Source organism: Clostridium sp. CTA-6 (assembly GCF_054768115.1).
Window position 1 is genome coordinate 230,685 of record NZ_BAAAAU010000004.1, and the last position, 57,671, is coordinate 288,355.

At 28.4% G+C, this 57,671-nt stretch carries 52 protein-coding genes, 4 pseudogenes and 1 riboswitch (2 of these 57 cut by a window edge); of the genes and pseudogenes, 40 read left to right on the forward strand and 16 right to left on the reverse strand.

Going from position 1 to position 57,671, the window contains the following annotated elements; translation table 11 throughout:
• Both ACYUDJ_RS08200 and ACYUDJ_RS08205 read left to right on the forward strand, forming a co-directional pair.
• Positions 1–851, forward strand: partial view of an ArsR/SmtB family transcription factor gene (locus ACYUDJ_RS08200; RefSeq protein WP_043031416.1) — the 3' portion only. The gene continues 181 nt to the left of window position 1, outside the view; only the last 851 of its 1,032 coding nucleotides appear in the window; its start codon lies beyond the left edge, outside the window; it ends in the stop codon at positions 849–851.
• A gap of 169 nt (positions 852–1,020) precedes the next feature.
• Positions 1,021–2,700: an ABC transporter ATP-binding protein gene (locus tag ACYUDJ_RS08205; protein WP_043031418.1), complete on the forward strand. Its 1,680-nt coding sequence runs from the start codon at positions 1,021–1,023 to the stop codon at positions 2,698–2,700.
• 237 nt (positions 2,701–2,937) lie between these two features.
• Here the strand turns inward: ACYUDJ_RS08205 and ACYUDJ_RS08210 are convergent, their stop codons facing one another.
• Positions 2,938–3,564, reverse strand: a complete 627-nt coding sequence (locus ACYUDJ_RS08210; protein ID WP_043031419.1) for a chloramphenicol acetyltransferase — start codon at positions 3,562–3,564, stop codon at positions 2,938–2,940.
• Between the two features lie 170 nt (positions 3,565–3,734).
• On the opposite strand from ACYUDJ_RS08210, the gene ACYUDJ_RS08215 reads away from it, so the two are divergent.
• Complete coding sequence (locus ACYUDJ_RS08215; protein ID WP_003488642.1) at positions 3,735–4,367, forward strand: TetR family transcriptional regulator; 633 nt, start codon at positions 3,735–3,737, stop codon at positions 4,365–4,367.
• A gap of 88 nt (positions 4,368–4,455) precedes the next feature.
• The gene (locus tag ACYUDJ_RS08220) at positions 4,456–4,926 is read left to right on the forward strand and encodes a GNAT family N-acetyltransferase (protein ID WP_043031421.1); all 471 of its coding nucleotides are present in this window, start codon (positions 4,456–4,458) and stop codon (positions 4,924–4,926) included.
• A 66-nt stretch (positions 4,927–4,992) separates the two neighbouring features.
• Here the strand turns inward: ACYUDJ_RS08220 and ACYUDJ_RS08225 are convergent, their stop codons facing one another.
• Both ACYUDJ_RS08225 and ACYUDJ_RS08230 read right to left on the reverse strand, forming a co-directional pair.
• Positions 4,993–5,322: a tRNA-binding protein gene (locus ACYUDJ_RS08225; RefSeq protein WP_003488647.1), complete on the reverse strand. Its 330-nt coding sequence runs from the start codon at positions 5,320–5,322 to the stop codon at positions 4,993–4,995.
• Positions 5,323–5,380: 58 nt separating this feature from the next.
• The gene (locus ACYUDJ_RS08230) at positions 5,381–6,106 is read right to left on the reverse strand and encodes an AraC family transcriptional regulator (protein ID WP_043031423.1); all 726 of its coding nucleotides are present in this window, start codon (positions 6,104–6,106) and stop codon (positions 5,381–5,383) included.
• Between the two features lie 367 nt (positions 6,107–6,473).
• Here ACYUDJ_RS08230 and ACYUDJ_RS08235 point away from each other — a divergent pair, with 367 nt between their 5' ends.
• Positions 6,474–7,181, forward strand: a complete 708-nt coding sequence (locus ACYUDJ_RS08235; protein WP_242867275.1) for an ATP-binding cassette domain-containing protein — start codon at positions 6,474–6,476, stop codon at positions 7,179–7,181.
• Positions 7,182–7,218: 37 nt separating this feature from the next.
• Positions 7,219–7,419, forward strand: a complete 201-nt coding sequence (locus tag ACYUDJ_RS08240; RefSeq protein WP_242651522.1) for a LytTR family DNA-binding domain-containing protein — start codon at positions 7,219–7,221, stop codon at positions 7,417–7,419.
• Between the two features lie 235 nt (positions 7,420–7,654).
• On the opposite strand, the gene ACYUDJ_RS08245 is transcribed toward ACYUDJ_RS08240, so the two are convergent.
• Positions 7,655–8,878: a Zn-dependent hydrolase gene (locus tag ACYUDJ_RS08245; RefSeq protein ID WP_043031426.1), complete on the reverse strand. Its 1,224-nt coding sequence runs from the start codon at positions 8,876–8,878 to the stop codon at positions 7,655–7,657.
• 498 nt (positions 8,879–9,376) lie between these two features.
• Here ACYUDJ_RS08245 and ACYUDJ_RS08250 point away from each other — a divergent pair, with 498 nt between their 5' ends.
• The 3 genes and pseudogenes from ACYUDJ_RS08250 to ACYUDJ_RS08260 all read left to right on the forward strand — a co-directional run.
• Complete coding sequence (locus tag ACYUDJ_RS08250; protein WP_003488654.1) at positions 9,377–9,763, forward strand: VOC family protein; 387 nt, start codon at positions 9,377–9,379, stop codon at positions 9,761–9,763.
• A 530-nt stretch (positions 9,764–10,293) separates the two neighbouring features.
• On the forward strand, positions 10,294–12,189 hold the full coding sequence (locus tag ACYUDJ_RS08255; RefSeq protein WP_043031428.1) for an endonuclease MutS2: 1,896 nt from the start codon (positions 10,294–10,296) through the stop codon (positions 12,187–12,189).
• 23 nt (positions 12,190–12,212) lie between these two features.
• Positions 12,213–12,480, forward strand: a pseudogene (locus ACYUDJ_RS08260) (hypothetical protein); the annotation flags it as partial.
• Between the two features lie 272 nt (positions 12,481–12,752).
• On the opposite strand, the gene ACYUDJ_RS08265 reads toward ACYUDJ_RS08260, so the two are convergent.
• The 3 genes and pseudogenes from ACYUDJ_RS08265 to ACYUDJ_RS08275 all read right to left on the reverse strand — a co-directional run bounded on the left by ACYUDJ_RS08265 (position 12,753) and on the right by ACYUDJ_RS08275 (position 13,915).
• Positions 12,753–13,226, reverse strand: a complete 474-nt coding sequence (locus ACYUDJ_RS08265) for a pyridoxamine 5'-phosphate oxidase family protein (RefSeq protein ID WP_043031430.1) — start codon at positions 13,224–13,226, stop codon at positions 12,753–12,755.
• Between the two features lie 22 nt (positions 13,227–13,248).
• Positions 13,249–13,662, reverse strand: a complete 414-nt coding sequence (locus tag ACYUDJ_RS08270) for a YbaN family protein (protein WP_043031432.1) — start codon at positions 13,660–13,662, stop codon at positions 13,249–13,251.
• Positions 13,632–13,915, reverse strand: a pseudogene (locus tag ACYUDJ_RS08275) (DUF4491 family protein). Before ACYUDJ_RS08275 ends, ACYUDJ_RS08270 begins: the two are co-directional and overlap by 31 nt.
• A gap of 381 nt (positions 13,916–14,296) precedes the next feature.
• Between ACYUDJ_RS08275 and ACYUDJ_RS08280 the strand changes: the two are divergent.
• A complete protein-coding gene (locus ACYUDJ_RS08280) occupies positions 14,297–14,776 on the forward strand; it encodes a pyridoxamine 5'-phosphate oxidase family protein (RefSeq protein WP_003488662.1) in 480 nt (159 codons plus the stop codon).
• Positions 14,777–14,999: 223 nt separating this feature from the next.
• On the opposite strand, the gene ACYUDJ_RS08285 is transcribed toward ACYUDJ_RS08280, so the two are convergent.
• Together ACYUDJ_RS08285 and pdxR are read right to left on the reverse strand one after the other, a co-directional pair.
• Entirely contained in the window at positions 15,000–15,329 is a 330-nt protein-coding gene (locus ACYUDJ_RS08285; protein ID WP_003488665.1) for a DNA glycosylase family protein, read from the reverse strand.
• A gap of 120 nt (positions 15,330–15,449) precedes the next feature.
• A complete protein-coding gene (gene pdxR / locus ACYUDJ_RS08290; RefSeq protein WP_043031434.1) occupies positions 15,450–16,859 on the reverse strand; it encodes a MocR-like pyridoxine biosynthesis transcription factor PdxR in 1,410 nt (469 codons plus the stop codon).
• A gap of 522 nt (positions 16,860–17,381) precedes the next feature.
• On the opposite strand from pdxR, the gene ACYUDJ_RS08295 reads away from it, so the two are divergent.
• From ACYUDJ_RS08295 to ACYUDJ_RS08375, 17 genes are all read left to right on the forward strand, one after another.
• The gene (locus tag ACYUDJ_RS08295) at positions 17,382–18,791 is read left to right on the forward strand and encodes a S8 family peptidase (RefSeq protein WP_003488669.1); all 1,410 of its coding nucleotides are present in this window, start codon (positions 17,382–17,384) and stop codon (positions 18,789–18,791) included.
• A gap of 325 nt (positions 18,792–19,116) precedes the next feature.
• Positions 19,117–20,682 (forward strand): radical SAM/SPASM domain-containing protein, encoded by a 1,566-nt coding sequence (locus ACYUDJ_RS08300; protein ID WP_043031436.1) that lies wholly within the window; start codon positions 19,117–19,119, stop codon positions 20,680–20,682.
• 126 nt (positions 20,683–20,808) lie between these two features.
• Positions 20,809–21,006 (forward strand): Apre_1838 family putative sactipeptide bacteriocin, encoded by a 198-nt coding sequence (locus ACYUDJ_RS08305; RefSeq protein ID WP_003488674.1) that lies wholly within the window; start codon positions 20,809–20,811, stop codon positions 21,004–21,006.
• 310 nt (positions 21,007–21,316) lie between these two features.
• A complete protein-coding gene (locus ACYUDJ_RS08310) occupies positions 21,317–23,101 on the forward strand; it encodes an ABC transporter ATP-binding protein (RefSeq protein WP_003488676.1) in 1,785 nt (594 codons plus the stop codon).
• 622 nt (positions 23,102–23,723) lie between these two features.
• Entirely contained in the window at positions 23,724–25,001 is a 1,278-nt protein-coding gene (locus tag ACYUDJ_RS08315) for a DEAD/DEAH box helicase (protein ID WP_003488678.1), read from the forward strand.
• Positions 25,002–25,599: 598 nt separating this feature from the next.
• On the forward strand, positions 25,600–26,088 hold the full coding sequence (locus ACYUDJ_RS08320; protein ID WP_003488680.1) for a ferritin-like domain-containing protein: 489 nt from the start codon (positions 25,600–25,602) through the stop codon (positions 26,086–26,088).
• A 172-nt stretch (positions 26,089–26,260) separates the two neighbouring features.
• A complete protein-coding gene (locus ACYUDJ_RS08325; protein ID WP_003488681.1) occupies positions 26,261–26,698 on the forward strand; it encodes a MarR family winged helix-turn-helix transcriptional regulator in 438 nt (145 codons plus the stop codon).
• A gap of 27 nt (positions 26,699–26,725) precedes the next feature.
• The gene (locus ACYUDJ_RS08330) at positions 26,726–28,159 is read left to right on the forward strand and encodes an MFS transporter (protein ID WP_043031438.1); all 1,434 of its coding nucleotides are present in this window, start codon (positions 26,726–26,728) and stop codon (positions 28,157–28,159) included.
• 651 nt (positions 28,160–28,810) lie between these two features.
• Complete coding sequence (locus ACYUDJ_RS08335) at positions 28,811–29,635, forward strand: MBL fold metallo-hydrolase (RefSeq protein ID WP_043031440.1); 825 nt, start codon at positions 28,811–28,813, stop codon at positions 29,633–29,635.
• A gap of 165 nt (positions 29,636–29,800) precedes the next feature.
• Positions 29,801–30,814, forward strand: coding sequence for a helix-turn-helix transcriptional regulator (locus ACYUDJ_RS08340; RefSeq protein ID WP_080333487.1), 1,014 nt, complete (start codon positions 29,801–29,803; stop codon positions 30,812–30,814).
• A 304-nt stretch (positions 30,815–31,118) separates the two neighbouring features.
• Complete coding sequence (locus ACYUDJ_RS08345; protein WP_003488688.1) at positions 31,119–32,546, forward strand: sensor histidine kinase; 1,428 nt, start codon at positions 31,119–31,121, stop codon at positions 32,544–32,546.
• 5 nt (positions 32,547–32,551) lie between these two features.
• A complete protein-coding gene (locus tag ACYUDJ_RS08350) occupies positions 32,552–33,196 on the forward strand; it encodes a hypothetical protein (RefSeq protein WP_043031442.1) in 645 nt (214 codons plus the stop codon).
• A gap of 40 nt (positions 33,197–33,236) precedes the next feature.
• The gene (locus ACYUDJ_RS08355) at positions 33,237–33,890 is read left to right on the forward strand and encodes a response regulator transcription factor (protein ID WP_003488692.1); all 654 of its coding nucleotides are present in this window, start codon (positions 33,237–33,239) and stop codon (positions 33,888–33,890) included.
• A 141-nt stretch (positions 33,891–34,031) separates the two neighbouring features.
• Positions 34,032–34,178, forward strand: coding sequence for a hypothetical protein (locus tag ACYUDJ_RS08360; RefSeq protein ID WP_003488694.1), 147 nt, complete (start codon positions 34,032–34,034; stop codon positions 34,176–34,178).
• Positions 34,179–34,235: 57 nt separating this feature from the next.
• Entirely contained in the window at positions 34,236–35,219 is a 984-nt protein-coding gene (locus tag ACYUDJ_RS08365; protein ID WP_003488696.1) for a phosphodiester glycosidase family protein, read from the forward strand.
• A gap of 12 nt (positions 35,220–35,231) precedes the next feature.
• The gene (locus ACYUDJ_RS08370; RefSeq protein ID WP_003488698.1) at positions 35,232–36,305 is read left to right on the forward strand and encodes a hypothetical protein; all 1,074 of its coding nucleotides are present in this window, start codon (positions 35,232–35,234) and stop codon (positions 36,303–36,305) included.
• A gap of 226 nt (positions 36,306–36,531) precedes the next feature.
• The gene (locus tag ACYUDJ_RS08375) at positions 36,532–37,275 is read left to right on the forward strand and encodes a M15 family metallopeptidase (RefSeq protein WP_003488700.1); all 744 of its coding nucleotides are present in this window, start codon (positions 36,532–36,534) and stop codon (positions 37,273–37,275) included.
• A 246-nt stretch (positions 37,276–37,521) separates the two neighbouring features.
• On the opposite strand, the gene ACYUDJ_RS08380 is transcribed toward ACYUDJ_RS08375, so the two are convergent.
• The 6 genes from ACYUDJ_RS08380 to ACYUDJ_RS08405 all read right to left on the reverse strand — a co-directional run bounded on the left by ACYUDJ_RS08380 (position 37,522) and on the right by ACYUDJ_RS08405 (position 43,683).
• Positions 37,522–38,208 carry a DNA alkylation repair protein gene (locus tag ACYUDJ_RS08380; protein ID WP_043031444.1) on the reverse strand — a complete coding sequence of 229 codons (687 nt, stop codon included), beginning with the start codon at positions 38,206–38,208 and terminating at the stop codon, positions 37,522–37,524.
• 337 nt (positions 38,209–38,545) lie between these two features.
• Positions 38,546–39,316, reverse strand: coding sequence for an ABC transporter ATP-binding protein (locus ACYUDJ_RS08385; protein WP_003488704.1), 771 nt, complete (start codon positions 39,314–39,316; stop codon positions 38,546–38,548).
• A complete protein-coding gene (locus tag ACYUDJ_RS08390) occupies positions 39,300–40,241 on the reverse strand; it encodes an ABC transporter ATP-binding protein (protein ID WP_043031446.1) in 942 nt (313 codons plus the stop codon). The genes ACYUDJ_RS08385 and ACYUDJ_RS08390 overlap by 17 nt, the downstream gene beginning before the upstream one ends.
• 78 nt (positions 40,242–40,319) lie before the next feature.
• Complete coding sequence (locus ACYUDJ_RS08395) at positions 40,320–41,144, reverse strand: ABC transporter permease (RefSeq protein ID WP_043031448.1); 825 nt, start codon at positions 41,142–41,144, stop codon at positions 40,320–40,322.
• Position 41,145: 1 nt separating this feature from the next.
• Positions 41,146–42,096, reverse strand: a complete 951-nt coding sequence (locus ACYUDJ_RS08400; RefSeq protein ID WP_043031451.1) for an ABC transporter permease — start codon at positions 42,094–42,096, stop codon at positions 41,146–41,148.
• On the reverse strand, positions 42,097–43,683 hold the full coding sequence (locus ACYUDJ_RS08405) for an ABC transporter substrate-binding protein (RefSeq protein ID WP_052500380.1): 1,587 nt from the start codon (positions 43,681–43,683) through the stop codon (positions 42,097–42,099).
• 129 nt (positions 43,684–43,812) lie between these two features.
• Positions 43,813–44,004, reverse strand: a riboswitch (cobalamin riboswitch).
• A gap of 424 nt (positions 44,005–44,428) precedes the next feature.
• Here ACYUDJ_RS08405 and ACYUDJ_RS08410 point away from each other — a divergent pair.
• From ACYUDJ_RS08410 to ACYUDJ_RS08430, 5 genes are all read left to right on the forward strand, one after another.
• Positions 44,429–45,154 carry an ABC transporter ATP-binding protein gene (locus tag ACYUDJ_RS08410; RefSeq protein WP_043031453.1) on the forward strand — a complete coding sequence of 242 codons (726 nt, stop codon included), beginning with the start codon at positions 44,429–44,431 and terminating at the stop codon, positions 45,152–45,154.
• Complete coding sequence (locus ACYUDJ_RS08415) at positions 45,151–45,366, forward strand: hypothetical protein (protein WP_242867279.1); 216 nt, start codon at positions 45,151–45,153, stop codon at positions 45,364–45,366. Before ACYUDJ_RS08410 ends, ACYUDJ_RS08415 begins: the two co-directional genes overlap by 4 nt.
• A 21-nt stretch (positions 45,367–45,387) precedes the next feature.
• Positions 45,388–46,197, forward strand: coding sequence for an ABC transporter permease (locus tag ACYUDJ_RS08420; protein ID WP_265202419.1), 810 nt, complete (start codon positions 45,388–45,390; stop codon positions 46,195–46,197).
• A gap of 270 nt (positions 46,198–46,467) precedes the next feature.
• Positions 46,468–47,142 carry a hypothetical protein gene (locus tag ACYUDJ_RS08425; RefSeq protein WP_043031455.1) on the forward strand — a complete coding sequence of 225 codons (675 nt, stop codon included), beginning with the start codon at positions 46,468–46,470 and terminating at the stop codon, positions 47,140–47,142.
• Positions 47,143–47,420: 278 nt separating this feature from the next.
• Positions 47,421–48,833 (forward strand): PIG-L deacetylase family protein, encoded by a 1,413-nt coding sequence (locus tag ACYUDJ_RS08430; protein WP_043031457.1) that lies wholly within the window; start codon positions 47,421–47,423, stop codon positions 48,831–48,833.
• A 262-nt stretch (positions 48,834–49,095) separates the two neighbouring features.
• Here the strand turns inward: ACYUDJ_RS08430 and ACYUDJ_RS08435 are convergent, their stop codons facing one another.
• Positions 49,096–50,286 carry a coenzyme F420-0:L-glutamate ligase gene (locus ACYUDJ_RS08435; protein ID WP_043031458.1) on the reverse strand — a complete coding sequence of 397 codons (1,191 nt, stop codon included), beginning with the start codon at positions 50,284–50,286 and terminating at the stop codon, positions 49,096–49,098.
• Between the two features lie 124 nt (positions 50,287–50,410).
• On the opposite strand from ACYUDJ_RS08435, the gene ACYUDJ_RS08440 reads away from it, so the two are divergent.
• The 8 genes and pseudogenes from ACYUDJ_RS08440 to ACYUDJ_RS08475 all read left to right on the forward strand — a co-directional run.
• On the forward strand, positions 50,411–51,286 hold the full coding sequence (locus tag ACYUDJ_RS08440; protein ID WP_043031461.1) for a LysR family transcriptional regulator: 876 nt from the start codon (positions 50,411–50,413) through the stop codon (positions 51,284–51,286).
• A gap of 27 nt (positions 51,287–51,313) precedes the next feature.
• A pseudogene (locus ACYUDJ_RS08445) lies at positions 51,314–51,691 on the forward strand (AAA family ATPase); the annotation flags it as partial.
• A pseudogene (locus ACYUDJ_RS08450) lies at positions 51,688–51,876 on the forward strand (hypothetical protein); the annotation flags it as partial. The pseudogenes ACYUDJ_RS08445 and ACYUDJ_RS08450, both read left to right, overlap by 4 nt.
• A gap of 182 nt (positions 51,877–52,058) precedes the next feature.
• Positions 52,059–52,895, forward strand: coding sequence for a BglG family transcription antiterminator LicT (gene licT, locus ACYUDJ_RS08455; protein WP_043031463.1), 837 nt, complete (start codon positions 52,059–52,061; stop codon positions 52,893–52,895).
• Between the two features lie 218 nt (positions 52,896–53,113).
• On the forward strand, positions 53,114–54,955 hold the full coding sequence (locus tag ACYUDJ_RS08460; protein WP_043031465.1) for a beta-glucoside-specific PTS transporter subunit IIABC: 1,842 nt from the start codon (positions 53,114–53,116) through the stop codon (positions 54,953–54,955).
• Between the two features lie 11 nt (positions 54,956–54,966).
• A complete protein-coding gene (locus ACYUDJ_RS08465; protein ID WP_003488736.1) occupies positions 54,967–55,785 on the forward strand; it encodes a PHP domain-containing protein in 819 nt (272 codons plus the stop codon).
• Between the two features lie 629 nt (positions 55,786–56,414).
• Positions 56,415–57,125, forward strand: a complete 711-nt coding sequence (locus tag ACYUDJ_RS08470) for a Crp/Fnr family transcriptional regulator (RefSeq protein WP_003488737.1) — start codon at positions 56,415–56,417, stop codon at positions 57,123–57,125.
• Positions 57,126–57,282: 157 nt separating this feature from the next.
• On the forward strand, positions 57,283–57,671 hold the 5' portion of the coding sequence (locus ACYUDJ_RS08475) for an FprA family A-type flavoprotein (RefSeq protein ID WP_003488738.1). Its footprint extends 844 nt past the window's final position; the window shows 389 of its 1,233 coding nt (coding positions 1–389); its start codon is at positions 57,283–57,285; its stop codon lies off the right edge, out of view.

A 57,671-nucleotide genomic window follows, 5' to 3' on the forward strand; every position in this document is an offset into this window, starting at 1 on the left:
TTGATAAATATAAGATTATTAATGAAAATGAAGTATTATTTTTCGATGAAGATGATGCCTCTATTTTTATGCTAATTGCTTTTGTTTTAATTAATAATAAAGAGTTAATGGATTCTTTAGATACTATAACAGATAATCAGTTTAAATCTATAATTTTAGATGCTTATAATGAGATATCTGAGGAAGAAAGGACTATAGATTCTATTAGTACATTAAATAATATAATAAAGTTTTTAAAAGAGCTAGATCTTAAAGAGAATACTAAATGGAAGTTAATGATTATTTTAAATGATCCTAAGAAGTATTATAAATCTCTAATTAAGATAATAAAGGATAACAAAAGTGCATATGATCAAGCTTGCAAAGCTGTTGAAAAACCATTATGTAAATTGATAGGCAATTATATTAAATATGTTAATTCCAATAAATGTGAAGTATTAAATAATATTATAAAAAATAATGATAGTAATATTATTATAATTCCTACTCTAGCCTTTAGTACTTCATTATTTGAGTTTAAGAATACATACTTTATGGGTTTATTATATGAAATTATAGATAAAGAATATATTTATTCCATGGGAAATAAAGGAGAGCTTGTTTTAAAATTAAAGGCCTTAAGCGATAAAAGTAAATTAGAAATAATATCACTTTTGAAAGCTGGACCTAAATATAGTTTGGAGATAGCTGAAGCTTTAAAGCTTACTCCAGCTACAGTTTCATATCATATGGGATCACTATTAGAATGTAGTATGGTTGTTGTAGAAAAGAAGCAGGGTAAGGTATATTATCATTTAAATAAAGTCGGATTAAAAAATTTTATAGATGAACTTAATAATACGTTATTATAAAAAATCTCTCAGTATAACTGGGAGATTTTTTTATTGAATGCAATTAGAAAAACATCTAAAATATTTGACAAATATCTAATTTGGTAATATTATAAAAACATGAATTATACATTCATCTAATTAATTAGATGAATGCATAATTAAATTGATTTAGATTAGGAGAGTTGTTATGAGAGAATGTATCAAAAGAAATAAACTACTATTACTATTAACTATTATATTCAGCATAATATCATCAGCAGCTATGGTAGGGTTATCATTATTTATTCAAACTACTATAGATTATGTTACTATTGGGAATATGGATGGCTTTAAAAGGATATTAATATATTCAGTAGGATATGGTATTCTCATAGGATTGCTATATTTCGTATATGATATTTTAAGTAAGATGTTTATTAGAAATTTATTAAAAATGCTAAGGAATAAAGTATTTTTCGGCATACTTAGAAGAAATTATAAGGATTTTAATTCAAAAAATACAGCTGATTATATCTCAGTATTAACAAATGATATGAAATTAATAGAAGAGAACTATGTTGTTCCATTACTTTTAATTCTTCAATATAGTGTTATGTTTGGGGTAACAGTTATTCTTTTATTATACTTAAGTCCATTGGTCACATTAGGAATCTTTATAAGTATGTTATTAATTTTTATAGTGCCAAGTATATTTGGAAAAACCTTAGAAAATAAGCAATTAGAACTTTCAAACAGATTATCATTTTTTACTTCTAAACTTAAGGATATATTTTTAGGATATGATGTTATTAGATCATACAATTTAAGAAAAAATATAACTAAAGAGTTTCAAGAGGAGAATAATAATTTAGCCAATGCAAAATTTACAGCGGATAAGATATTTGTAATAAATGAATCACTATCTCAAATATTAGGGCTTGGAACACAATTTGTAGCTATATTTTTATCAGCATATTTAGTTATAAAAGGTGATCTAACTATGGGAATGCTTATTGCTATTGTTCAGCTTTCCGCTACTTTTGTACAACCTGTAATAATGATAATGAGTAATGTTCCGAAACTTAATAGTGTTAAACCTATAATTAAGAGAATTGATGATTTTTCTAATTATGAAGATACTGATTTTGTGGGTAAGGATAAACCTTATTTTAATAATAACTTAGAGATATCAAATTTATATTTTAATTATGGCGCTGGAAGACCCGCTGTTGATAATATAAGTCTAAAAATAGATAGAAATAAAAAATATGCAGTAGTAGGAGGAAGTGGATGTGGTAAATCTACCTTAATAAAGTTAATGCTTGGGTATTATTCTGATTTTAGTGGAGATATAAAATTTGATGGAAACAGCATTAAGAATTTAGATATAGAACAGTTAAACAAAATGATTTCCATTATACATCAAAATGTATATATGTTTGATAAAACTATAAAAGATAATATATGCCTATATAAGGAATTCTCGAAAGAACAGATAAATAATGTTTTAAATTTAAGTGGTGCAAATAAATTTATAGAGGAAACAACTAATGGGTTAAATTATTTAGTTGGAGAAAATGGTAATAATCTTTCAGGGGGACAAAGGCAAAGAATTGCAATAGCTAGAGCGCTAATTCAACAAACACCAATACTTGTATTAGATGAAGGTACTTCTGCTATAGATATGCAAACAGCTTATGATATAGAAAGTAAACTGTTAAGTATAGAAAATCTAACTCTAATTACCATTACTCATAAAATGAGTGAAGAATTATTAAGTTTATATGATGAGATAATATATATGGAAAATGGACACATAGTTGAAAAAGGAAATTTGAAAGAGCTTTTAGATAAGAAAGATAAGTTCTTTAAATTTTATACAGTATAAAGAAGTAATTGTTTTAAAGGTGGAAGATTTAAAAGAATAATGAAAAGGAGCATATAAATGAAGAAAAATGGTTTAATCTAAAATATTTTATATAACAAATTTGGAAAGTCATAAGACTTTCCAATTGTTTTGTTTTAAAGCACGTATTGTTTCTGTATTAACAGTGAAGATGTAAACAATAAAATATCTTTCTGGATGATTTTTTAGAAGGGTAGTATTATATATAAAATTAAAGTATTATTTAAACTCATTAATAAAGTTTTGTAATTTTTCAATATACTTACCAACATGGATACCATCTAATAGCATGTGGTTTACTTGTACAGAGTATGGTAACAAAACTTTATTATCTTGTTTAAAATACTTTCCAAAGGAGATTCTAGGTATAGAATCTTCTTTATTCATTACAATTTCATTTGAAATACTAGTAAAGGATATCCAAGGTATACAAGAAAAGTATATTAGTTTATCTTGATTCTCAGCTACTTTTGGAAAATATTCTTTTTGATTTATTGAAGCTTCCTTTGCAGAATTTGAAAATTCTATAATATTATCTTTAAGAGGTAAGGTAACAATTTTAAATAAATTTTTATTAGATTCTATATCTGTAAATGATGGTTGTAAAGAGTCATGCAGAATGATTTTTCCATCTCTCATTTTATAACGAAAATCTTCTATTTCATTCATCACATGTGTAGAAGCGTAGATCATACTATAATAGAATGATATTTTATTGCTTTTTACAAATCTCAAAAAATTTGTTACATCAATATTCATGCATATATTAAATTGTGGATTATCAACATTTTTAAAAAATTTATAATGCTCTATTCTTTCAAAATCATTAAAATCAATATACTTCATAATTCCTCCTAAATATAAATTTATTATTTTAGTTTAATACTATTTGATAAAAAATAGTTATTTTTATTTGACAAGTAATAAAAATAACGATATATTAAATAATAACATAAAAACGACAGCAGTGTATAGTTAAACATATAATTAAGAAATTTAAATAAGGAGAAGAGTAGATGTCACCAAAAGTAAGTGAAAATTATAAATATGAAAAAAGAAAAGAATTATTAAATTCTGCTAGAAATGTTTTTGTGAAAAATGGATATTTAAGAACGAGTATGCAAGATATTATGGATGAGGCTAAAATTTCTAGAGGGGCTTTATATTCATACTTTAAAAATAGAGATGATGTATTTTTAGAAGTTCTTAAATTAGATGATTGTGAAGATATAAAGTCATTAGATTTTAGCGATAATGAAAACATATGGAATCAACTAATGATATGGATCGAAGGTATGCTAGATAATATATGTAAAATAGATAGAACTCTAACTCTTGCTAAAACAGAATTTTTTATATCATTAAATTATAAAAATCATAAAGATAAATTTACCTATATAAAAGATAGACACAATAGGCTAGAAAAGAAAATTGAAAATATAATTGAAGCTGGAATAGAAAGGAAAGAATTTTATCCACAAATGTGTATTAATTCAATTGCCATATATTTCATATCATTTTTTGATGGATTAATGTTAAATAGATTTAATTTAGATATGGATAGAAATAAGTTAGAAAAACAAGTTAATATATTTAAATATTCTCTAGAAAAAATACTTGGGATAAAAAAAACAGAAGTTCTATCATAAAAATTTACATTCTGTTAAGTAATTATAAAAAATTATTTATAACAATGGCAAAATTATAAATTTAATCCTTATAAAGGGGGAATTTAAAATGAATTTTAGAGAAGCTAATGCAAATGATGTAAATGAATTGGTTTTATTATTTAAAAATTTGCAGGATATGCATAGTGAAAATGTAACTAATGTATTTAATCAAAATATAGATGAATATATATTAATGGATTATGTAAGTAAGGTTATATCAAGTGAAAATTATAATTTTTATATTGCGGAAGATGAAAAAAAGATAATAGGTGCATTAGAGGTAATAACTATTATAGAAAAAGATAATCCAGTATTTAAGAGTAGAGAATATGCATTAATAGATAAGCTTATAGTAGATAATTATTATAGGGGATATGGCATTGGAAGTAGGTTAATTGAATACGCTGAAAAGGATTTGAAATCTAGAGGAATTAAAGAGATAGAGATTTATGTTTGGGAATTTAATAAAGGTGCTTTAAATTTATATGAGAAAAAAGGCTATAAAACCATATGTAGAAGAATGGCTAAATCTATATAGTTTTAATGAAATAGGACTTACTGCTATAAAGTAAGTCCTTGGTTTATCTATTAATAAAATTATGTATTAACCTAACTTATCACCTTTTTTAACAGGCTGTTGTGGTTGAATTAATACCACTCCTTGTGTAGAATAAATGCCTAATACTAGTACCTCTGACATAAAATCGGCAATTTGTCTTGGAGGAAAATTTACCACTCCTAAAACTTGTTTACCTACAAGCTCTTCTTCTTTATAACATTCAGTAATCTGGGCACTGGATTTTTTTATACCAATTTCGTTACCGAAATCTACCAATAGCTTATAAGCAGGCTTTTTTGCTTTTTCAAAAAATTCTACTTTGATAATTTCTCCAACTCGTATGTCTAATTTCATAAAATCCTCAAAATTAACCATAAAAACACCTTCCTTTATTCTATTATAGCTTTTTGGATAGATAAGTCTTTTCTAAAATCTAGATAGTTTTTAGCTTATTTTTTGATTTTTTTCTAAATTCAGTAGGTGATGTTTTTTCTAAATGCTTAAATACTCTAGTAAATGATGAATTATGGTCATAACCCACTATTTGGGAAATTTGTAGAATTGTTAAGTCTGTATTCAAGAGAAATTCTTTTGCTTTTTTCACTCTAAGATTTTGTATATACTCAACAGGGGAGATCTTCATTTTATTTTTGAACCATTCACTATAATAACTAATATTGTAATGCTCAATAGCTGCTAATTTTTTTAAATCTATATCTTCTGTAAAATGTTCATTAATATATTTTATAGAATCAGGTATGCTTTCATCCGTAATAAAATGATAACAGTATAGGAATAAGTCATTGATGGAACTAGAACTTTTTTTATTGGCAGCTTCATTTAACAATAAATATCTTATAGCTTTCCATTTATCATCAAACAAAAATTCCTTTCCACCTACCATTTTTTCCATATCGTATTTATTAAGTATATTAGTAGGTATATCTAAAACCAAAAATTCATTACTCTTATTAGCTCCAAAGGTATGTTTACAATCTGGAGGAAGAAAAAACAAGTGCTCATCTTCTAATGGTAGTTTTTTATAATTAGTTTCTATATAAAGCACTCCATGAATGGGTAAAATTAATTGAGCATATGAATGAGAATGTGTATTAAATTTATAATCATATATTCTACGTTCACATTTTATACTATTCAAAAGTATTCACCTTTTTCTTTTTACATAATGTAATTGTAAATTGATGTAATAAAATTATTATAACATAAGTTTATTATTTTCTACTCATATAGCCTGTCATATACTCGTAACAGAACTGGATTCCAACTGGTTTAGATTTGTTAGTTGTAAGTTACAAGTGGATACTTATAAAATATTTTAAATCAGCTTATTCCTTTTATCTGATGACTACACGCTCTAATACTCCTATCTTCTTAAAGTTAAGAGTAAAGAGCGGCTACGTACCTGGATAATGATTTCTAACTTTTAGGAGGAGTAAAACTCCCTTTAAATCTAAGAACTCTATTTATGATAAAATAAGGATATTAAGAATGGAAGAATGTTCAATATGCTGAAAATTAAGGACTTATATAAAAAACATAAAAATAATGTAATAAAGGATATTAATATAGATAAAGGCAGTTCTATAAGTATAGAGTGTAACAATGACATAAGCGATTTACTAATAGATTTAATTTTGGGAAGAGATATACCAGCTAAGGCCGAAATATATAGAGAAGATATAAAAAATTTAGATTATGTTAGGAGTAATATTGCTAGTATTGGTATTGTGCAAAGGAAAGATGCTTTTTATGATAGAATGACCATAGGTGAATATATGAAGTTTTTTGCAGAGCTTTTATGTATAAAGTTGGATTATAAAGAAGTAATGTTAAAACTTGCATTGTTAGACCTTGGGAATAAAAAGATAAAGAATTTAAGTTACTCCCAAAAAAGAAGATTAAGCTTTGGGCGTGAAATATTAAAGCAGCCCAAATTTCTAATATTTCATGAGCCAATTCTTAATATGGATAGAGATGGTGCTAAAGTGATAATGGAAAATATAGAGGAGCTAAAGGCTAAGGACACTGCTATTTTGATTACATCTGTGGTATTTAAGGATACACTTATGCTTAGTGAAAAGGCCTATAGATTAAATGATGAAGGGTTAATAGAGTTAGATAATGGCTTAGAGGAAGCTAAGAATGAGAGAGAAGAGGTTTTGGATAAAAAGCCAGTATACAAAATAGAAAAAAATTCCTGCCAAATTAGATGAAAGAATTTTATTATTCGATCCTATAGAGATTGATTACATAGAAAGCCAACAAGGAGTTAGTAATTTAAATATTAGAGGGGACAAGTTTCCTTGTAGTGTTTCTCTTACTGATTTAGAGGAAAGATTAAGATATTTTGGATTTTTTAGATGTCATAGATCCTATTTAGTAAATTTGCAGAGAGTGAAGGAAGTAATTACTTGGACAAGAAATAGTTATACTTTAAGTTTAGATGATTAAGAAATGGAATGTATAAATTTGTTAATTTTTAAGAGAAAACATAATAATAAAGATATGTCTTATTAGATTTTCTTTTGTAGAAGTTTTATTATAGAGCTTGAGGCTAACAAGTATAAAGATTTAATTTTATTTATGTTGTATTTAAAAGTTTCTTTTAGAACTTGAAATTAACAAATATAAATATGCAATCCTAGGGATAACTTCATTGTTACTAGGATTGCATATAAGTTAATATTTATTTTTTATCTATATCTAAAATTGTTTGGAGCAGCACATTAGCTCCTTTTAAACAATTATCAAGAGAGGTTTTTTCTATTTCACAATGGCTGTGCCCCCCAATGCTTGGAACAAAAATCATAGTTGTAGGTAACATGTCCGCTGCGAATTGGGCATCATGACCGGGACCGCTATACATTCTCATATTAGAGTAACCGTAAAGATTAGCATTTTTCTCTACGAAATTAATCAATTCATTATTGAATCTAACAGTTTTACGAGACCATAATTTTTTATAGCTGACTTTACAATTTGCTAATTCTTTCGGTATATTCTCGATGATTTCAACAACTTTTTTTATTACTTTTGCTTCTTGATGTCTTGCATCTAGTGTGAACTTAACATTATACGGTATAATTGTATGTATATTAGGAAAACAGTTTATTCTACCTGTGGTATACACTAATTTATCATCAAGTTTATCAAGTTCTCTATGCAAATATTGAATAGCCTCAGAAGCTGCTAGAAGAGCATCTTTTCTCATTTTTTGTGGAACTGTTCCAGCATGACCAGCTTGACCAATAAATTCAAATTCATAGTTTACCATTCCTACAACGCCTTCTACTACACCTATATCTACTTTTGAAGATTCTAGAACTGGACCTTGTTCAATATGAAGTTCGATAAGAGCCATATAATCTTTAGGATTTATTCTGTTTTTTTCTTCACCTTTATATGCGCTTGCATCTAGTGCCTCACCAAAGGATATACCATTTATATCTTTTGAATGTAACATTTTTGTTTTATCAAATTTACCTGTAATAACACCAGAGCACATCATAGCAGGGTCAAAACGAGCGCCTTCTTCGTTAGTCCAAATCATAACCGTAATTGGATGACGATGTGGAATTTTTTCTGTAACTATAGTTTCAACTACTTCCATCGCTGTAAGTACTCCTAAAATGCCATCATAATTTCCACCTTGAACTACTGAATCACAATGTGATCCCATTGAAATATAGGGAAGGTTTTCTTCAGATCCTTTAAAAGTAGCATACATATTTCCCATATCATCTGTTGTTATAGTTGCCCCTAGTTTATTCATTCTTTTTGAAAATTCTGCTCTTGCTTCAAGGGCGGGTTTAGATAAAGATAATCTTGTTATTCCACCATTTCCTGTAGTACCGAAGTTGCTGAAAGTAATAATTTTATCTTCTAATCTTTTTGTATCACAAGTTAACATATAATACACCCCATCTTTTATTTTTAGTGAGAGAATGTATTCTAAGCACCAAACTCTCACTATACATTTATTCTTATATATAGTGTACAACGTACTAAAACACTTGTCATGTTTATAATTATCTAATAATTACCAATTGTAATGTTTTCATCTTCTTAAAATTAGGGTAAAGAATAGCTATGTCTCTCGTATAATGTACTTAATAAATTTTTCATTTCTTGAATTTTATATAATTAGAGTTGCAGAGGGACTCTCTAGTCCAAAGGCTTTATTAAAAATTTATTATTTCTTATTAATATAGTTTACCTTATATCAATTACAGTGAACCGTATTATAAATAGTTTGAATTTTTTTATTGTAAATTATAATTGGATTTATTATTGGCCTATTATTTTCTTTAATATTATTGTTATTTATTTCTAAGCTAGTTAAAAGGATAATATAAGAGGAAGTAGAATTGTAGTTAATATAAAAATAATTTAATGTGGAGGAGAAATTATGAATATTAGGTTTAATACAATTACTGTAAAAGACTTAGATGAATCATTAAAGTTTTATAAAGAAATTTTAGGATTTATAGAGATAAAAAGATTCAATCCTATGGAAGGGGTGACTATAGCTTTTTTGAAAGATGAAGATTCAGGACTAATTGAATTGATTGAGTATCAAAACACTTCCAAGGATGATGATATTAGAGAATCAATTGTATCAATCGGTATAGGAGTTGTAGATTTAGAAAGAACTTTAAATGAACTAAAGGACAAAGGAGTAGAGCTCATACGTGGTCCAATAGAAGTTCCAAGTGGCGAAAAGTTTGCATTCATAAAAGATCCTAATGGTGTTGAGATAGAATTAATCCAAGGATTCGATATACTTATGTCATAGGAAAATTTAAGTTTTTAAAGCTATAATCTATTTATAAGTCAAGTAGAGAGACATTCTTTTGGGAATGACTGTTAGTTTACTTATAAAAAACTCAGTTAAAGAGAAACTGTGCATGGTGTCATAAATAAATGGATTTTACTAATATTAGATGAATAATAAAGATTAAAAAGATTGGTATAACTATATATAATAAAATTGACAATTAGACTGGATTTAATGTATATTATATTTAAGATAGATTTCAAAAGAAGAGAGGGAATTTTGTGAGTGTCTAGTATCTAAAATAGTTAAGTTAATATTAATTCTAAAAAATAGGGGTTTTATACCTTTTATTTGTTATGGAATTAATTTGTACTATTAAAGATACAAGTCCACGAATTTACTTTAAAGGGGTAATATATTACCTTTATTAATTGTTGAATTTTAAGCTGTGGGAGTATCCATAGCTTTTTTTATTATATAAAAATAGAAATCTATCAAGATTTCGTAGACTTGTATTGTAATAAAAAATACAAGGAGAGATCATTGAGATGAATAAAGAAACATTAGAAAAATTACATTATTATGAATTAAAAGAAATGATAAAAGAATATTGCGTCAGCGGCTTAGGAAAAAGATTGATAGACAAATTAGAACCTAGTAGTAATATAAAGATTGTAAATCAAAGACTAGATGAAACATCTGAGGGAAGAAGATTATTAGATGCCTCTTATAATATACCATTAGAGGGCATTTTCAATGTATTACCTCTTATCGAAAAAATTGAAAAAGGAGCATCTTTAGAACCCACTGATTTGACTATGATGTCAAATTTTTTAAGAGGATGCAGGAAGGTTAAGTTATTCATAAAAGACAAAGAGGGATATGCGCCTACATTGAGTGCTTATGGAGAGAATATTTGTGATTTGAGTTATATTGAAGAGGAAATAAATAGATCAATTAGAGGTAGTGTAGTTGACTCAAATGCTAGTAAGGAACTTAAAAAAATAAGAAGAAATATTGATATATGTGAAGGTAAGATAAAGGAAAAATTAGATAAGTTCCTTAAAAATAGTGCAAATAAAGAGTATATTCAAGAATTCTTTATTAGTCAGCGTGATGGAAAACATACCATTGCAATTAAGACAGCACATAAAAATAAAGTAGAGGGAACTATCGTTGAAACATCTTCAAAGGGAACAACAGTGTTTATGGAGCCAAATGTTATCTCAAAGTATACAAGTGAATTAACAGTATTAAAAGCAGAAGAAAGTGTGGAAGAATACAAAATCCTAGCTACTTTAACAGAGATGATTTTTGAAAGAATAAAAGATCTGAAGATGAATGTTGATGTTATATCTGAATATGATATGATTTGGGCAAAAGCTAAATATAGTAAAGTAATAAATGGAATTAAACCTAAATTAAATGATTATGGATATATAAAAATAATTAAAGGGAAATATCCTCTTATTAAAGATAGTATACCTTTAGACTTTGAAATTGGAAAAGATTATAGAGGATTAATAATAACAGGGCCAAATGCAGGAGGTAAAACAATAGTATTAAAGACAATTGGGCTTCTAACATTAGCAATACAATCTGGATTTCACATAGAAGCTAAAGAAGGAACAGAATTTTCAGTATTTAAAAAGTTATTTGTTGATATTGGTGATAATCAAAGTGTTGAAAATGCATTAAGTACATTTTCATCTCATGTAAAAAATCTAGCTGAAATAATTAGAGAAAGTACAAAATCAACACTATTATTGTTTGATGAAATCGGTAGCGGAACAGAACCAAATGAGGGGTCTGCTTTGGCTATTGCAATATTAGAAGAATTGTATCACAAGGGCTCTATAACTATATCAACTACTCATTATGGAGAAATAAAAAACTTTTCAAAAGAACATCCTGATTTTGAGAATGCAGCTATGGAGTTTGAGAAAGAAACTTTAGAACCATTATATAAGCTTAGCATAGGAAAAGTAGGGGATAGTAATGCTTTATATATTTCTAAAAAGATGGGATTATATGATTCAATTATTAATAGAGCAAAAAAATATATGGACACTAAAAGTTATAATTATAACTTAATAGAAGACAGCAAAATTATAAAAAATAAAAAGTTACAAGCAGAGGAAGATTTTTATGAATACTCTGTAGGGGATAAAATTATTCTTTTAGAAAATAATGAATCAGCTATTGTGTATAAAGAAAGAGATAGATTAAATAATGTGACTATACTATATAATAAAGAATTTATTGAAGTTAACTATAAAAGAATAAAACTAGAATTAAAGGCAAGTGATCTTTATCCAGAGGGGTATGATTTAAATCAGTTATTTATAAGTTATAAGGAAAGAAAGTTAGAAAAGGATATTAAGAGAGGATCTAAAAAAGCATTAAAAAGAATAAAAAAAGAAACTTTAAAACGTTCTAAATAATATTTATTAAACCTGTAGGCAATTTAATTAAAGATATAAAAAGTGTTAGAAAAAATTTATCTAAAGCAAAAATATTAAATGAATCAAGCAATAATTTTAATGAAGGTATGGATGATTTTAAGAATAAAAATTATGAATCTGCAATCTAAAAGAATAGCAGAATCAGACAACTACAATGTTTGGTCTGTATATCTTAAAGAAGGGGTAAATACACTTAAAATAAATGTACCAAATGAGGATGCAGAAAATGTTATAGCTAAACTGGAAGGATCATTACTTATAAATAATCTTTATTGGAGGATTTGCTTTATGGTAAAGTTTGAATTTCAATACACAGAGATTGATGGATTGCTGTACCCTAATATTGAAATTGCATCCCATGCCGAAAGAAGATACCATGGAACGTATTCATATCTCTATACAAGCTCAGATGGTTTCAGATGAGTTTGTAGTAGCTAAACTTATCTGTATTTAGGAAAAAAGGCGAACGCCAGACAACGGATTTGTGTCTGGCGGTCGCTTTTGCTATTTGCTGTGCGAGGGCGAATATTTATAAAAAGAGATCATTCATAATACTTGCCCGTCAACTCAGCAATGCTGATTCGTATTACGGCAGTACCTCGGACCATATTTTCGGGAAGCGGTGCGTCCGTCAAATGGGGAGTATATTTTTCCACAATTTTCTGTAGCACCATTTTTTTCTCTCCCATGTCCTCGACCAAAGCGGCGCTTCCTGTTGCAATTGCACTCTCATATTTTGTATTCGTATCACAGGGCTTACCGTTTGCATCAAGCAGGAGCTCCTGCATATCATACACAGTAAATCCTACTTTACTGTCACGAATGATATTGTCAATCTTTTGTCCCTTCGGCAGCCCATGCACATAAATGCACTCATTTATATGGACAAAGTGAACCGGCGTATTATATGGGGTGCCGTCTGCATTGAGGGTTGCCAAGCTGCCCGTTTGTACTCTTGACAATAAATCATTCAACCCTTCTTCTGATAAAGGGTGCGTTTTCATTCTGTATTGCATATCAATATCCTCCTGTAGTTAGCTATTTTGTTTTAATACGAAAAAAGAAGTACCACCAGTGAAAGAGCATGACTGCAATGAGAAAACATCTCGCAGGTAAAATACGGATCGTCGCAAATGCAATCATCATAAAGGTGGACGCGAATATTAAAATTGAAAGCTTTGCTTTAAGCGTCATCGTTCTTTCCTTTATATAGTTTTCTATATACTTCTGATAGATATGGGTATTACAAAACCAGTGATGGAACCGGGAAGACCCTTTCGCAAAGCAATAAGTAGTGATCAGTAGAAATGGCGTTGTAGGAAGAACCGGCAGCACTACACCCAGCAGTCCAATTCCCAAAGATACAAATCCCACGGTGAGGTAAATAAATTTCACTAATTTAGATCTGCGCTCATATTTAATTATTTCTTCTTCAGATTTTTTGGAAACCATCCTTTTTCACCCTTTCCTTCTGTCGACGTAGTTCTCTGATGCTCCAAAACAGGGAAAATCCCAAAACAGCCAACAGAACAGATATCACTATATGGCCTACTGCTAGAGATACAACATTACAATCAATCCCAAGCAATAAAAATGCGGGCCACACCTTTTTGCCAAAATAATACTCTATTTTAATCACCACTGGATGCAATACACCAATAATGAAAAACGATCCGATTCCTATTGCAATTCCATACCAATTCATCGCTTCCACTCCGCTTCCACTCCGCTTCCACTCTATCTCAGATTATGAAATCGTACATCTTCTCTACGCTTTTAATCAGAAAGCATTTTGTTATAGTATTATAAAATTTTTTTGTAGATAATAAATAATTATACAGTAATATCGTCCCCTTGATAAGAGACGGTATTGGCATTTTTATAGGATACAGTTTTGCATTTAGGAAGTTTTATATTTAACTAACTTATAATGTTACCCATATTATTTTTGCAACTGTATCCTAAATAAAAGTTCATTCCGGCTCTTAGCATAGGGATGGTTTTGTAATATACTTAAAAATATATGCGGTACAATTTAGAATTTATCTGTATGTAATGTGGTGTAAATATTAAAGGAGGCGATGGTATGAGGCGAAAAGAAAGAAAAATAAAAGATATTAACGATATTTTCCAAGTTATTGAAAATTGTAGTGCTGTTCATGTTGGTATGGTGGATGAAGGCAAGCCATATGTTGTAGCGCTTAACTTTGGGTATGACCGCGAAGGCGATGACTTAATCTTGTATCTTCATAGTGCCATGGAAGGCAGGAAAATGGATATTTTAAGAAAAAATCCAGCAGTGTATTTTCAAATGGATTGTGTAAATGAACTGATCAAAACAACACCGGAAAACCCTTGTGCGTACAGTTGGAGGTTTGACAGCGTAATGGGCAGTGGAAATGTAGAATTTATTGAAGATGAAACAGGTAAGTCACATGCGCTCAATCGCATTCTCCAGCATCTTGACAAGACCGATGCGCAATATAATTTCCCTTCTCAAGCACTCTCTAAGACCTGTGTTTTTCGGGTTTGCTCAAATGATTTTACCGGAAAGCGCCGTAGATAAAGGAATAGCCGTTTAATTTTCTATGGGTCTACCCATCCTTTCACAAATAATAATGCTTGTGGTATCCTAGTACGAAAAAGGATTTTAAATGATTAAAGGTGTAGCTTTTGACGCATATGGTACTGTGTTCGATGTATTTTCTGTCGCGCAAAAATGCATAGTAGCGTACCCCGGGAAATGGTAAGCCATTAGCCAATTTTGGAGAGAAAAGCAGTTAGAATATTCATGGCTGCAAACATTCCCGGAGATTGTTTTCTGCCTTCCTAAATGTCATACCCAGTTTTTGAAGTTCTTCTAATTCAAGAGAGCAGATAGCATCAGCATCGACAATTTCCAGCCTATCCTCTAGTCTTTTCCAGATTGTCGCTTGCGCCCGAGTGGAGATTTGTTGTCCGATGATATGATGAACGACAGAAGAAAAAAGATCGCTATCGACTGCCCGGTATATATGCCCAATTCGGTCAATTGCCGTCCCCAGCAATTCATCGCGGCTTTTTAAAAATTCAGTTTCTTCGCGGCCATATTCAAAATACAAAACATCACCTCCATCCATTACAATTTTAGCATAGGCATTTGGTAACTTTCTTCTCAATTTTGGATATTCAATTCGAGGTATAGCAAGCTTCTGTTTTAAAAGTTTCAGCTATAAAAACGCCGGTGTATGCGGTTCTATTCACTCTTGAAACCATGCCTTGTTTAAAAGTTCTACCGCAGGTACAATATCTTTTTCTTTTATCTTTCCATATCCCAGCACGACAGCATTGCCCGAATAACGGCCCTTTTCTAGCCAGAACGGAGATACTGGGCGCACCTGAACACCATACCGCATAGCTTTTTGTACAAGAGTGTCCTCTTGCTGTCCATCCACAAACTCAAGTAATATGTGCAATCCAGCATGATGACCGTAAACCCGAACTCGGTCGCCTATGATCTGCTGGATAGCGGCAATCAAGGTATCATGCTTTTTTTTCTGACTCAGGCAAACCCTGCGGATATGTTTTTCCCAATGGCCGTCTTGCATGAAATGTAGGAGTACCTTTTGCTCAATCAGCGGAATCGTGCATTGATACCCTCTGTATTTCTCCTGATAAGCAGCTAATAGCCAAGTTGGCAACACCAAGTAGGATATTCGCAGCCCCGGTGATAAAGCCTTAGAAAAAGTCCCAACATAGATCACGCGCCCAGCTTGATCGATAGATTGCAGTGACGGAATGGGTCTTCCCTTGTACCGAAACTCGCTGTCGTAGTCATCCTCAATAATCATCATGTCTCGCTGGTGTGCAAGATTTAATACCTCCATCCGGTTATGAATAGGCATAACCGCACCTGTTGGGAACTGGTGTGAGGGAGAGAGATAAACCATTGGAATCGATTGTGACGAAAGTTTTTGTAAATCAATGCCGTCTTCACGAACCGGAACAGGCAATATTTTAAAGTCGTTGCTTTGAAATACTGCTCTTGCACCGTCATAACATGGTTCTTCCATCGCTACGGTTTTTTTGCCCGAAAAAATTCTTATAATGGTCTCCAATGCAGACTGTGTACCGCTGCAAAGGATAATCTGTTCTGTTTCGCATTGTACTCCCCGGCTGTGATAAAGATATTGCTTTATCTGCTGGCGCAACTGAGGATCACCTTTCCCATCTCCGTAACTGTGCATTGAATGTGCCAGCGGTTCATCCAGAACGTTCCCCACATACGTCCCCCAGAGTTTCTTTGGAAAATTGGTTTCATCAAGCTCGCCATATTGAAAGCTATATTTGATTTTATCGGGGATCACGGCGAGATGTTCCGTCAACAGCTTGCTTTGCCGTTGCTCCTTGGGTGATTCCTGAATCAAATCAAACTCCAACTTGTTTACGATATACCCAGACCCCGGTATGCTCGTGATATATCCTTCCAACCTAAGTTGATCATAGGCATTTTCTACCGAGTTTCTGCCGACCTGCAATTCGCTGGCCAGCACTCGTGTGGAGATGACGCGTGATTCCACAGGTAAATTTCCGCTTATAATGTCCCGTTTCATTTGTTCATAAATTTGCTGATATATCGGTATATTGCTCCCACGGTCAATGTACAGCATATTTCACCCTCCTCACAATTTTTTTCTATTATTATAACACAATTTAAAACAGCCGTATCCTATAAAATGTTCTAAATCGTCTCTATGCTATAAGACACTTAATACAGTATGTGGGAAGAGTTTAAGACAAGAGAAACGCCGTAGGACTTCAAAATCCTACGGGAAATCTCAAAAACTGAAAACATTCTTATTGGCACTGGGCATTAATTCTATTCAGTTTTTTATTTGTGAGGATAATAAGAAATATGTTTTTTTCTTCCCACTATATATATTTATACAACATAGTTTTAATAATTATGATCAAAATACAATGTTTATAAATTAAAAGCGGTATTATTAGGTTATAAAAAAGTAAAAGTTTAAACTTTTATAAGTATTACTTTTTGTTTAATACTTACTAAATGGTATGCAACTTTAGTGACATAAGCTTTATAGAAAAGTATATTGTAAAATAAAGGTTGATATGTATATAATAAGTAATATACAAAAAGTGTAAAAATATATGTTAATTGGAGGTATATTATGAAAAAAGAAAAGATTTTCAGAAAGTTTTATTTGCTATTGATTGGAATTTTTATAATAGGAGCTATGTTTATAGATAATAATGTACAAGCTATGAATAAAAATTCTGAAGGTAGTACTAATTTAGTGATTTTATTTAATAACAATATCGATAATGATGTTAAAAACTTTATAAGTGAGTCTGGGGGGAAAATAACAAAAGAATTTACGGAAATTGGAGGAATGGAAGTTGAATGTAATTCTAAGTTAATACCTGAAATTCGAACTTATGATACAGTAAAATCAATAGCACCAAACCATAATATTGAAGTTCCAAAAGAAAAAACAATAGACTTTAAAGATTATATAAAAAGAGCAATAAATGTGGATAACAATGAAGATGGTGATTTATATAATGAATATCAATGGGATATTAAAAGAGTGACTAATAGTGGAAAAAGCTTTGAGTTAAATAGTGGAAATCATGATATAGTAATTGGTATTATAGATTCTGGAATAAAAAAAGATCATCCTGATTTAGAAAAAAATTTTATGGGTGGAGAGAATTTTGTACCTAAGGAATTTAATAGCGATAAAACAGAAACCGGAACCCCTAATGATATAGAAGATAGAGTAGGCCATGGAACATATGTAGCTGGAAATATTGCTGCCAATGGTAGGGCTAAGGGAGTTGCCCCTAATATTGGATTTAAAAGTTATCGTGTTTTTGATTCAGAAAAAACTACAAATGCCACAATAGTATCATCAGCAATAATAAAAGCAACTAATGATGGTGTAAAGGTTATTAATCTAAGTATGACAGGTTACGACTTAAAAGGAAAGTGCTATTGGACTGATCCTGACACTGGAATCAAACATGATTTAGGTGATGATGCAGCAGAATATGAGTTATATAAACGTGCAATTGGGTATGCAATAAAACATAAAGTTACTGTAGTTACCGCTGCTGGAAATGATGGCCTTGATTGTAGTGATACAAAAAAATTAACAGAATTCCTTAATGAAAAAAATGGGAAATATGGATTTGAATATGAAGGATTGACTTATGTAGTTCCTGGAACCATTGATGGCGTTATAAATGTTTCAGCCACTGGAAAAACTGATGAAATTTCTGCATATTCGAACTATGGCAAAAAATTTATTGATGTGGCAGCACCTGGAGGCGATTTCCCTGATTTGTGTTTAAATACGGGAATCAGTGATACTGGGTATGTGTTTGGGGAAGGAACTTCAATATCAGCACCAAAAGTTTCAGCAATAGCAGGTCTTATTTTATGTAAAAATCCTCACCTTAAACCTAAAGACGTAGCAAAAATAATTTATAAAACATCTGAAAAACTACATGATAATGAATCGAAGGAATATTATGGTGCTGGACTAGTTGATGCACATTCAGCATTAGTAGAATAAAAAAGCAAAATTTCTGCAAAAATTAGAAATTTAAGTTTAATAAATATAAATAAATCACTAAATCCATATATTGACATATTTAATAAAATATGTATAATGTATATAGAAGGACAAGCTCCTACAACTATAGTACCTTGTAAAGATTATAAAGAAAATTTCATATTTTAAAACTTTTCTTAAGCTTTTAAAAAAGCCATATATTTAGATTGTTTGGATAGACACACTTAAAAAATTTATGGCTGTATTAGTTATTCATATAATTAGCTATTTACTTAAAATTAATAATAAAAATAGGATTAAAATTCAATAAATTAAGGAGGATATTATGATTGCAAGAACAACTAGTGAGTTAGATATTATACATTTCAAAGAATTCTTTTATAAATTAAAGAACAATAGTTATTTTGGGAGATTAGGGAAAACATTCCACACTGAAAAAAATTTATATTTTTTAGATACAGGAACTGGGAAAATAGCTAGACTAAATGAAAATGTATATAAAGTTTTAAAATGTTTGTTAGAAAATGATAGTTTTGATTCTTTATTTGAGCTAAATATATCAGAAGATAACTTAATTTTAGCATTAAATGAAATTAGAGAAGCAGTTGAAAAAGAACATATTTTATCTGCACCAATTCTAGAAACATTAACCGGAAATCCAGTGTTAAGGTTAGATGAAATGTTATCTAATAAAATACAAAATATTACTTTGGAACTTACAGAAAAATGTAATCTACGATGTAAGTATTGTATCTATAATCCATCCCATCCAGAGCATAGAGAGTTTGGACATAGGGATATGAATTTTGAAACAGCTAAAAAAGCCATAGATTTTTTTAACAATCATTCAGGTGATACTAAAGAGGTTTATATAGGTTTTTATGGTGGAGAGCCTTTATTAAATTTTGAATTACTTAAAAAGTGTATTGATTATGCAAAAATTAAAATTAAAAATAAAGACCTTTCATACTCTATGACAACAAATGCTACATTAATTACAGAGGATATTGCTAATTTTTTAGTTGAAAATAAGGTAAGTATAACAGTAAGTTTAGACGGTCCTAAACTTATTCACAATGAAAACAGAGTTTATGCCAATGGTAAAGGAAGCTTTGATGATACAGTAAGAGGTTTAAAAAACTTAGTTAAAGCATATAAAAGAATTGGCGCTAGTCCTTCTTTTGGATTCAATATAGTTACCTCCGGTCCTAATTATGAAGAAAAGTATGACCAAATTCATAACTTTTTTAAAAATTTAGACTGGCTTCCTAGTGATCTACCAATTTTATGTAGTACTGTAGATCCAGGACCAAAAGAGATGGAATATGTATTACCTCAAAGCAAAGACGAAAAGTACTATATTAATAATATCCATGAACCATTATTTGACTGGAGTGATAGAAAAAAACAAAAATCACCTAATGAGCAGCTATTTTCGCAAGGAGGTTTAAATAAAGAATTATTAAGAATTCATAAAAGATTATTAACTGATAAACCTGCTAAACAATACGGAATGAATGGCTGCTGTGTTCCAGGATATAGGAAAATGTTCGTGACAGTTGATGGAAATTTTTATCCATGTGAAAGAGTTGGTAATATTCCTTCACTAGGAAATGTAGATATAGGTTTAGATATTCCTAAAATAAAAAAATTATATGTTGAAGATTTTATAAATGAAGCCAAAAAATATTGTAAAAATTGCTGGGCAGTAAATCTTTGCAGTGCTTGTTATACCAATAGCTATGATGAAAATGGTGTTCACTATAGCTATAGACATGAGAAATGTATTGATGAAAGAATTGCCATAGAATCTTCTTTAGTCAGATATCACTCTATATTTGAAAATAACCCACAAGAACTAGGAAAATTGAATGAAATGGAACTTACGTAATAGATCATTTAAGAATAAATACTTTTATTAATTATAAAAGTTATTTATATAAAATTATATGTTTGTAATAACTATAATAGTGACATTTTAGAAAGACATTATTATAAATGTTAAGGGGGTGAAATTATGAAATTTATTAATCCTTTTGGAAGGACAGTTGGAGATGGTGTTCAACCACAAGCTTGTATGTGTAGTTTAAATGAGTATGCATCATATAGAGGTAGTGATAGCTGTTTTCATTGTGGCTGTGGCTGTGAAGATGGCAGTAAACAACATAGAGCTGGAAACAAGAAAACTTCTGCTAACGCCGATCGTAAAAGTTAACAATTAAACCTTATTTTTATATAACGAAATATCTAAATTATTTAGATATTTCGTTATTTCACTAAATTAGTATTTTAAGTATATGATTAAATAAATCTATAGATATACAGGTGGGGCAAATATATAATTTAATAAAACAATGTATATGGTAAAAAATCACTAACAAAGGAGCCTTAGATAAATAGGCTCTTTTTATAATTATACATAATTTTTATATTAAATATAATCTTTTTAGTTTAGTTCTAACTAATGTACAAAATGAAATTATTTAATGTACACTAGATAAATTTATGTGGGAGGCTATTGCTATATGACTACAAAATTCAATTTTAAAAAAATTTTCAATTTATATAGAAGAATTTATCTTTTGTTATCAGAAATTGATAAAAGAGTTTTATACTTAATCATGTTTAACCAAGTTATAATAGGAGTTATACCTAGCTTAAGGGTAATACTTATTCAATACATTTTAAATGGTATTCAAAAACCCTCCATTTCCCTTAGTAAGGTTTTTGTTCTGGTTATAGCCTATATTACAATGGAGATATGTAATGACTCAATAAATAAAATTATAAGTTATATAACTTTTAAATTTAAAAATAAAGCAACCTTAAAACTTAACTTATTAGTTTTGAATAAAACTAGTGAGCTTAATTTGAAAAATTTTGAGAATACCGATGTATATAATATGATTCAGAGAGCTCAAAGCCAAGCTGATGAAAGTGTATTTACTTACTTTATGTCAGTAATTTCATTAGTTTCTTCAATTATAACATTAGCCACTAACATCGGAATATTATTAGCCTGGAGATGGTGGTTACTTGTCATAATTGTATTCATCTCGACTTTTAAGACAATTGTAATGATACATTATAGCAAAAAACAATATGAATTAATTCGAAATCGTACAACGGAAGAAAGAAAGAAATGGTACTACCAATTTTTGTTGACTAATGATTTAGCATTTAAGGAAATTAAAATGTATAAACTTTTTGATTATTTTATAAAACAATTTAAAATTATATATAATAAATTTTTCGATCAGGATAGAAAAAATTATAAAAGCATGTCAATATCTGATGGAGTTATTACACTAATAGATGATTTATGCTTGGGGGGGATCTTTGTTCTAAGTATATTAGACGCTAAATATGGTCGGATAATGATTGGTGATGCAATTGCATACATTACAAGTATTTCAAATATAAAAAGTAGTATAGAATTATTTTCTGGAAAATTTGTAGAAGTTGTACAACAAACGCTGTATATAAGCCAAATATTTGAGTTTATTGATATGAAAGTAGATAGTAACAATGATAATGATAAAAAAATCACTATAAATAAAATTAATAGTATTAAAATTGAGAATTTAAGTTATAAATACGAAAATTCGAATCATTATGTTTTGAAAAATATAAACCTAACATTATTAGATGGTGATATAGTTTCCTTAGTTGGTAAAAATGGATCTGGGAAATCTACTCTCGTAAAAATTATAGCTGGATTTTATGATGATTATGAGGGGAATATATTTGTCAATGATATTAATCTAAGACTTATTGATATAGAATCATATCAAAAGGTAATAGGTATTTTTTTTCAAGACTATAGTAAATATGAATTATCTCTTAGAGAGAATGTAGCTATTGGAAATCTTGAGGATATCAATTCAGACAAAAAAATTAAAAAGGCATTATCATTGACAGGAATGGATAAAGTTTTTTCATTAGAAACTCAATTAGGCTATTGGTTTGAAAATGGAACACAGTTATCTGGTGGGCAATGGATTAAAATTGCACTTAGTCGCACTTTTATGAGAAATTCGGATTTTTATATATTAGACGAGCCTAATGCCTCTTTAGATGGTATTTCAGAAAAAGAAATACTTGAAAACTATAAATTATTAGTAGGAAAAAAAATAGGTTTAATTGTAACACATCGACTTTCTAGTGCCAGATTTTTATCTAATAAAATAGTCTTGCTAGATAAGGGCGAAATAATAAGTATTGGTAACCATGATGAGTTACTTGAAAAATCAACAGTATATAAAGGAATGTATGATCCCGAATATCTGAGATCTACTAAATCTTCATAAGCACTAATTAATTTATGAATAAATTCTTTTTTATATTAGTTATACTAAAAATAAAAGGAATGTTTTTATTCTTCTAATAAGCAGTTATTTAACTTTAAATACATTTAAAATCAATCTACCTAATGAGAATGCAGAAAATGTTCATTACTTATAAATGAAATTGGACAAGGAACTTATGCGAATAGTACTAAAATTCCTAATGATGGATGGTATATATTGGAAATAACGGCCGCCAATGGATATAACTGGAAGTTTGAATAATTTATAAAGAAGACTGGATAGTTAATTCTATTCAGTTTTTTATTTGTGAGGATAATAAGAAATATGCTTTTTACTTCCTGCTATATATATCTATACAACATAGTTTCAATAATTATGATCAAAATACAATGTTTACGAATTAAAAGCGGTATTATTATGTTATAAAAAAGTAAAAGACCAGAATTATATAAATAACTTTCAAAATGGTGAATAGCTTTTAGTTTAATAAATTTATTTTAGATTATGGTTTGAAATTAAGTTAATAGGATATGTTATAATAATGTGTATTGTAATTTGTTAAATAGTTTAAATAATATAAATAAAACTAAAATTTGTAATTGCAAAAGATAAAGGAGAAAAAATGTTATTTGAAAATTTAGAGATAATTAAGCCTATTCAAAAAGCTTTAAAAGAAGAAGGATATAAAAAAACTACCCCAATACAAGAAAAATCTATTCCTTATATATTAGATGGAAAAGATTTGGTTGGTTGTGCACAAACTGGTACTGGAAAAACAGCAGCCTTTGCAGTTCCTGTATTACAAAATCTTTCTAAGGATAAGAAGGTTAATAAAAATCCTAGAACTATTAGAGCATTGGTATTAGCCCCTACTAGAGAACTTGCTATTCAAATAGGAGAAAGCTTTGAATGCTATGGTAAATATATAAATCTTAAAAGTGCAGTTATTTTTGGTGGAGTATCACAAAATCCTCAAACAAAGGCACTTAGAGAAGGTGTGGATATACTAATTGCAACTCCAGGAAGAATGCTTGATTTATTTAATCAAAAGTATATTGATTTACGTAACATAGAATGTTTTGTTTTAGATGAGGCAGATCGTATGCTAGATATGGGTATGATTCATGATGTTAAAAAAATAATATCAAAGTTACCTAAGGTTAGGCAAAACTTATTATTTTCTGCAACCATGCCATCTGAAATTACAAAGCTAGTAGATTCTATTGTAAAAGATCCAATAAGAGTAGAAGTGACACCAGTTTCATCTACAGTAGATACTATTACACAAGAAGTATATCATGTTCGTAAAAAGCAAAAGAGATCTCTACTTAAACATTTGCTTAAAGATGAATCTATAGAGTCTGCTTTGGTATTTTCAACAACAAAACGTGGAGCAAATATGATTGCAAAAGATCTTGTTGAAGCAGGCATAGAAGCTGAAGCTATCCATGGCAATAAATCACAAAATGCAAGACAACGTGCTTTAAATAATTTTAAGGAAGGTAAAATAAGAGTTTTAGTTGCAACAGATATAGCAGCAAGAGGTATAGATGTTAATGAACTATCTCATGTATTTAATTATAATCTGCCAGATGTTCCTGAAACTTATGTTCATAGAATTGGACGTACTGGAAGAGCTGGAGCTAAAGGTGTTGCAATTTCTTTTTGTGATATTGAAGAAATAAAATCTCTTAAAGCTATTGAAAAACTTATCCACAAGGAGATACCAGTAGTAGAAGATCATCCTTATAAAATAAGACATATTAATGAGGATGAAGTTAAGAAGGAAAACACTAAAAATAATTATAATAAAAGACCTTCCTCTAAAAGACAGGGTGGAAATTGGAGATATAGTAACAATAGAAGAAAGAATAATTCAACAAAACAGATTAAGAAATAAATTAATATAAATATAAAAAAAGATGATTTCTGTATTAACAGGAGTCATTTTTTTATTTTGGGTGGAAATAAAAAGTTAACAATGCAATTTAAACATGATTCAGTAAAAATTCAATTATGTTAAAAGCAGTGGTGTTTATTACATATAAAATCCTATGTAGAATTTTATAGAAAAATTCAGAATATTTAGTGAAGAATAAATACATAATATGATATAATATATTCATATTAATTTTATAAGTAAAAAAATATAGGGTATAAATTGTGTATTATAAGGTTGCATTAATTAATTATGAAAAAATAGTTTTGTAAATAAATAAAATTACTCCATTATTTATTTTAGGTATTAAAATATAAGATTTATATTTTATTGGATTTTATTGATTATAGTATGATAAATCAATAGTTTATAGTAGTTTATAAATATGCTACATATAGGTCAAAGATGGATATTTTTTTCGCTAGATTTGTTCATTGATTCTGCTCTCATTTCTGGTAGGTAATATTTTTGTACTAAAACCACTATATTTCAAAAAGCTCAGAGTAATCAATGTTCATATAATTTCACAGAACTTACTATAAATATAGGAGGTAAAATTATGAATAAGGAAGAATTAAAGACTATTAAGCAGGCTATAATAAATGAAAATGAAGGTTATGAATTTTATAAAATGGTGTCAAAAGATACAAATTCAGAAGAGGCTAAAAAAGCATTCCTAGAATTGGCAGAAGAAGAATTAAAACATGTGAAATGGTTAAAAGATTTATTCACTAAACTAAAAGATAATAAGGTGGATAGCATAGACTTAAAAGAGATTCAAGTAGCTTCACCAAAGATATTTGCTTGGGAAAATTTAGATAGGGAAGGTGCTTCAAAAGCAGTGTCAGTATTTGGTATAGGGATTCAAATGGAAAGAGATTCTGTAGACTTTTATAAAAAGGCTGCTAAAGATACAGAAGTTCAAGAGGCTAAAGTAATATATGAAGAATTAGCTAAGTGGGAACAAAGTCACTTAGAACAATTTTATAAAGAATATGAAACATTAATGGAAGAATGGTGGAGTGAGCAAGGATTCGAGCCATTTTAAAGAATAAAATTACCTGCATCTTAATTTTTAGATGCAGGTTTTTAAATTATAATAGAATGTAAATAAATTGTATATAAAAGTACAAAAATCTCATCTTAGATATAGTTGACTAATCAACTATATTGTGATATATTGAAAAACAGTTGATAAGTCAACTATAGGGGGATTATACATGAAAAAAAGAAATCTTTTAAACAAATATATAGCAATGATAGATAGATCGTCACAAGGCTATTTAGATGAAGCCTTAAAGAAGTATGAGTTAAGTTCAGGAACATATCCTTTTATTTTGGCACTATATGACAATGAAGGCATAAATCAAAACGCTTTAAGTGAGTGTGTAAAGGTAGATAAGGCTCTTTCTGCTAGAGCTATAAAAAAGCTTATAGAACTTGGATATGTAGAAAAAATTATAAATAATAAAGATGCAAGAGCATATAAATTATATCTTACAGAAAAGGCTAAGGCTGTTGTTCCAAAAATTAGGGAAGCCTCAGATGGTTGGTTACATATAATAACTAATGGATTAACAGAGGAAGAGAAAGAAACTGCAGAATGTTTACTAAAAAATATGTATATGAATATTAAGGAGTCTAAAGCTAAAAACTAATATAACTAAAGAGGAGGAAAACTACATATGGTTAATAGAACTAAAGAAGAAACTAATACATATAAAAATAATTGGATAATACTTGCTATAGTAGTTATGTCACCGTTTATGGCATGTCTTGATAGTAGCATAGTAAATGTAGCTTTACCAGTTATGGCAAAAGAACTTTCTACATCTATGGCAGGTATCCAACAGGTTGTTACAAGTTATCTTATAGTAATTTCCGCAGCTATACTTATATTCGGAAGATTAGGAGATATAAAAGGAAAAACAAGTGTATTTAAATATGGATTTATAATATTTGTTTTGGGATCTTTTTTATGTGGAATATCAACTACACTTAATTTTTTAATATTTTCAAGAATTGTTCAAGCAATAGGAGCAGCAATGACTATGTCTACAAGTCAAGGAATTATAACACATACATTTCCACCTAATGAAAGAGGTAGAGCACTTGGAATTTCTGGTACATCTGTTGCACTTGGAACTTTACTTGGACCACCTTTAGGAGGATTAATAATATCAGTAGTAAGTTGGGAATATATATTCTTGATAAATGTTCCTATAGGATTAGTAGCATTTATAGCAGCAATGAAATATTTACCTAAGGATAAGGTGAAAAGTGATCAATCTCTAGATATTAAAGGCGCAATACTTTTTATTATATCTATAGTTGCTTTATTTTGGGCAATGCTTAAAGGTCAGCAAACAGGATATAATCATATTAATATAATTGTATCATTTATAATATCATTAATATGTTTTATTGTATTTATTATATTAGAATTAAAAATTGAAAACCCTATGTTGGATTTATCAATATTTAAAAATAGAGTGTTTTCTGTTAATATATTTAGTGCTTTTGTAATGTTCATAGGAATAAGTTGTATAAATATAATACAACCATTTTATCTTCAAGATGTACTAAAATTATCACCAGGAAAAACAGGACTTATAATGATGGCATATCCTATTGTTTTAAGTATTGTAGCCCCAATAAGTGGATATTTATCAGATAAAATGGGGAGTAAAAAACTTACATTAGCAGGGATCGTAGTAGCATCTATTGGATTATTTTGTATGGTATTTTTAAATGAACAATCAACATTTTTGATGATTACATTATTGTTATCTGTAGTAGCATTAGGAAATGGATTATTTCAATCTCCTAATAATTCATTAGTTATGTCATCAGTTGAAAAAACTAAATTAGGAATAGCAGGTGGTGTAAATGCTCTTATTAGAAACTTAGGATTTATTTTTGGAGTTTCAATTTCAACCACCATATTGTATAACAGAATGAGTTATACAATAGGTTATAGAGTGCTAAGCTATGTGGAAGGAAGAGGAGATGTATTCATCTATGGAATGAGATGGGTATATTTTATCGCAGCAGTGTCATGTATTATTGGATTTTTAGTATCCTTAATTAGTAAAATAAAATTAAAATCAGATATATAAAAATATAATAATAGAAATGATTTTTATATGCTCTCTTTATAGTAGATAGTTGAAATAATAAAGCTGCTACTATTAAGGGAGTTTATTTTTATTAATTACATATGTTAAAAGTTTATGTCACATTCATTTCAATACGGAATATCGAGTATTCTGTATTGGTGGATAAAAGAAGTTATGATAGTACATAAAAACTTTATGATTTTAATCATAAGAAGGTCAGAATTTAAAATATTATATTAACATAGTTTCTTGGGAAATATTATATAATTTTAAAAAGGATATATGGAATATGAAACAGGATTTAGTATTTTGGTATCATTAACACCAAAATAGATATTTCCCTAAGAAAAAGTAGGGTTTAAAAAGAATTTTTGTGATGTCTATTTGGGACTAAAGTTTGTCGGAACAGAGCGGACAAGGTAATTAAATACTAGTATAATAATATTAGGTTATATGAGACTAACTTTAGTATAAACAGAGTTCTTGGCTCTAGAGGGAGTTTTTACTCCCACTAAAGCTTAGAAATCGTTATCCAGAGACGTAACCGCTCTTTACTCCCACTTTGAAGAAGACGGGAGTATTAGAGCGGGTAGTCATCGGATAAAGTTTTCTAATAAGATTTATAAATAGAATTTTACAGGGGGAATTTTTATGAAAATAACTGTTTTGGTAGAAAATAATACTAGTAATCCTAATTGTGAGCCTAAGCACGGGTTGAGTTTACATATACAAACAACCCATCACTGTATTCTTTTTGATTTTGGACCGGATGGGTCTACTTTATTAAAAAATGCTGATGTTTTGGGTATTGATCTGTCCAATGTAGATACTGCTTTTCTTTCACATGGACATATAGATCATGGTGGTGGATTGAATACATTTTTGGAGGGTAATGCTAATTCTATGATTTATGCTCGTCCAGACGCTTTTTCATCACATATAATAAAAGTGTTTGGAAAAGACTATGCTGTAGGAGTAGATCCAGATTTAACCAATTATCCTCAGATAGTGCTAACTAAATCATCCCAGATTATTGATGAAGAGCTACAGGTATTTAGTAGTCCTTGTGGGAATGTGCTTAAGCCTATGTTTAATAACACTCTTTATGCTGAAAAAAATGGCGTGATGGTGGAGGATGATTTCTCTCACGAACAGAGTTTACTTATTACTGAAGGAGAAACAACTGTATTAGTAGGTGGTTGTGCTCATGGAGGGATTGTAAACTTATTAAACAAAGCAGAGGAGCTATTAGGTCGTCATGTAGACTTTGTGGTGTCTGGATTTCATCTATATGATCCACCTACTAAAAAGACTGAGCCAGAAAGTCGAATTGATGAACTAACTGCAAAGCTATCTAAACATTCAACACGCTATTTTACTTGTCATTGTACAGGTGAGACAGCTTTCAATCGACTTCATTATTTGTTAGGAGAGCAAATACATACACTTTCAACAGGTGAAGTAATAGAATTATAAATATTTTTTCTAAGACCATCCATTTTTATGGGTGGTTTAACTTTTTTAGATATCTAAAAGTTTAATGTATGGTAAAATATTTAGAAGAAAGTTAGAAATCATATAAAACTAGATAGTATTTATATAAAATAGATGTACTAGAATAAATAGGAAAGTAGGGGATTGGTGTTGAAAGAGAGTGATATGGCACAAGATCATGAGATTTTAAATAAAATAGCATCCATTCAAAAGCGTGATAAGGATGGGTATGAAACTATATATAAAATGGATTGCCCAAATGGAGTAGGGTCCATGACGGTTTATAAAGTATTTACTGGTATTGAGTTAATCATTAATGAATTTGAATCAACAACTTGTTTGTGTAATGTACCAAACTATGACAATATTATAGAAATCAATCACTGTGAAGAAGGTCGTCAGGAATGCGAGTTTTTAAGTGGTTCTTATTTGTATTTAGGTGAAGGTGATCTATCTATTCATACTATGAATAATCATGCTTATACCATGGGATTTCCTCTGAAATATTACAAAGGAATTTCTGTTCTATTATATTTAGATGAAATTGTAAGAGATGTACCAGAAATTTTGAAAGACATATCTATTGATATTTATGGACTCAAAGAAAAGTTTTGTATTAATAATGAGTGCTTTGTCATGCGGGCAAATGATAAAATTAAAAATATTTTTCCCGAACTCTACTATATACCGGAATCTGTTAAAAAAGCATATTTTAAGTTAAAAGTTTTAGAATTACTTGTGTTCTTGAATATAATAGATGTTTCAAAAAAGGGTCAAGGAGAATATTATTCCCAGCAACAGGTTGAAACCATTAAGCAAATTAAAAAGCTAATTACGGAAGATTTCAAACATAGATATACAATACAAGAGCTTGCAAAACAATACTGTATTAGCCAAACTACGTTGAAAACATATTTTAAAGGTATTTATGGAACTTCAATGGCTGCATATATGAAAAAATACCGAATGAAACAGGCTGCGGTTATGTTAAGGGAAACATCAAATAGTGTGGCTGATATCGCAATAAGTGTTGCATATCAAAGTCAAAGTAAATTTGCTGCCTCCTTTAAAGAAATTATTGGGATAAGTCCTTTTGAATATAGAAAAAAGTGTTTAGTAGAGACAAAAACTTCTCATCAAGAGTATATTTTTTTAGAATAATATAACTTGTATTTTTTAGATTGTCTTATTTTATTAATTTAAAAATATTTTTATAAATTTGTGCTATAATTTTTATGATGTATTTACCTTCTTTCGTTATTTTATTTTCCAATTAATTTAATATAAAAATATTACAGAGTATAAAACTATGTGATATCAAATCTTAATAAATTTGTTTGCTAAATTCAAATCAAAGATATTTATTTAAAAAAGACAATAAATAGAGGTTAGTAAACTTCAAATTTTTAAAATCACCAAAATTATAAAAAATATATAAATATTTATAGAATTAGAGGTTAAGAGAATGAAGTTTTGGAAAAAAATATTTATTTATTCAATGGTTTTATTTATTATTATATTTAATGGAGCAGGAATATTTATTATTGAGAACATATATAAAAGAGGTTTAGATAGGACTATAAAAATAGCTATAGATGAGCATAGAGGAATAGAAGGAAGTATTTATTTAAATAGAGATGTAATTGAAAAAGATGGTTTTTTAAAAGATTTGCAATTAAGACCTTTTTTGCAGATAGCCATTGCTAAATATTTTTATAGCGATAGAATAAACGAATCTGCTTTAGAATTCTATGATGAAAATAACAATCTGATATTTTCAAATTCCAATATAAAAATTAATAACGAGCGTATGGAAATAAATAATGCAAAATTAGAAGAAAGACTTTTTTTAATTAGAGAAATTAATGATAAAAAATATCTATTTATAACCTCTAAAATAAAAATACAGAATAATACAGTGAAATTTGTTTTAATAAAGGATATAACATATATTAATAATGAAAGGATAGAAAATTATAAAGTTTTTATATGTTTAGACTTAATTGTTTTTACAATACTTGGCTTAGGAATGTATTTTATTTCTAAAAGGGTAACAAAACCTATATTACAGTTTAGTCAAATATCAATGGAGATAGCACAAGGAAATTATACCAAACGAATTAGAATTAAGAATAAAAAAGATGAAATTGGTGAATTAGCAAATAATTTTAATATAATGGTTCAGACAACAGAGGAAACCATAGATGAATTAAAAAATTCAAATGAAGCAAAACAACGATTTATAAATAGTTTAACCCATGAATTTAAAACACCTCTTACTTCAATTATTGGATACTCTGATTTGCTTATAAAGGGAAATGTTAATGATAAAATTAAATTAAAAGCATTAAATTACATAAATTCAGAAGGCAAAAGATTAGAACAGCTATGTTCTACTTTAGTAAAATTAATATTGCTTAAACAGGAAAATTTAAATTTTGAAAGAGTATCCTTAAATGAATGTATTGCAAAGGCATGTGAGAGCCTAAATTTAAAGAAAGACAGTAAAAATATAATTATAAAATGTGAAGTGAATGATGTATATGTTAAAGGGGACAAGCAATTAATAAAGACACTATTAATTAATATTTTAGATAATGCAATAAAGGCATCAAAAGATGGAGGGATTATCGAGATAAAATCTAATTCTGAGGAAGAAAAAATTCAATTAGTGGTGAAGGATTATGGTGTTGGTATGTGTAAAGATGAACTAGATAAAATTAAAGAACCTTTTTATATGGTTGATAAAGCTAGAGATAGGCAAAAGAATGGACTTGGACTCGGATTGGCAATATGTGATGATATATGTACTATAAATCATATTAAGTTTAATATTAATAGTGAACTAAATAAAGGTACTGAAGTAATAATGGAATTTAATAAGGAGAATTAATAATTATGAAAAAATTTCTGATACTAGTTTTTGCTATATTATTAGCAGTACCAACTTTAACTGGTTGTTCTATAAGAATTAATAATTATGAAAATAAATTGTACTCTGAAAAAGATATAAATAAAAATATAAAAGTTGGGAGTATACAAGATAATATACTAACTAGAGAAAAAGCTATGGCAAAAGCCTTAGATATTTTTGATAAAGGATTTAATATAAAATTAAATAGAGAAAATTTAAATGAGAGTGTGAGAATAATTAGAAAACCTGAAAAAGATATACTTTACTGGAATATAACATGGACATCTATTAATACAAAGAAAATGTATAATTGTGTAATAGATACTTCTAATGGAAAAATAGAAAGCATATCACTATACAATCCAAATGAGGAAAATAAAGGAGAAAAAGTAGAGTATATATTAAAGGAAAAAGATATTCTTAGTGTAGTAAATCCTTTGTTTAAAGCGTTAAAAATTAATCCTAATAATTATCATATTAATGATGGTGGGATAGCTTATGGTTATATGGTACAAAATCAAGTATTCAATTTCAAAAATAAAAGGGATGATAAGGAAGATATTACAATAATAGTGAATTGTAATGATAAAGCAATTACTAGTTTTTTTATAAATACATATGAGAATTAGCATTATGACAGTTAAAAATAGAACAATTGGAGGTAGGTAAATGAAAAAAGTTTTAGTGGTTGAAGATCAGATTGCCATTAGGGAGTTAATAGCTATCAATCTTGAAATGGCTGGGTATGAGGTGATTGAAGCTAGTGATGGGGAAATGGCAGTTAATTATATTGAAAATACATATTTTGATATTATTCTTTTAGATATTATGTTACCTAAACTTGATGGCTTTAGCATAATTTCAAAAATTAAGGGCAAAGGAATACCAGTTATTTTTGTTACTGCTAAGGATGATGTATTAGATAGAGTAAAGGGGTTAAAGCTTGGAGCTGATGACTACATAACAAAGCCCTTTGAAAGCATAGAATTATTAGCCAGAATAGAAGCAGTTTTAAGGCGATGCGGCAAAATAGAAGAAGTTATAAAATTGAAGCACTTGGATATTTTCCCGGAACAAAGGTTAATAAAAAGTAAGGGGGAAATAATTGATATAACCTTAAAGGAATATGAGCTATTAATGTTGTTTATAAAGAATAAGAATATAGCTTTGTCTAGAGAGCAGATTTTAGAGAGAGTTTGGGGATATGATTATTTTGGAGAAACAAGAACTGTTGATATTCATGTATTGAGAATAAGAGAAAAATTAAATTTAAAAGATTGTATAAAAACAGTATATAAGGTTGGTTATAGGCTTGAAGATTAAATTTTAAAAGGTTGCTGCTTAGTGGTTTAGGTGTACTAAGCATGCAATCTTTTTTATGGATTTTACAACTATGAAACAAGTAATAAAAATTTTTGAAACTTATTTTTGTTAAAATTATCTATAAGACTGGAGGATATAAGTATGAAAAAAAACATATCTAGAGTTATTGTTTTTATAATGATTATTATTATAATTTTGTGTGTAAAAGAGGTTTTGGCAGATGGAGATAGGGATGTTGGATATGCTAATGTAGTGGTTAAATCTTGGAAAAAAGATATTGTCCAATAAAAAGAAGATATTATTTTATAAACAGAAATTTATTGCCAAAGATAAAGGGAGAACAAAATGAAAATTTGGAAAAGAATAATATTTTTTGTAATATTTCAACTTGTATTTATAATGGTGACTTTCCCCCTATATACTTTCTATGGACCCTTTAAAAAAGTTAGAAATGTAGTAGTTACATCTGCCATGGGCACAGGAAATCATAGGTATATAGCAAAAATATTTTTTAGTGATAAAAAGATAAATGAAATAATGAAAGAAGATACAGAGAGTTTGAATGATAATTTAAATATTAATAATTTAAATAGTAAAAGTGTAGAAATTAGAAATGTGAACAATGATATCAAAAGAATGGAAATTAATAATTCTAAATTTGAAGGCGAGGCATTAATTATACATGATCCTAAAAGAGTGAAAGTAGGATATTCTTCTAAACTTGGACAAGTAGGTGAGACTACTTCTGATATGGCCAAAAGATATAAGGCTGTTGCGGCAATAAATGGTGGAGGATATTCAGATGTATCTCCCAATGGAAAAACTGGAGGAACTGGAGGAATTCCAATAGGGATTATAATATCTAAAGGCAAGGTAGTTTATCCCCTAAATAAAGAGGAATATAAAAAGAGAGAAAATTGTGTTTTTGCAATAGACGGTGAAGGGTATGTACATGTAGAGCCGGCTTCCGTAGAGGGATTATTAAATAAAAATATAAAAGAAGCTATATCATTTACTCCAACATTAGTTGTTGATGGTGAGCCACATATTTCAGATAATTCATTAGCTGGAATTCATCCAAGAACTGCAATAGGGCAAAAAGCGGATGGAAGTATTATATTTCTTGTAATAGATGGTAGAAAGGGATTTAAACTTGGTGCATCTATTAAGGATATGCAAAATATTATGTTACAGCTAGGTGCTGTAAATGCAATGTGTCTTGATGGTGGAGGATCTACAACTATGTATTATAATAATGAAGTTATTAATAGACCTTCTTGTGTTACTGGGGAAAGGGCTATACCTACAATTGTATATGTAGAATCCTAAGGGAGAATTGAAATGAGAAAGAAAAAAACAAAGTCAAAAAGGAAGTTAAAAATTATATGTAAGTGGATAATAGTATCTTTTGTCATACAAACAGGTGTGTTATTTTATTTAAGTAATTATTATTTTACAGATAAAACTAAGGTTACATTTAAAACCATTAATCAAATTGAATTGTGTAATAAAAATGATATCACGCTTCCCAAAGGGGCAAAAAAAATTAATTTATCCCCTAGTGGGAGATATGCTACATATTATTTAGAAAATACATTACATGTAATTAATTTAGTAAATGGAAAAGATAATGTGGTAGATTTAGAGGAAAATTTAAAAGATACCTTTGTAAAATGGTATGAATCGGAAGACAAGTTAATTATTTTGGAAAAGAAAGAAATTGATGATAAAGCTGCAATAAAAATATACACTTATGAAGCTAAAGACGATTTAAAGCAAGCTGTACTAGATTTTAATAATAAGAGTAGACTGTATAAATTGCCTACAAGTACTTCAAAAGTAGATGATATACAATTAAATACCTTAAATACAATAGTATATATTAAATCTTGCGATTACAATTCAAAGAACATAAATAGGCTTGATATTTCAGCTGGAATACACAAATTGCCAATAGATACGGATAATATAGAAGATTATTATATTATAAAACAACAAGATCAAGTGGTATTTGACAATATTTTAAACAAAAAGGTTTTTCTTTTTAATTCACAAGAGACTAAAGAAATTGTAATAGATGGTGTGGATAAATCAAAGCTTTTATATGTAGATAATAATGGTATTGTATATATTGGACAGTTAGATAATGATAAAGTAAAGGCTATTTATTATAAAAATTATTATGAAAAAGATAATAATAATTGGAAAAAGATTCAGTTAGAAAAACCTTTAGAAGTAAAAGATATTCATATATTTAGTGAAGAACATATATATTATGTTGACAATATAAATGGTATGATTATAAATTTAAAGAATAAAAAGAAAACTAAATTTATAGGTGAATTTGTGGACATGAATTGTAATAGCATTATGTCTTTAAAGGATCAAAAAGTTGTTTTATCAAATTTAAAATAAATTAAGAATGAAAAGTCATAATTAGATTTATGGCTTTTTATTTTTTAGTAGAAATTTAAGTGATAAATAATCTTATTAAAGGTTTTTATTCACACTTGGTGATATGTTTTGAATATGCTAAATAATTAATTTAACAACTATGAAACAAGTAATAAAGGGTTTTGAAACTGTGCTTTGTTAGAATTATTTAAAAGAAGATTAGAGAAAATAAATTGGAGGACATAATATGATTGAAAAAACACTTGTAAAAATATTTAATAACTTTATTTTTTTTATAGTTATTATTGCAATTTTATGTGTTATAGAGGTTTGGGCAAATAAAAAGAATAATAATGTGGGACATGCTAATACTATTGCAAAGCCAGAAAATAAGCATACTCGTCAACAAAATAAAGGTAGAATTAGGGATAATAGAAAAGAAATTTTATTAGTAAATAGACAAAATAGGTTATATGAAACTTATTTACCTAAAGATCTTATTGTACCCAATATAAGATTTATATCAAATGGAGATCCGGGAGTAAGAAAAATGAGAAAAGTAGCTGGTGAAGCTTTAGAGAAACTTTTTAATGCTGCTGAAACTGAGAATATAGTATTATTAGGAGTATCAGGATATAGAAATTATAATTATCAGGTAAATGTTTATAATAGTTCAGTGTATAGAAATGGAAAACAACATGCAGATAAATATGTTGCACAACCAGGAACAAGTGAACATCAAACCGGCTTAGCTATAGATATAGTTTCAAACGAGTATACAAACTTAGATGAAATTTTCGTTAATACTAGGGCATATAAATGGCTTAAAGAAAATTGTTATAAGTATGGATTTATAATTAGATATCCAAAGGGAAAAGAAGATATTACTGGTTATAAATTTGAGCCTTGGCATATAAGATATGTAGGAATAGATGTGGCTACAGAAATTATGAATAGGAATATTACTTTGGAGGAATATTGTGGAAAATAAAATATCCATTAAAAGTTATTACTCTTTTGCATAACAAAACATATTTTTAGATTAGTTTATAAAATATTTTTGTTGTGCACTCTAAAATGTATATAAATTATGAGATGCCATGACCTTGTGATCAGTATAAGTTAAAATAATATATGTTATAAATAAGAGTATCTTTAAGAGGGAATTTCAAAATTAAATTTATTTTGAGACTTCCTCTTAATCTTATTTTTAAATTTTGATGCAGCAAATATGAAGTTATAATTTTTTCTTCATACTCTTGATAATTATTTTTGTCTCCTTATCTACTCGTAAAGATTCAGTAATTTTTTGTAGTGATTTGTTGTAAGTAAAATCATCTAAGGTATTATTTTTCAAATATTCCATAGTTTGTTTTGGAAATTTTATATAACATATAGAAATAGTCCAAGCAACTGCCATTTTTGCATAATAGCCAGGGTGCTTTATAGCATCTAGGGATTTAATTACTTCATCTATGTATTTATCATTAATGTAAAAATCTAGTAGCATTACAACACCAAAGCGAACCTCAAATTCTTTATTAGAGGATAAAAATGGTTGTATAAAATTCCAAACACGTTCCATATTATTTTTAGTAAATTTCAAACCAGCACAAAAGCTATCACAGACAGACCAATTATCAATTTTGGGTACAAAATCAGCAGCGTATTGAAGAATTTCTTCAATGTCTGCTTTTGCATAACCTAGCACGAGCCCTTGAAGCATAATTTCCTCAAAATATTTACTGTCATAGTTTGCCATAAATTCACGCCAATCATGTTTTGCAATTGCTTTTGCTAATTTGCGAAGTTGAGGTAGTCTAACTCCTAAAATATTATCCGTATTAGGTAAAAGTGATGATGAAAATTTTTGATATTCTTCATCTGCTAATTCAAAAATTTGCTCTCTAATTGTTTTATTCAAAGTTTTGCTCCTTTTCTTCAATTTAAATTTGTCTTAATTTATTGTTTTAGATCCTATAAAAGCCTTACTGGGAATTTTTTTATCCTATAAGATTATTCTATACATAAAGGTATTTTTATTCAAATTTATACCAGCACCTATATAAGAATATATTGCATAAACTTTTAACCATTCTTATATTATTATTTATTTTTTATAGATTTGATTTTATTTAATGCCATGTTTAGAAGTTTGTTTATGATTGTCATTAAAATACTGTAAAAATAACGCAAATAAAAATATAAATATTTAATGACTGCTTTAGACTTTAATAATTTTAAAAACTATATGAAATTAGCTATTCTTTAAATTTTTTGAAGGTACGAATTAACTTCTTAGTGTAGTCCTGCTGAGGATTATTATATACATCATAATTTTTGCCTACTTCAATAATTTTACCTTTATGCATTACAGCTATTTCATCGCAAAAGGCTGTAACTAAATCTAAATCATGGGATATAAACAAATAGGTTATACCAAATTCCTTTTGAATTTTTTTTAGTAATTGGATAATCTGAGCTTGTACAGAAACGTCTAGCATAGAAGTTGCTTCATCTAAAATTATAAATTTTGGCTCTAAGAGCAAAACTCTAATAAGACCTATTCTTTGAATTTGTCCACCACTTATTTCATGAGGATATCTACTTAAAATTTCTTCCTTTAAATTAACATAATCCAAAAATTCTTTGATTTTTATCATTGCTTCATTTCTATTCATTAAATTGTGAATTAAAATAGGTTCTAGTAAACTAAATAGTATAGTTTTACTAGGATTTAAAGAGGTATCAGGATGTTGAAATATTATTTGCATATCTTTTCTTAAACTTATCATATCCTTTGAGGAATATTTTGTTATGTCTATATCATTAAAATAAATTTCTCCACTGTCTAAGGAAATAAGTTTAAGAATTACTCTCCCTAAAGTAGATTTACCACAGCCACTTTCTCCTATAAGTCCAAGGGTAATTCCTTTTTTTATATGCAAGGACACATTATCTAAAACTAAAGATTGAGTTTTTATAAAATTATTTCTTTTAAAGGATTTAGTTAAATTATTTACTTTTATCAAACAAAAAGCACCTCACTTTAGAGCCATTTTCCATTGTATAAAAATCTGGTTTTCTTAATGAACATATAGGAATTTTATTAGGACATCTTGGTGAAAACTTGCATCCTGTAGGAGGACTAATAAGACTAGGAGAAGAGCCTTCCATAGGTTTTAATCCTTTGTGAGGCTGAGAAAATATGAGTCCTTTTGTATAAGGATGATTAGAATCTTCTAAAACATCATAAGCTTTTCCCATTTCAACTATATCACCAGCATACATAACTGCTATGTCATCACATAAATTTTTAGAAAGCATTAAATCATGGGTAATTAAAAGCATACCGCAGTTACTAATATTAGTTATTTTTTTCAAGGTTTCATATACCTGATCACGAACTATAGCATCAAGTCCCTTTGTAGGTTCGTCTGCAATAATCCAATTAGGATTACCACATATGCCCATAGAAGCTAAAACTCTTTGTTTCATACCACCACTAAGTTCAAAAGGATAGGAATCTGCAACTTTAATAGGATTAGGAAGAAATAAGTCTTTTAGTAAATTAAGTACTTTAATCTTACGAGTTTTTTTATTAGCATTCATTCCTTCACTTATTTGTTTTCCTACCTTCATTATTGGATTTAAAGCAGTACCAGGATTTTGAGGAATTAAAGCTATATCACTTCCTCTTAAATTTCTTAGAAAATTTATATCTAATGATAATAAATCTGTACCTTTATATAATATTTCCCCAGAAATAAGAGCATTACTAGATAATAAACCTAATATGGATAGACCCAATACAGATTTACCACTACCTGTTTCTCCTATAAGGCCTAATACTTTTCCCATATTTATTTTTAGAGAGATATTATCTACAGCCTGTACATTTCCTTCTTTTGTGGGAAATTCTACTTTTAAATTTTTTATAAATATATCCTTATTCATGAAAATTACCTCATTTATATATTTAGGCATATTGAAAAAAATAATAGACCAATCTAATGGATAATTTTGTTTAATATATTATTTTATTTCATATGCCATATTATGAATATTTTTTTCTTTGTCCAAATAATCTCGTGCAAAATCTCCAATTATATTTATGCTTAAACTTAAGAGCATAATAGCAGCCCCAGGAGCCATTATTAGTATTGGATGACTAAGATAATAGCTTTTAGCATCACTTATCATTATTCCCCAATCAGGAGTAGGGGGTTTTAATCCCAGTCCTAAAAAGCTAAGACTTGCTATGGACAGTATAACTTTACCTATTTTTACTGTAAATAAAACTATAAAAGGACCTATTATATTTGGAATTATATGATGAATTATTATATAGAAATCCATAGCACCAATAGCTTTAGCCCCTTCGATATAATCTTCTTCACGTATACTTAAAACTTCACTTCTAACTATTCTAGAAAAACCAGCCCAGGATGTAATAACAACAGATAACAGTATGCTTTTTATACCAGAACCCATTATACCTATTATGGCAATCATAAAGCTCATTGAAGGTATGGATTGTAATATATTTACTATTATTTGTATAAAGGAATCTAGTTTTCCAGCATAATAACCGGATAATATTCCAATTATAAAGCCCAAAGTCATAGTCATTATTGAAGCTACAATAGATAAAAGAATGGAACTTCGTCCACCATAAAGTAATCTACTAAGTACATCTCTACCTAAAGCATCTGTACCTAATAAATGCTCTGTGCAGGGAGGAACTAAAGCATTTGTCATGTCCACTTTTACAGGATCATAAGGGGAAATTAATGGAGCGAATATACTTAAGAGTAGAATTATAGCCAAAGTAATAATAGCAAATTTATATATTTTCATGTTAGGATTCACCTCCAAGTCTTATTTTAGGATTTAAAATAAGGTAGGATAGATCTATAAGTAAGTTAAAAGTTATATAGACAATGCCTGTAAACAAAACATAGCCTTGTACTACAGGGTAATCTCTATTAAATATTCCTTCAATAACAAATCTGCCCATGCCAGGAATAGCAAATATGCTTTCGATTATGGCGGTACCGCCAAGTATACCAGCAAAGTAATTTCCTATAAGAGTTATTACTGGTAATAAAGAATTTAAAAATGCATGTTTCATAACTATAATTTTATAGGAAAGACCTTTTGATTCTGCAGTTATAATATAATTTTTATTAAGTTCTTTTAAAACATTGGCTCTTGTAAGTCTCATTATTACTCCTATAGTTCCTGAAGCTAATATAAAAGAGGGCATAATAAGGCTTTTAAAGCCTTCTAAACCACTGGTAGGGAGTATTTTAAGTTTTTCTGAAAAGATTGTTATTGAAATAAATGCAAACCAAAATCCAGGAATAGAAATAAAAATTAAGGCTATAATTCTGCCTATATTATCAATATAACTATTATTTTTTACTGCCATAATAACCCCTAAGGGTATTCCAATTAAAATGGCTAGAATTACTGAAAATATAGCTATAGAAAAAGTTACTGGAATTCTTCTAACTAGTTCATCAAATACTGGTTCTCCAGATATATAAGATTTTCCTAAGTCACCATTAATGGCTTTTTTCACCCAATTTATATATTGTATAGGAAGGGGATCGTTTAACCCCATTTCTTCTCTAAGATTAAATATTTCTGTTTCTGTAGGCTGATTTATACCATCCATAGAAAGAACTTGAAGTGCCGGGTCTCCCGACGCTAATATTCCTAATGTAAAAGAAATTAGAGAAACTCCTATAAGTACAGGAATTGAGTGAATTAATTTTTTAAACAAATATTTTAGAGATTGTTTCATTTATTTGCTCCACTGAAGTTCTGGAAGGGTAGTTCCATAAATAAATGCATTGTGTCCAGTAACTTGTTTATTATAAACTACTAAATTTACTTCATTAAAAAGAGGAATTGTAGGAAGTTCTTTAGCTGATATATCTTGAAGCTCATTATATATTTCTCCTCTTTTTTTCATATCTATAGTTTTAGTAGCAGTTTGTAATAATTCATCAGCGTGAGAATTTTTATATCCTAAGTTATATTCTTTATTTGTATCACCAGTACTTTTCATATGTGTTTCAAGTATGGTATATGGTTCCATATTTGGTAGTCCACGTCTGTCCATAAATAAATCAAAATTACCTTTTTTAGCAATTTCTCTAGAAGCAGCTAATTCACAATTAACTATAGATACATTTAATCCTATAGATTTTAAAGTAGCTTGTATGTATTCAGCTTCTTCCTTATAAGGATAAGCTTTTACCAAGTGAGCAGGAACTATAAGTTGAACATCTGCAGTTTTACCCTTTAATACTTTAGATGCTAAATCTTTTGCTTTTTCTAAATTGTGTTCTGCTTTTATATCTTTATAAAAAGGAGAAGTATAGTTTAAAATATTTTGTGTAGATTTTCCAAAGTTGTTATAGAATTTATTAACAATCAAATCTCTATCTAAAGCAAGGCTTACCGCTTGCTTCATTCTAACATCATTAAAAGGTGCTTTATTTCCATTAGCATAAAGATAATGAGAAATTGTTGATTTTTCATATGAACTTGCAAATTTATCATCTTTTAAAAGTTCTTTAGCCAAATTAGGTGGAATTGCACCTAAGTCTAAAACTCCCATAATTTCTCCAGATTTTAAAGCTGAAAATCTTGTTTGAGGATCTGGAATAGTTTTAATTTTAATTTTTTTAGATTTAGCTTTGCTTCCCCAATAATTATCAAAAGCTTCTAATACACAATAAGAATCTTTTTTGTATTCAATTAGTTTAAAAGGACCTGTTGCATTAGGTTTATCCACTACAAAATTACCATCTTTACCGAAATCCTTTGGATGGAATATAGGGCTTCCGAAGTTAACCATATTATATGGTAGTGTAGGTACTGGGTTTTTAAAATTTAATTTTACTGTGTAATCATCTACTTTAACACAATCAATTAATCCAGGATATATTTTATTTACTTTAAAAGTGTAGAAATTAGATTTACCTTTTTTAAGTTTTTTATATCTATCAAAGTTAGCAACTACTATATCTGCATTAAACTTTTCTCCATTGTGGAAAGTTACTCCCTGTTGCAGCTTAAAAGTCCATTGCTTTGCATCTTTTGACATTTCCCAAGACTTAGCTAATTTAGGAGCTGGTTCACCTTTTTTGTTCATAGTAACAAGTGGTTCCCAAACATAGGATATAATATTAGTGAAATGTATATTTTCTTTTCCTGGAGCTATATCTCTAGGAGCAGCTAGTACTATTTCTTTATTATTATCAGTTTTTGTAGTTGTTTTTTCAGATTTATTTGTACACCCTGATAAAATAATGCACGATGCCATTAAAAAAAGTAACAATTTACTGAATATGTTTTTTTTCTTAGATAATAGTTTTGTCATAATCAATCCTCCGATTTTAATTTGAAAATAAAAAAATCTTCTCTTTAAGGAGAAGATAATTGCAGCTTAATAAATATCAATATCTATTAATAAACAAAAAACAAACACCCCCTCATCCGCGTGAGCAAAGTTGTACAAGTTTTTATGGCAGGTATCCTGACTTGAGATCATAGTGATATCATTACCTTCCCATTAATAAATAACAGTGGCATCCAATGATATACTCCCTCTTACAGTGGCGGGACCGTGTTGGATTTACACCAAGCTTCCCTATTAAGCAATATAAAATAAATACATTGCACCATAAAAATTCATAATATTACATTTTTCCCTTAATTATACCATTACATTATGAAACTTATCAACACAATCTATTTTATTTTATTCCATGGCTATGTTACTTCTTATCTAGTTATTAGGAAAACAAATGGTTAGCAAGTAGTATTTTATTCAAATGGTATAAAATGTTGGGTATACTATTAAATATTGTAAATACATAGTTTGTTCAAGAATAGATTAGATATGCTTAATGCAAAATAATTCAACAGGAGCTTGGAGGCGAGGAATTAAAGGAAGTATTAATCCTTGTTCTAGGGAAAAAATATATTTATATAGTAGGGCTATAAAATAATTATATAACTATCTTAATATTGTGATAAAATTTAATTTAATAGAAGGTATACTAATAAAAAGATGGTTGTTCTAGGATATTTTAAAAGTAAGATATATTTAAGGAGGGTTTATAATGGAACCATCAGTTGTAGTAAGTAATGTGAGCAAAAGTTTTGGTAAAAAATTAGTATTGAATAACATAACTTTAAATATAAATAAGGGCCAAATTTATGGACTAATAGGACCATCTGGATCTGGAAAAACAACTCTAGTAAAAATGATAGTGGGAATGGAGGTTCCTGATAACGGAACAATTAAGGTTTTAAATGAAAATGTTCCTAATTTAGAATTATTGCAAAACATAGGGTATATGGCTCAATCTGATGCACTTTATACTGAGTTAACTGCACAAGAAAATCTTAAATTTTATGCTTCCCTATTTAAATTAAATAAAAGAACTATGGAAAATCGTATTGCTTATGTGATAAATATGGTGAATTTGAACAATGATTTATCCAAAAAAATTTCTACTTACTCTGGTGGAATGAAACGTAGATTATCTCTTGCCATAGCTTTAATTCAAAACCCGGAAATACTTATATTAGATGAACCTACTGTGGGAATTGATCCTGAATTAAGACTAAATATTTGGAATGAATTACTACGCTTAAAAAATGAAGAAAATAAAACAATTATAGTTACAACACATGTTATGGATGAGGCTAAAAAATGTGATTTTCTTGCAATGGTTAGAGAGGGTGTTATATTAGCAAATGGTACTCCCTCTGAGTTGATGGAATATTACAAAGCTAATGATTTAGATGAAGTATTTTTAAAAGCAGGGAGAAAAAAGATATGAGAATACGTGCATTAATAAAAAGAATAAGTTTACAAATGTTGAGAGATAAAAGAACTTTAGCATTACTATTTGTTGCTCCGTTACTCATACTAACACTAATGTATTTTTTATTTAATAGTAGTACAGTTAATCCTAAATTAGGAGTAGTTGACTTGAACAAAGATATCATAGAGGCATTAAAAAATGAAGACATCAATGTAATAGAATATTAAACCGCTTCTAATGAAGTTATTATTAAAGATAAACTTGATGGTTTATTAGAAATAGATAATAAAACTTTAAAATTGACTCTTGAAAATAGTGATCCTTCTAAAGCTAAGCTTCTTAAAATGAAGATAAATCAAGTTATAGCTTCTCAATCTAGAATAACTAACAGCACTTTACCAGTTAAATTTAAGACACCAACTATTGATGCAACCTATATTTATGGAAATAGTGAAACTACATTTTTTGATGTGTTAAGTCCTATTTTAATTGGATTTTTTGTATTCTTCTTTGTTTTTTTAATATCTGGAATTGGTCTTTTGCGGGAAAGAACTACTGGAACCTTAGAACGTTTAATGTCTACACCTATAAAGAGATACGAAGTAGTAATAGGATATTTAATAGGTTATGGTATCTTTGCAGTTATTCAAACATTGATTGTAGTTTTATTTTCAATAAATATTTTACATATTATACTTGCTGGATCTATTTTTAATGTAATACTAATTAATTTACTTTTAGCTTTAGTAGCCTTATCTTTAGGAATTTTGTTATCAACTTTTGCCTTTTCTGAATTTCAAATGATTCAATTTATACCTTTAGTAATAATCCCTCAAATATTTTTTGCAGGAATTTTACCACTTGAAGGTATGCCTAATTGGTTACAGATAATTGATAAAATTATGCCTATTTATTATGGAGCAGATGCACTAAAAAGTGTAATGTATAAAGGATATAATTTAAATCAAATAACTAACGATTTATTATTTTTAGTTATATTTGCAAGCATATTTATTATTTTAAATATAGTTGCTTTAAAAAAATATCGTAGATTATAATAATAGGTGAGTACAATAAAGTATTTTTCCACAAAGGTACCAGATGTTATTGGGAATATGTGGAAAAGTAGGAAGCTGCCTTTACAAATATGCTTTTAGTTTTAATAATTAAATATAATAACATGAAATAAAATAGAATTTTAATCCAATATATTATGGTCATAATCTAACACCTCTGATTAATTTAATCAGGGGTGTTTATGATTTATAACATGTAAACTTCTAATATTCGTTGCATATTATATAATGAGAAAGGGGGCAATTTTGAATATGGATGAAAGTAAAGACAAATCTAATATAGATGACAATGGAATAATAGAAGGGATAGGCAAAAGTTTAAGCTGTAAATGTCCAGAACCTACAGCATTAATGAAAGAATCAGCAAATCTTCTATTTAGAATACCTGTATTTTTGAGCCATCCAAGTAGATTAAATGAAGTACAGCAGGAGTTTGTGGATGCCATAATCAGGAAGATTAGAAAAGTGTTACTCTTTCCAAGAACACTACCTGTAACTGAACAATATCCAGAAACACCATTAACAAATATCCGTAGAATGATTTTATCTAGTTATGGAATGGTAGCACTTAATTTGAGGCAACGAAGAGTTAATCTTATTGAGAATAACCTTAACCAACCTCTAGTGGGAACTGTTTGGGAGGAAAATCCCTTTGCACAAATTGAACCTTCAATGGCTTATCAATATGGACTACCTCTATTGCTAATTAGGGAAATAGGGGTAGAACAAACTGGAATTTGGTCTTTTGGAGTGGGACCATTCTTAATATTAGAATGGGATTCTACCGCACCAAATCCTATTGAAACTTTTTTTACCAGAAATGATTGGAAGTCTATTTTTGAAAACTGGGTTGGTCAAGTAAGAACAGGTTATTATATTCAGACTCAACCACAGTTTCAATACTCATGTCTTCATAATAATTTATAGTAGATCTAGATAAGACACTGTGAAAAAGATATTCTATAAGAGATTAGCTAAAATTATTGGAAGGCTCAATGGATTGTTTGTAGAGAGAATAAAAGAATAGTTGATATAGATAATTTTTAAATGAATAAGAATAAAATACCCTTATGTATATATAACTAAGGGTATTTTTATATTGATAAAATATGAAAATATTAGCATATTTGATTTGTTATATACTTTTATCCTAGGTAGATGAATTTAAAAAATAACATTTACATAAAATAAGTGAGGTGATATTTATGGATCTTACAATGGAAAAATATATATTGATACTGTTAATTTTTTTTGTAATAATTGGTGTAATAATTTTTTTTATCAAGGGATTTATTAAAAATTATATTATAAGATTAAATATAGATACTATTGAAGCCCCTGGAAAAGCGGGGAAAGTGATTGTTTTTGCTCCACATAATGATGATGAAGTATTAGGAGCAGGAGGGTTTATTAAGAGAACACTAGAAAATGGAGGGAAAGTAAAAGTTGTTTTGATGACAAATGGAGATGGGTTTAAAGCTGCAGTTCAATTTGATTGCCTTAATTTTAAGCCTAATCCTAAGGATTATATAAAATTTGCATATCAGAGACAAAAAGAATCTATAAGTGCCCTTGAAAAGTTAGGGCTATTAGAGAATGATATAGTATTTTTAGGATATCCAGATGGTGGGATGAGGGCTCTTTGGGAAAAATATTGGAATAAAACTAAGTCATATACAAGTAAGAGTACTCAAAGTAATAAAACGCCTTACAACAATAGTTTTACAAGGGTAAGTAGTTATTGTGGAGAAAGTGTAGTTAGTGATATAAGTAAAATCATTGAGGAATATAGACCAATAGAATTGGTATATCCACATCCTAATGATAGGCATCCAGATCATTGGACAACTGATGCTTTTATAAAATATACGCTAGCAATTTTAAATTATAAACCTAAAAAAGAGCTATTATATCTTGTTCACAGAGGGGATTGGCCCACACAAATGAAAAGAGAACCTAATATGTATTTAGTTCCTCCTTTAAAGCTTATTGGCACGGGAACTAAATGGTATGCTTTTGATTTAAATAGTGATGATATATCTGAAAAAACTAAAGCAATTCACACATACAGAACTCAAATTAAAATATTAAAGCCACTATTAACGACCTTTGAAAGAAAAAACGAATTATTTGGAAGATATGATAACTTGAAAATTCCTTTTTCAAATAATAATAGTGAAGAATTTATAACCCGCAATTCTAATAAAATAATAATAGATCCATTGAAGGATAAATTGAATTTGAAAATAAGTAAAGGTGCCGACATATATGCAGTATATATTGAGAGAAATGAAGATAATAGTTTAAACATTGCAGGAGAAATGAATGATGAAATCGAGGAAAATACTAAATATGGTTTCAATATAATATTTTTTAATGATAAATGTGTTTCAAGGCTAAATTTAGAAGTGAAAAATGGGAAAATGCATGCAAAAGAAATTGGAAAACAGTCCATAATGAATATAGAAGGAGTCAAGCTCAATATTAGAGGGGAAAAAATAATCCTTAATATTCCTGAAAATACAATAGGATATTTTAGCAATGTCTTTATTAATATAAGTACCCATATAGGACATAGGATGATGGATAAAACAGCATGGAGGATGTTAGATATGTAGAGCAGGTTCTTTATTATTTAGTTTATGTTAATCTTTGACCAGTTAAGGGTATTCAATATGGTAATGTCATGTAAATAGAAGGGATAAAAATTTATAAACACATTATTTTTTATTTGATAGCATAAGAAGAAGGTATCAAAATTTAAAAGATTTAGAAAATCTTAAAAACACTCCTTATTATAAAGATTTGTATTCTGGATTGTTCAAATTTTTACAATAAGGAGTGCTTTTTATTTAGTTTATATAAAATTTTTTACAGTTTTTATTTAGTATAGTTATCAAAGTAACCTTGTATAAATATTATAGGAGTACCTTTGTCTCCACTTCCAGAAGTTAAGTCAGAAAGTGAGCCTATAAGATCTGTAAGTCTTCTTGGTGTAGTTCCTTGAGATGCCATAGAACCTACAAGATCATCTTCTTTATTTTTTATATATTCAGATATAGCTTTTTTAAGTTCATCGCCTTTTAAATGAGCAAAGTCATTATCAGCAAGGTATTTTAATTTAACTTCATTTGGGGTTCCATCAAGTCCTTTTGTATAAGCAGGTGCAACTACTGGGTCAGCAAGTTCCCATATCTTACCTACAGGATCTTTGAATGCTCCGTCTCCGTAAATCATAACTTCAACATTTTTACCTGTCTTTTCTTTAAGCTTAGCTTGTATATTATCAACAACAGGTTTGCAGTTACGAGGGAATAACTTAACAGTATCTTCAGTAGATTTATTTGATCCTAAAAGACCATAGTTTTCATTAAATCCACCGCCATCAACAGATGAAGATAATATATTATCAAGGCTGTATATTTTTTCGCCACCATTGTTTTTTAGTATTTTTTTAGTTCTAAATCTTGTATGTATATCACAAGTAAGAACGTTCTTTGTATAATTTAATATAGTTTTTGGATTATTTGAGAATATAACTTCACATTCAACACCATATTCTTCAATTAAAGATTTATAGTATTCAACATAATCAACTCCAGTAAATGTATGTTTAACTTCTCCAAAGCAATCACGGAATTGTTTTTCAGTTAAAACATCACTCCAAGGGTTTATTCCTTTTTCATCTAACATGTCTATGTCAACAAGATGATTACCAACTTCGTCAGATGGATAGCTAAGCATAAGAACAATTTTTTTAGCACCCTTTGCAATACCACGAAGGCATATAGCAAAACGGTTACGGCTTAGTATTGGAAATATTACGCCTATGGTATCATCACCAAATTTTGATTTTACATCCTTTGCAATCTGATCTATTGTAGCATAGTTACCTTGGGCACGAGCAACAACAGATTCTGTTACAGTAACAACATCTTTATCATTTATTTCAAATCCTTCAACATCAGAAGCTTTTAATACGCTATCAACAACGATATCTTCTATACAATCTCCTTCGTTAATAATAGGGCAACGAAGACCTCTAACAACAGTTCCAACTACTCTTTCCAAATTTATCTCTCCTTAACTTCAAAAAAATTTTGAATTAAAATTACTTCCTATACTTGTAATATACAACATTTTTATGGTATAAGTAAAATAAATAGTATATATAGTGGGTATAAGGAGGGCTTATATGATAAGCAAATTAGATTTATATAGAGTATTTGGTTGTGTAGGAAAGTGTAAAAGCTTTTCAAAGGCAGCTAAGGAGTTATATATGACACAACCGGCCGTAAGCCAATCAATAATGCAATTAGAAAAAGAACTTAGTATAAGACTTTTTACAAGAACTCCTAAAGGGGTTATTTTAACTAATGAGGGTGAAATTTTATTTGAATATGTAACTTCTGCTATAAGTTTAATAGAAGCAGGAGAAAAGAAGATGTTAGATTCTAAAAATCTTATGATAGGGGATCTAAAAATAGGGGTAGGGGATACTACTTCTAAGTATTTTTTACTATCTTATTTAGAAGAATTTCATATAAAGTATCCAAATGTAAAATTAAAAATATTAAACGGAACTACTGTAGAGTTGTGTAACTTGGTTAAAACAGGGGATATTGATTTGGCTATCTGTAACTTACCAATAGAAGACTCTGCTCTAGAATTTAAAAAGTGTATGGAAATACAAGATATATTTGTTTGTGGGGAAAGGTTTAATAAAACTATATCTGAGCCTTTAAGTTTTGTAGAAATCTCAAAGATGCCCCTTATATTATTAGATGGCAAATCTAACTCAAGACAATATGTGGAAAAGTATTTATTGTCAAAGGGGGTCAATATTAGCCCAGAAATTGAGCTTGGTGCTCATGATTTATTATTACAATTTGCAAAAATAAATCTAGGAATAGCCTGCGTTGTAAAAGAATTTTCACTAGAATATTTAGAACAAGAAATTTTGTTTGAGGTAAAGACTAAGGAGCCTATACCTAAGCGTAATATAGGATTTTGTTATTTAAAAAGTGTTTCATTGTCTCCAGCTGCAAGAACATTTTTAGAAACCCTATAAAACTTTGCCTATTATTATATATAGGGTATGCTATATTTAAGATTTGGTAAAAGTCTTTTTATATCAATGCTTGAAAACTATTATGATATAAATAAGAAAGATAAATTTGAAGAATTATTTGGTGATTTATATATAGGCAGAAGACCTACAGAAGGGAAAAACAGTTTTCTTGTATGAAAAATAAGTTTTGCAGGGGTAGATGCAGGGCATGGTGAAGAAGAATTAAGAAAGAGTTTTAATTTTAAAATTTCATCAGCAGCAAGAGGATTTTTATATAAATATGGTGATTTATTAGGTAAAAATAAATTATCTATGGAGGATATGAGTGCAGAAATGGTTGTAGCACATATAAATATGCTTAGCAAAATCAACAATAAGAAAGTATTTGTCTTAATAGATGAATATGTACTTTAAATGAAACAAAATCAGAATTAAAAAAGAGACAAGAACTATGTAGAGGACTTAGACTAGAAGTTAATCAACAAGGTGAAAAAGTATATAGTTTTGGTGTAAACACTTTAACTATAATGGCTAATGAAAGTTACGAAGATTTTGCTAGAAAGTTACAAAATGAATATGAAGAAGATGAATGAAGGTAGTGAATTTATGGCATATATTAAATAAGAAATCGTTGACAACTAACGTTGTAATATAGTACAATACAGATGTAAGATATGGATTGTAATAGTGATTAGCTTGCTACACAAAACCTATTTACAGATATTTTGTTATGTCTGGAAATAGGTTTTTTTGCTTTTGGGGGAGGTTTTTTATGGTAATAAATAAGATTTTAAATAATAATGCTGTAATAACATTTGATGATAAAGGAAAAGAAATAATTATAATGGGTAAAGGAATAGCCTATGGTAAGAGAAAAGGTGATTTTATCGAAGAAAGTAAAATTACCAAGAAATTCATTTTAAGTTCTATGGAATATTCTAATCATCTTGTTGATATTTTAAGTAGTATTCCTACAGAATATATTGAACTTTGCCATGATATTGTACAATATGCAAAACAGAAATTATCTATAGAACTTGATGATTCATTGTATATTTCTTTAATGGATCATATAACTACTAGTATTGAACGATATAATAAAGGAGTTATACTAAAGAATAAGTTATTATGGGAAATAAAACATTTTTATAAAAACGAATATGAGATTGGATTATATGGAATTGATATTATTAAACAAAATTATGGTTTGACTATGGATGAAGATGAAGCTGGTTTTATAGCACTTCATATTGTTAGTGCTGAAGTCAGCAATAATATTAAGGATGTATATGAGATAACTGGATTTATACAAAATATCACAAATATTATTAAATATTATTTTAACAGAGACTTTAATACAGATTCATATAATTATTATCGCTTTATTACTCATTTAAAATTTTTTGGATATAGAGTTTTTTCAAAAAAATCTGATAAAAATGATAATATTAATAATAATCTGTTAGATATTATAAAAGAAGAATATAAGGAATCTTATTTATGCAGCTTGAAGATAAAACAATTCATTGAAAAAAAGTATTATTTTTATTTAAATGATGATGAGATTCTATATCTTACAATACATATTGCAAAGCTTATAAGTGATTAATAAATACAATTTATAGGAGTTTTATAATTAGTGATAATACTTATGTATTGCACACATTCTCTATATTTTTTTACATAAGAGTTAGATAAATTTTTAATAAATCTTTAATAAATCTTTATAAAAGGGGGGATTACAAAAAATAAAATATTTATTGTTGGGTAGTAACATTAGGTTGGCTAAACCTTCATTTTATAAAATAAGAAATGGAGGATTTTAAAATGAATTATGAAAAAATGGCTAGTGAAATTTTAAAAGCTATAGGAGGAGAGGAAAATATTAATTCTCTAGTGCATTGTGCAACGAGATTAAGATTTAATATTAAGTCTGAAGAAAAGGCTAATGATGAAGAAGTTAAGTCAATAAAAGGGGTATTGTCTCTAGTAAAAAAGGGAGGACAATATCAATTGGTAATTGGTAGCGATGTAGATAAAGTCTATAAAGAAATAATGAAAATTGCTAAATTAGATTCATCAAAGGACAATAATGAGAAGAAAAAGGAAGGAATTGTAGACAAAGTTTTATCAGTTATTACCGGATCCATTGCACCAATGATACCATTACTTGCTGGAGCAGGAATGGGAAAGGTATTACTTTTAATTTTAAGTTTACTTGGGATTTTAGACAAATCATCTCAAACATTTATTATATTAAAATTTATTTTTGATACAGGTTTCTACTTTATGCCAGTATTTGTAGCATTTTCAGCAGCAAAAATATTTAAATGTAATCAGTATTTAGCATCATTTGTCTGTTTATCAATGCTTCATCCAGAGTGGGTTTCTTTAGTAGCAGCAGGAAAACCTGTATACTTTTTAGGAATACCATTATCATTAGCAAAATATTCTTCTCAGCTTGTAACTGCTATATTAATTGTATGGGTAATATCTTATATTGAGAAATATGTTTATAAGTATGTTCCAGATATGATTAAAGTCTTTATGGCACCATTGCTAGTTATATTGATTACTGCTCCATTAGGATTTGTTATAATTGGACCAGTAGGTAATTACATAGCACAATTAGTTGCAGATACTGTATTATATGTACAGCAGCATTTTGGTATTGTTGCTATTCCGATTTTAGCAGCTGTATATCCATGGTTAGTGTCAATAGGTATGCATAAAGCGTTGAGTCCAATCTGTGTTATGCTTATTGAACAAAATGGTTTTGATCCTGTTACCCGTGTTATTGCACTATGTTCTAATATTTCTCAGGCAGCGGCAGCTTTAGCAGTATCACTAAAGACTAAGAATAAAGAATTAAAACAGATTGCTTTTTCATCAAGTATTACAGCATTTTTAGGAGGAATTACTGAACCGGCAATGTATGGTGTTACTCTTAAATTAAAAAAACCAATGTATGCTTGTATGATTGGTGGAGCAGCAGCAGGTTTATTTGCAGGAATAGTTAATTTAAAGGCTTTCGTTTATGTAACACCAGGGTTATTAAGTTTACCAATGTGGGTATCTGAAGGTACAAATAATTTAATACATGCTATAATTACACTAATTATAGCTGCAGTAGTAACATTTATAGCTACGTTAATTATTGGATTTGATGACCCAGTTGAACAAAATAAAGAAGAACAGAGAAAAGTTATAGAAGAAAATATATATAAAAATATTTTAACACCAGTAAAGGGAGATACTGTTCCCCTAAAAGATATTGATGATGAAACCTTTTCAAGTGGAATAATGGGGGCTGGAATAGGAATTATTCCTAGCGAAGGTAAAGTATATGCTCCTGGAGATGGCATTGTTAGTGCTTGTTTTAAAACAGGACATGCTATTGGAATTACTATAAATGATATAGAAGTACTAATTCATGTAGGAATAGATACTGTATCTTTAGATGGAAAGTATTTTAACTTAGCTATTAAACAAGGACAAAATGTTAAAAAAGGTGATTTACTATTGAAATTTGATATTGATAAAATAAAAGATGCAGGATATGATTTAACAACGATTGTAATTATAACTAATAGTAATGATTATATGGATGTACTGCCAACTAATAAGAACAAAGTTGACAAAGAAGATGTTTTATTGACAGTAATTTAGGAGGAATAGATATGATATACGCTGATTTGCACGTACACACAAATCATAGTGATGGTATTTGTGAAATTGCTAATGTTCTTGATATGGCTAAAAAGAAAGGAATAAAAGCAATAGCTATTACTGATCATGATACCGTTGATCAATTTGATGAAATTAATGAATTAGGCAGAAAAATGGATCTTGAAGTAGTAAAAGGTGTAGAAATGAGTTGTTATGATTATGATGTGTTTAAAAAGGTTCATATTGTTGGATTATGGCTTGATGAAAATGCTACACATGTAAAAAAATTATGTGATAAGACTTTAAAATGTAGAGATAATTATCATAGAGATCTAATAAGAGAATTGTCCGAAAAGGGATATGATATAACATATAAAGATGCCAAAAAATATTCCAAATACAGTATTGTTTTTAAAATGAATATTTTTCAAGCTCTAAAAGAAAAATATAAAGATGAGATGACAAAAGAAAGATATAATGAGCTTTTTGCTTCAAAAACATCAAAGGAAACTGATTTAAAGATGGGATATACTCCTGTAATGCAAGGGATTGAAGCAATAAAAAAAGATGGTGGTATACCAATTATTGCTCATCCTTGCCAATATGATAATTATGATGAGATTGAAAAATATGTTAAGTATGGATTACAGGGAATTGAAATAAATCATTCAAAGATGAAGAAAATAGATTACAAAAAAACCTTGAATTTTGCAGCTAAACATAACTTAGCCAAAAGTGGAGGAAGTGATTTTCATGACCCAGATTTAATTGAATTTGGGTGTTATGGTTTAACCAAAGGGCAGTATGAAGAATTAAAACATTTTAGATAAATTCCGGTAGGGCTTCTACAGAGGATGAAAATACTTACTAATAGTAAAGAAAAGCAAAATAGAACAAAACCATTTAATGATACTAATATATCAAGAAATCGTAAGCGTGAAAAACTTATCGTATAGAATTTAAAAATGTTTTTTGGTAAAATAAATCCAGTAACAAGCAGTAAATGCTAGGTTACTGGATTTTATTACGTTTACGAATAGAAATGATATTAAAAAAGCTGTGGTAATTAAAAATTATTACAGCTTTAAATTATTTTATATACATTAAGATATTTATAGTTAAACCCTTAAATTTGGGATAAATTTAAAATATATATCTTATAATTCCATAGATTATAACAATATAGGGTATATGTTATATCTGCCATAAAGGTAATTTGAATAATAGTTATAATAACAAAGGGGAATCCTTTATATGGACATAGATAAGAGTTCTATTATAAAATATAACTGATTAAATATTCATTTTAATTAAAATCTAAATGAAATGATTAAAGAAATAAATATGCTTAAAATATAATTTATTTGTAGAGCGCAATATTATATTAATGATATACTAACAGAAACTATAGTTACAAATATAAATTAGTTTTTTATATTAAATAAAGGGGATGCTTTTTATGAAAGAGTGTACTTGTGGAAGATGTCATCACAATATTTGTGCAAGGAAAGTTCCTATATTTTCTTCTTTATCAGAAGAAGAGTTAATAAAAATTGTAAATATGACAGGGCATGAGGCTTTTAAAAAGGGAGAAGCTATTTGCAATGAAGGAGATAAATCAGAAACTTTAATTATTATAAATGAAGGGAAAGTAAAACTTTGTAAGCTTACTAAGGAAGGAAAAGAACAAATAATTCATATACTTTCCAGTGGAGATTTTTTTGGAGAATTAAATCTTTTTAATGATAATAAAAGTTATAATTTTTCTGCTTATGCTATATCTGATGTAAAAATATGTACCCTTACAAAAAATAAGATGAACGAGATATTATTAAAAAATCCAGATATATCTTTAAAGATATTAAAAGAAGTTACTAGAAGACTTGCGGAAACGGAAACTCTAGCTCAAAATTTAGCTACCAATGATGCAGATATTAGAATAGCTAATATGATATTAGATTTTGGTGAAAAATATGGAGTAAATAAAGAACAATATATAGAAATAAAACTGCCTATAAATAGGGAAGAGATGGCAAACTATGTAGGGGTTACAAGAGAAACTATAAGTAGAAAATTATCTAAATTTGAAGATTTAGATATTATAAAACTTGTTGGTAATAAGGTAATTATAATTAAAGATGAAGATGCATTAAAAGAATTTATAGAATAGATTATTTTAGAGAAAAGTGCTTTGCACTTTTTTATTTTTTTGAAAATTTGATTTGAATCATATTTTTAAGTTCCAATAGTTTATATAATGAAGCCATAACAAACAAGAAAATAAAGCAAACAATATAAATACTAATAAAAAATTGGGGGTAATGAATATGATGAAAAATGTAAATATTAAAGAAAAAATTTATTTAGTAGGAAAAATTGATGATAGAGATGTACCATTTCATAGATTAACTTTAACAAAGGGAACAACTTATAATAGTTATCTTTTACTTACAGAAAAACCTACAATTATTGATACTGTAGATATAAGTTTTGGAAGAGAATATATTGAAAGTCTGAAAACTTTAATAAACTTAGAAAAAATTCAGTATATAGTAATAAACCATACAGAACCAGATCATTCAGGAGCATTAGGGAGTTTGGCTTACAATGCTAAAAATGCAACTATTGTTTGCACTCAAAAAGCAGTTGACCAATTAAAAGCTATGTATAAACTTCATAATAGAACCTTTTTAGTAGTTAAAGATGGGGATACTCT

What these genes read in the sequence shown, in the direction of transcription:
- ACYUDJ_RS08205 (WP_043031418.1), top strand. Translation starts at nt 1,021, where the DNA reads ATGAGAGAATGTATCAAAAGAAATAAACTACTATTACTATTAACTATT.
- ACYUDJ_RS08210 (WP_043031419.1), bottom strand. Translation starts at nt 3,564, where the DNA reads ATGAAGTATATTGATTTTAATGATTTTGAAAGAATAGAGCATTATAAA.
- ACYUDJ_RS08215 (WP_003488642.1), top strand. Translation starts at nt 3,735, where the DNA reads ATGTCACCAAAAGTAAGTGAAAATTATAAATATGAAAAAAGAAAAGAA.
- ACYUDJ_RS08220 (WP_043031421.1), top strand. Translation starts at nt 4,456, where the DNA reads ATGAATTTTAGAGAAGCTAATGCAAATGATGTAAATGAATTGGTTTTA.
- ACYUDJ_RS08225 (WP_003488647.1), bottom strand. Translation starts at nt 5,322, where the DNA reads ATGGTTAATTTTGAGGATTTTATGAAATTAGACATACGAGTTGGAGAA.
- ACYUDJ_RS08235 (WP_242867275.1), top strand. Translation starts at nt 6,474, where the DNA reads ATGCTGAAAATTAAGGACTTATATAAAAAACATAAAAATAATGTAATA.
- ACYUDJ_RS08245 (WP_043031426.1), bottom strand. Translation starts at nt 8,878, where the DNA reads ATGTTAACTTGTGATACAAAAAGATTAGAAGATAAAATTATTACTTTC.
- ACYUDJ_RS08250 (WP_003488654.1), top strand. Translation starts at nt 9,377, where the DNA reads ATGAATATTAGGTTTAATACAATTACTGTAAAAGACTTAGATGAATCA.
- ACYUDJ_RS08255 (WP_043031428.1), top strand. Translation starts at nt 10,294, where the DNA reads ATGAATAAAGAAACATTAGAAAAATTACATTATTATGAATTAAAAGAA.
- ACYUDJ_RS08265 (WP_043031430.1), bottom strand. Translation starts at nt 13,226, where the DNA reads ATGCAATACAGAATGAAAACGCACCCTTTATCAGAAGAAGGGTTGAAT.
- ACYUDJ_RS08270 (WP_043031432.1), bottom strand. Translation starts at nt 13,662, where the DNA reads ATGGTTTCCAAAAAATCTGAAGAAGAAATAATTAAATATGAGCGCAGA.
- ACYUDJ_RS08280 (WP_003488662.1), top strand. Translation starts at nt 14,297, where the DNA reads ATGAGGCGAAAAGAAAGAAAAATAAAAGATATTAACGATATTTTCCAA.
- ACYUDJ_RS08285 (WP_003488665.1), bottom strand. Translation starts at nt 15,329, where the DNA reads ATGGATGGAGGTGATGTTTTGTATTTTGAATATGGCCGCGAAGAAACT.
- pdxR (WP_043031434.1), bottom strand. Translation starts at nt 16,859, where the DNA reads ATGCTGTACATTGACCGTGGGAGCAATATACCGATATATCAGCAAATT.
- ACYUDJ_RS08295 (WP_003488669.1), top strand. Translation starts at nt 17,382, where the DNA reads ATGAAAAAAGAAAAGATTTTCAGAAAGTTTTATTTGCTATTGATTGGA.
- ACYUDJ_RS08300 (WP_043031436.1), top strand. Translation starts at nt 19,117, where the DNA reads ATGATTGCAAGAACAACTAGTGAGTTAGATATTATACATTTCAAAGAA.
- ACYUDJ_RS08305 (WP_003488674.1), top strand. Translation starts at nt 20,809, where the DNA reads ATGAAATTTATTAATCCTTTTGGAAGGACAGTTGGAGATGGTGTTCAA.
- ACYUDJ_RS08310 (WP_003488676.1), top strand. Translation starts at nt 21,317, where the DNA reads ATGACTACAAAATTCAATTTTAAAAAAATTTTCAATTTATATAGAAGA.
- ACYUDJ_RS08315 (WP_003488678.1), top strand. Translation starts at nt 23,724, where the DNA reads ATGTTATTTGAAAATTTAGAGATAATTAAGCCTATTCAAAAAGCTTTA.
- ACYUDJ_RS08320 (WP_003488680.1), top strand. Translation starts at nt 25,600, where the DNA reads ATGAATAAGGAAGAATTAAAGACTATTAAGCAGGCTATAATAAATGAA.
- ACYUDJ_RS08325 (WP_003488681.1), top strand. Translation starts at nt 26,261, where the DNA reads ATGAAAAAAAGAAATCTTTTAAACAAATATATAGCAATGATAGATAGA.
- ACYUDJ_RS08330 (WP_043031438.1), top strand. Translation starts at nt 26,726, where the DNA reads ATGGTTAATAGAACTAAAGAAGAAACTAATACATATAAAAATAATTGG.
- ACYUDJ_RS08335 (WP_043031440.1), top strand. Translation starts at nt 28,811, where the DNA reads ATGAAAATAACTGTTTTGGTAGAAAATAATACTAGTAATCCTAATTGT.
- ACYUDJ_RS08345 (WP_003488688.1), top strand. Translation starts at nt 31,119, where the DNA reads ATGAAGTTTTGGAAAAAAATATTTATTTATTCAATGGTTTTATTTATT.
- ACYUDJ_RS08350 (WP_043031442.1), top strand. Translation starts at nt 32,552, where the DNA reads ATGAAAAAATTTCTGATACTAGTTTTTGCTATATTATTAGCAGTACCA.
- ACYUDJ_RS08355 (WP_003488692.1), top strand. Translation starts at nt 33,237, where the DNA reads ATGAAAAAAGTTTTAGTGGTTGAAGATCAGATTGCCATTAGGGAGTTA.
- ACYUDJ_RS08360 (WP_003488694.1), top strand. Translation starts at nt 34,032, where the DNA reads ATGAAAAAAAACATATCTAGAGTTATTGTTTTTATAATGATTATTATT.
- ACYUDJ_RS08365 (WP_003488696.1), top strand. Translation starts at nt 34,236, where the DNA reads ATGAAAATTTGGAAAAGAATAATATTTTTTGTAATATTTCAACTTGTA.
- ACYUDJ_RS08370 (WP_003488698.1), top strand. Translation starts at nt 35,232, where the DNA reads ATGAGAAAGAAAAAAACAAAGTCAAAAAGGAAGTTAAAAATTATATGT.
- ACYUDJ_RS08375 (WP_003488700.1), top strand. Translation starts at nt 36,532, where the DNA reads ATGATTGAAAAAACACTTGTAAAAATATTTAATAACTTTATTTTTTTT.
- ACYUDJ_RS08390 (WP_043031446.1), bottom strand. Translation starts at nt 40,241, where the DNA reads ATGAATAAGGATATATTTATAAAAAATTTAAAAGTAGAATTTCCCACA.
- ACYUDJ_RS08395 (WP_043031448.1), bottom strand. Translation starts at nt 41,144, where the DNA reads ATGAAAATATATAAATTTGCTATTATTACTTTGGCTATAATTCTACTC.
- ACYUDJ_RS08400 (WP_043031451.1), bottom strand. Translation starts at nt 42,096, where the DNA reads ATGAAACAATCTCTAAAATATTTGTTTAAAAAATTAATTCACTCAATT.
- ACYUDJ_RS08405 (WP_052500380.1), bottom strand. Translation starts at nt 43,683, where the DNA reads ATGACAAAACTATTATCTAAGAAAAAAAACATATTCAGTAAATTGTTA.
- ACYUDJ_RS08410 (WP_043031453.1), top strand. Translation starts at nt 44,429, where the DNA reads ATGGAACCATCAGTTGTAGTAAGTAATGTGAGCAAAAGTTTTGGTAAA.
- ACYUDJ_RS08415 (WP_242867279.1), top strand. Translation starts at nt 45,151, where the DNA reads ATGAGAATACGTGCATTAATAAAAAGAATAAGTTTACAAATGTTGAGA.
- ACYUDJ_RS08425 (WP_043031455.1), top strand. Translation starts at nt 46,468, where the DNA reads ATGGATGAAAGTAAAGACAAATCTAATATAGATGACAATGGAATAATA.
- ACYUDJ_RS08430 (WP_043031457.1), top strand. Translation starts at nt 47,421, where the DNA reads ATGGATCTTACAATGGAAAAATATATATTGATACTGTTAATTTTTTTT.
- ACYUDJ_RS08440 (WP_043031461.1), top strand. Translation starts at nt 50,411, where the DNA reads ATGATAAGCAAATTAGATTTATATAGAGTATTTGGTTGTGTAGGAAAG.
- licT (WP_043031463.1), top strand. Translation starts at nt 52,059, where the DNA reads ATGGTAATAAATAAGATTTTAAATAATAATGCTGTAATAACATTTGAT.
- ACYUDJ_RS08460 (WP_043031465.1), top strand. Translation starts at nt 53,114, where the DNA reads ATGAATTATGAAAAAATGGCTAGTGAAATTTTAAAAGCTATAGGAGGA.
- ACYUDJ_RS08465 (WP_003488736.1), top strand. Translation starts at nt 54,967, where the DNA reads ATGATATACGCTGATTTGCACGTACACACAAATCATAGTGATGGTATT.
- ACYUDJ_RS08470 (WP_003488737.1), top strand. Translation starts at nt 56,415, where the DNA reads ATGAAAGAGTGTACTTGTGGAAGATGTCATCACAATATTTGTGCAAGG.